The organism is Pararhodospirillum oryzae, assembly GCF_007992075.1.
GTDB classification, from domain to species: Bacteria; Pseudomonadota; Alphaproteobacteria; order Rhodospirillales; family Rhodospirillaceae; genus Pararhodospirillum; species Pararhodospirillum oryzae.
This window is the reverse complement of sequence record NZ_BJZO01000014.1, coordinates 1-56330: the sequence shown is the minus strand read 5'-3', so window position 1 is coordinate 56330 and position 56330 is coordinate 1. Positions and strand designations below refer to the sequence as shown.

Below are 56330 nucleotides of genomic sequence, written 5' to 3'. Positions count from 1 at the left end.
CGCCCGGCGCTTGAGGGCCTCGAAAAAACCCCAGGGCAATCGGTTCACCCGATTGCCCTGGGAGCGCGGGGGGACAAGAAACGTTAACGTAAAGGAACGAAGGGTGATCCAGGGAGGCTTGAAAGCGCCTGCGCCTCGGGGTTCTTGATTCAATCAACAAGAGCCCAGACTGGAAGCCGGCACTTATGGGTAATACTTTGGGGGTGTCCTCTGGACAAGAGGGCAGTCCGGTGTCATATGCTCGCAAAGTGGGGCGTTCCCACCAAACAAAATCATGGGATATAGAGATCATGCGCAAGGGTAAACAGGCCGAGGTCCGGCCGTATACGAGCGACAACCCCGATCCCCTTGACAAGGAAGTCGGGCGGCGGTTGCGGTTGCGGCGGAAGCTTCTCGGAATGAGCCAGCAGCAGCTGGCGGACGCGGTGGGAATCACGTTCCAGCAGGTTCAGAAGTACGAACGGGGCGTCAACCGTCTGAGTGCCAGTCGTCTTTGGGATTTCGCGTCGATTCTTGGCGTTCCCGTGTCGTTCTTCTTCGAGGATCTGGACAGCGCCGACGTTGACCGCACGATTCCCCGTGCCCGCAAGGACGCGCTGGAAGCGGGCGATGACCTGCCGGCGGCCCAGGACCCGCTGGTGCGCACCGAAACCCTGGAACTGTGCTATTCGTTCTGGGCGGCGTCGCCTCGGGTGCGCAAGAACTTCCTGGAATTCCTGAAGACCTGCGCCACCTTGGAAGCCCCGGGCACGGCGGCGGCGCGCGCGGCGGCCCAGGAAGAGACCACTCCCGTGGCGCTCGGCGACGCCGACGCCGAGTCGATCTATCCCACGTCGCACTGACACGCCTCGCAAGAGGTCTGTTCCCTGTCACGTTTCGCCAGCGGCGCCGGCCGCCGGCGGCTCGTGATCCCGCCCGCGGGCGAGATCACGTGATCGCACGGGGAGAGGGGCTCCTCCCCGTGGCCAGGTTGGGCCCATGCCAAGGCCTTGAACCCGTCCTTGCCCGCCCGTCGTGGCAAGACGCGAAGGGGCCGGCAGGGCCCGGATCCCCTCCTGTCTCGGGATTCTTAGTGAAACCCTGCCATCCGCTGTCCGGGCTCGGGGGGGGCCACTCCCCCCCAGTGCCGCTCCAGGGCCAGGCGCGCGCAGCCGATCAGGACCCCGACCTCGGAGCCTCCGACCCGGCTGGCCTCTCCCTCCAGATAGGCGAGAGCTTCCCACAGGCCCCGGATGCGGTCGGGCGTGTCGGAGTCGTCCTCGCTTCGGACGTCTTCGGGATTCGGCTCCGTCCTGGAGCCGAGGTCGGATTGATCGAGATTGGGAAGGAAATCGTCGTCGAAGGCATCCATCACGCGGCCCTCCGCAGGTCGGTTCGCGCCAGCATCGCCGTTTGAACGTGGGCCTTCGCCCGGGCGGCTGCCAGTCGTTCGGGCGAGATTTCCACCAGAAGGGCAACCACGCCGGTGCCGTCCATCTCGACCATGCCGCCCATGCGCCGGAACCGGAAACCACCCCGGCGCAAGATGGGCTCCATGCGCACATCGGACACCGACACGTAATTCGCCAGCCCTTCTTCCAGGCCGTATTCCTGCAGCGCGCACAGAAGCTGACCACACAGATTGCCGCAGCCTTCCACCCGTTCGGGACGGTGGTCCACGGCGAAGCGGGTCACGTCGACAATGCGCGTATCGCTGGGCACCGGGCCATCGACCAGGAAGGGGAACGCCTCGCCCAGCAGGCTGCGCCGCGCGGTGCTGAGCAGCCGGGCTCCGGCCACCGCCTGGCCCCGCTGGTTGGTGGAGATCAGATAGACCGCGTCCTGGTCGTCGAACTGGTCAACCTCGCGGCCCGGCGGGCACGCCAGCGGCCACTTCAGGCGGTTGATGAAAATCTCGTAGCGCAGCTCCGAGAAGGAATGCAAAAGCCACGCGTTGGCGATGGCGTTGGAGTGATCGACAATCGTGAACATCTGCCTTCTCCCTGAGCCTTGGTTGAGAGAAGGAAAGCAGAAGTTCGAAGGCTTGAAATCCTGGGTAGCTTCACATGGGATTATCCCCCGGGTAGTTTTCCCAGGGACTTTTCCCAGGGGGTGACGCAAGCGAAGCACCCAAAGGGGGCGCCCTGGCGGATCAAGGCCAAGACGCGCTTGAAATGATGAGGATTAAGGAAAACCAGGATTCACATTGCCACAAGGCCCAGGGTCAGGGCTTTCACGACGGCATGGGTCTTTGAATACGTTCCCAGCTTTTTCTTGGCATTATCCAGGTGGAATTCAACGCTTTTCGTGCTCAGTTCCAGGATTTCCGCGATCTCGGATGACGTCTTGCCGCGCGCCGTCCAGCGCAGGACTTCCTGCTCGCGGGGCGACAGCAGGGATTTCTGGCGCCGGGACGACAGGCGTTCGTTGATCAGGGGGCTGCGGGCGTGGCGATCGAAGTAGAACGCCATCACATGCACCAGGTGCTTGCAGTCCTCGATCAGGCGACGGCCGGCGTCGCCCGCCTCGTCCGGGATCACGGTCACGGTGGCCTGGTCCTGGTGCGGGCCAACAATGGGGATGGAATAGCCGTCCCGGATGCCAGCCTCGCGCGCGTCGCTGAACATGCGGGTCTGGTCCCGGTTCAAGGTGTCGGCGTTCACCACGTCATTCCAGTGAAACGGCAGCGGATTGACGGGGCCGGCCTTTAAAACAGGGTCGATCTCAAGAAACCCTTCCCTAAAGTAATGGTCGGCCCATGAATTGCCGTAGTTGTGGAGGACATAGGGCATGCGTCCCCCCGTGGCGTCCAGGCGCACGACATGGTAGCAGGCGTGGCGGAATCCCAGGCGAGCCATTGCCGAAGTGAGGACGGCGGTTAATTCGCCCGTCGTGGTCGCGCCATTGAGTGCTTCGTAAAAAGCCGCCAGATCGTCGGGTCGATCATGCATGGGTTTTGCCTCTACCATGACGGGTTCCGTACCCTTCCGGCCTTAGATAGACTATTTCATCATGCCTTTTGAGAGCCGTGTATGCTAGGGGCTGGTATTTTTCCCAGGGCTTTTTGTCAGGGCAGGGGTGTTATGGTATTGAGCCTTGATAGGTTCTTCTTCTGGCAGGTCTCACGGTCATGAGTCACACGCTGGAACCCGACGAGCGCCTGAGTTTGCGCATCGCCATCGATTTTCTTCGCAGACGCGCGGAAGATTTAGGTTTTTCCGAGGTCGCCGCCCTTTTGGAAAAGGCCCGGTTGTGTTTGGAGCACGGGCGGCGTTAGCCGGCGTGCGCGCTTTTTATTGCACAGGTATCTTGCCCGTATAAGAGGTGTCCTCCGGAAGAGTGCCACCGACTCCAGGCGTCGCGGGCGCAAGGACCACGGCGCGGACCCGCAAGGGAGGGAGTCCCGCCCTTTGGCCTTCGCCTTGGGCTTCAAGACTTCGTTGACGATCACGGGGGCGAACGGCTTGATGGCGTCTTGGGTTTCAAGAACGCCAGGGAGTTTTCCGCATGCCTGTCCTGACCAGTCTCCCCGCGCGAACAGGTGCGGGGGGTGAATGCCCATGGGCTTTCCTGTGTTTGGGGGGGCTGCGATGAGCCCTGAGTCTGCTTCCTCCGGGTCCGGGTCGCAGGATCTCACTGCTGTGATGCGGGAGGCCGGACCGGAAGCGGTGATCACCGCGTTTGCTCGCAAAAGCAAACAGGGCATGAAGGCGTTGGATGCCGCGGACTGGATGGCGGTCTCGGTGGCCCAGGCAACCTTGGGCGCCTGGGGGGAGGCGCTTCATCTCATCATGCAAGGCACTCTCGCCTATCCCGATGTGCCCGAGGTGCGCGATCTCTTCGAGCGGATCATCGTGGGCGCGGCACGCGAGGCAGGAAGATTGTACGATCGTCGGGAGGTTCCGCGATCGCTGGCGCAGGCCCTGTATCAGGCGATCCAGGTGAGCCACGCGCGCTTTCCCGAGGAATCGGGGCTGACCTATCTCGCGGGGGTGGCGGCCCACGTCTGCCTGAAGGACGAGGAGGCCGCCCTGGCGTGCGCGCGTCTGGCTCAGCGGTGCTTGCCGAAGGGCGACGCGTCGTTTTTGGTCCTGGTCATGATTTTGCTGGATCATGCCATTGTCGACCGGCCGCTGATCCGCGAGGCTGCCCGTTATGCCCTGGTTTTGTGGCGTCGTAATCCGCAGGATATCGGGGCGGTTTATTCGGTTTTGTTCGAGTTGTACACGCGCGGCCGTCTTGTCGAGGCGTCCCGTCTGGCGCGGCGCTTGTTGGCGCGGTTCGACCAAGCCACGGTCGCCGATGCGCCATCGTTGAAATTCTGGGATCTGTTCGAGGTGCGCGATTCCTTTTTTCGCGCCCAGGTCCTGACCCAGCCCCGCCCCCTGGCCGATGTTCGCCTGGAGAAGGCCACGCACGCGCCCGGCCCGGCGGTGCTGCTGGTCAGTTGCGACGGAGGCTATTGGCGCTTGTTCACCAAATGGGGGGCGCCTCACATCCTGGCCCGGGCCCCGGGGCTTGCCGTGCACGTCCACCTCGTCGATCCCGAGCCTGCCGATCTCGCCGATCTGGAAGCCTTGCGGGCGCGCGAGCCGCGCTTCGGCTTTAGCGTCAATCAACGGGCCACGGATCCCATTTGGCCGGCCGACGATCCGGCCGCCTACCGCAAGACCTACTATGCCTGCGCCCGCTTTCTTGCCTTGCCCCGGTTGATCGCGGCCTACGACAAACCCATCCTTCTCCTGGATGCCGATGGGATCTTGCGGGCGGATCCCGAGCCGATTGTTGCCGATTGGCAGGCGCGCGACGTAGGGTTCGCGGTGAGGCATGGCAAGGCGATCGGGCCGTTTCGTGAATTCACCTGTAGCACGCTGTACTTGAACGACAGGGCGTCGGCCCGCTTTTACGCCGAGGTGGTGGCCGGATATATCGCGGCGTTCATGGCAAACGGCAAGCCGTACTGGACCTTGGACCAGGTGGCGCTGTATTGCGCGTATCATTGGATGAAGGGGCAGGGGGTTGCGCCGCGCCTGGAATTGCTGGACGGTTGCGGGGTCGATGAATGGTTCCTTTCCCCCGACGGTTCGGCCGAGGAAAAATCGGCAAAAATCAAGGCCATGATCGCCGCCGAGGGTCTGGACGGGGTGGGGGGGCAACCCTGATGCCTTCCCGCGCCCGGCGCCGCCATGGAGTGGTCTCGTCTTCCGGCGAACAAGGAAAGATCTCGTGGCTTTTCGTCCCAGCGTCTTGTCGATCAGTCCCATTCTGGCGGTGCGCGACGTCGAGGTCAGCGTGGCGTTTTACGGGCGCTATCTGGGGTTCCAGCAGGTGTTCGTGATGGAGGATTTTTCGTATGGGGTGGTGGCGTTCGACGGGCAGTCGATCCACTTCACCCGCGCCGAGGACCGGGCGGCCGAGCGCGCCACCCGCGCCCGGCTGGCCCTGTACATCGCGGTGCGGGGCATCGACGCCTTGTGGCAACGCCTGCTGACCAACCCTCCTCCCACCCGGGTGCGGGCCTTGGAAACCACGCCGTGGGGCATGCGCGAGTTTCACGTGATGGATCCCGACGGCTGCCTGCTGCGCTTTGGCGAGGAACAGGGTTGAGGCGGGCCCTTCACGTGAAGGCGTAGGGGGTGGTGTGGCTGCGGCCCTCGTCGGCCTGCACCCGCCGGCCCAGGGGGGGAAAGGCCCGCTGCACGCAGCCGGTGCGTTCGCACACCTTGCATCCGCCCCCGATGGGGGTCGCCGCCTCGGGATCGTTCAGGTCCAGCCCGCGCGCGTAAACCAGGCGCGGCGCGTGGCGCAGATCGCAGCCCAGCCCCAGGGCGAAGACCTTTTCCGGCTGACCGAACCCGCCTCGCTGGTGAATCACGGTGCGCGCGACCCACAAGGTTCGCCGGCCGTCGGGCATGCGCGCGAGTTGGGTCAGCGTGCGCCCGGGGGTGGCGAAGGCATCGTGGACGATCCACAGGGGGCACGAGCCCCCCACCCGTGAAAAATGGAAATCGGTGGCCGACTGGCGTTTCGAGATGTTGCCGGCCCGGTCCACGCGCACGAACACGAAAGGCACGCCGCGCGCTTCGGGGCGTTGCAAGGTGGACAGGCGATGGCACACCGTCTCGAAACCCACGCCAAAGATCTCCCCCAGAACGTCGATGTCGTAGCGCCGGGCCTCGGCCGCCTCCAGGAAGGGGCCATAGGGCAGGATCGCGGCGCCCGCGAAGTAGTTGGCAAGGCCAATCCGGGCCAGGGCCCGGGCCTCGGGGCTGCCCAGGCCCGGGACCTCGGTCAGGCGGGCGATCAAGGCGCCGTGTTCCAGGAACGCAAGCTGGGTGGCCATCTGGAACAGGCGCTGGCCGGGCGTGAGGCGGCGTGAAAGGGCCAGAACCCCGGCGTCGGGATCGAAGCGGCGCTGCACGTCCGCCCCCAGCGTGATGTCGTCGCGCACGCGCACGCGAATCCGGTGGCGATCGGCCAGCAGGCGCTCCAGGCCTTCCTCGCGGGTGTCGAGCGCCAGGAGGCCGTCGGCGTACAGGCGCTCGCCCGCTTCATCCAGCTCGGGAATGTGGTTGTGGCGTTCATAGAAGTAGTCGCGCACCTCCTCGTGGGGCAGGGGGGGCGGGGCCGGGCCCAGGCCTTCCACCGGAGCCCCCAGGGTGTGGGCCAGGGCTTCCAGCCGTTCGGCGCCGGCCCGGGCCTGCTGATGCAAGGCGATCACGGCGCGGCCCACCTCGGGCATCGTGCGCACCAGTTCCTTGAGATCGCGCAGCGACACGCCCTCGCCCACGCCGGCCTCGCGCAGGGCGCCTTGCAAATCGGCAAGCAGGCGTCCTTCGTCTTCTTCCGAAAAGACCTGCACATCAACCCCCAGCACCGTGGACAGGCGCACCAGGACCGGCACGGTCAAGGGCCGCTGGTTGCGTTCCAGCTGGTTGAGGTAGCTGGGGGAGAGGTCCAGTTGCCGGGCCAGCGCGGCCTGGGTCAGGCCCCGGTCCTCGCGCAGGCGCCGGATCTGCGCGCCAACGAATGCCTTTGTCATGGGAGTGTCCTTCGCAGTCTTCGCATATTGCGCGGCAACTCTTTACAATTTGTTGCTTTACAATGGGTTAGTGTTGCTTTTGTCCTGCGTTGGCTTTGCCATATCTCTTTGCTAAAAGGCAAGGGGGGGAGGTCACCGGGGGGGCAAAAGCTCTTTGAAGGAGATTTTTTTCGAGAGGGTATTTTCTTGTGGAAGGACACGTCCGGTGTTGCGAGGATCGAGGCGAGAGGCCGAGGGGGCGTTCATCCCTGATCCTCTTGAGCGTGCCGGGGCCGACCGTTCGCATTCGGGAAGGCAGGCCGCGCCTTTCGCCTTCTCGGTCTGCCTTATTTTCGCCCTTATTTCCCTCTCCCCTTCTGGGGATCATGCCGAAAACGGTATATCATTATTCCCTGGCGATAACCGAGGAAGCCTGGGCGGAGCTGGACACGCTTTGGGAGGCGGACGAGGTCGCCGCCGCTGATCTGACCATTTTGCTGGAGGAAATCCATGACGACCTGGACTTGCTGGAAGCCATGGCCATTCATCGGCGGCAAGAAGGGCGTTACGAGGTTTCCCGCTTCTTGCATCTGTATGCAGAGGGTAAGGACGTCTGGCGGCTGAAAATTTTTTCGTTGGAGCGAGACCGGGAGCCGTTTCCGTATCGTATTATTTATGCCCTTGATGGCCGGGACCATGTCTACCACGTCCTGGGGTTCATGCGTCGGGACCAGAATTATGAGCAAGACCAAGACTTCACACAGCGGATACGAGAACGTTACCGTCGGCTCGGCCTTGAGGAATCCTAGTGTGATGTCCTCGGCCCGGGGGGTGGTGCTGTCTTTCGAGCGGCGCGAGCTTCTGGGAGAAGAGGCGGGAACGACCGGCTGCACACTTGTTCACATGGATGTGAAAACGTGGTGCGCCCCCCGGCTTGCGGCTTCCGGTTCCCGTCCGTTTGAAGACTATGTTCGGCAGGTTGAAAAGGATGGGCGCGCCAAGGTGTTGGCAGCGGCGCGGCAGCGGTTGGCGGCAAGCGTGGCCAAGGAGAAAGGCCCCGTTTCGTTGCGCGGTCTGCGGCTGGCCGCTGGCTTGTCGCAAACGGCCTTGGCGAAGTCGATCAACACCAGCCAGCCTCGCATTGCCCGGCTGGAGGCCGGACGGGAAGATCCAGGGTTGCAGGTGTTGCGTCGTCTGGCCCAGGCTCTGCGCGTGGATATGAACACCCTCAGTGAAGCCTTCCAATGACTGAAATCGACACCAAGGTCATCGCGGATGTCGTGTTTTGTGACGATATCCGAAACGAAAGTGACGGGAAGATTTCCCTGATCGGGGTCCACACCCAGGACATGGCTGTCCCGAAGCTGCCCTATTTTTTGCCTAAACTAGGGCTTGTTGTCAGTCTGTTTTTTAAGGACCTGGATGCTATTGATGAAATCACAGTGGAAATTTCTCATGGTGAGGACGTTTTCCCGTTTCCGATCGAACCGGAAGTTCTTGAAAAAGTGCGCGACAGTCTCAAATCCCGGTGCGATGAGGACGGGGAAACCTCCGATTATTCCGCGCGCTTTCGCTTTTCCGGTAATTTCCTTCTTAGTCCCTTCCGCTTGAACGCTCCAGAACCCATCCTTGTCGATATCATGTGTGCCCGAGACCGGGTGCACGCAGGAAGATTGCGGGTCACGCTGCAAGAAGAAGGCTGATCCTGATTCTCCGGGTCCCGTTCTTGAAACGGCTTACAGGGCATCCGCCGTTTCATCCGGGGCTTGATCGGGCGGTTTGGAATAAAGCGACGCGCGCCCGTCCTTGGCGGCGCGGGCCAGGGCCAGGAAGGTGTCCAGATAGGGCGCGCGCTTCGTTTCGGCGCGCAGGGCGGCGAACAGGACACGACGCACGCCGGTGGGCCCCAGCGGCCGGCATGCAAGGGCTCCCCGGGTCTGGTCGGCGCGCACCACCCAGTCAGGCAACACCGCCACGCCGCGTCCGCTCGCCACCAGCAGCAAAAGAACGGCGGTCAGATCGACCGCGCGCACCGCGCGGGGCTCGACGCCGGCCGGGCGCAGGAAGTGGGCGAACCCGTCCAGCCGGCTTCGGTCCACCGGGTAGGTCAGCAGGGTTTCCCCCGCCAGATCCTGGGGCGCGATGAACGAGGCCGCCGCCAGGGGATGCGTGGGCGCCATCACCAGCAGGGCCTCGTAGTCGAACAACGGTTCATAGGTCACGCCGGCGCGGGGCTCGGGATCCGAGGTCACCACCAGATCCACGTCGGCCCGCTGCAAGGCCTCCAGGGCATCGAAGCTGAAGCCGCCCCCGAAGCGCACGTCCACGTCCACGTCGGGCCAGCGCGCGCGATGGGCCTGCAACACCGGCAAAAGCCAGTCGAAACAGGCGTGGCACTCAATGGCCAGGAACAAGCGCCCGCTGCGCCCCGCCGCCAGCCGGGCCAGTTCCTCCTCCACCGCCTGGAACTCGGGCACGATGCGCCGCGCGAACGCCAGCAGCCGCCCCCCGGCCGGACTGAGGCGCAAGGGTTTGCTGCCCCGCTGAAACACGGCCAGCCCCAGGTCCTGTTCCAGGGCCTTGATCTGATGCGAGAGCGCCGAAGGGGTGACGTGCAACCGCTCGGCCGCCGCCGCCAGGCTGCCGCCTTCGTCCAACGCCAGGATCAAACGCAGCGTGCGCACCTCCAGCCGCATGAGCCTTCTCCTTACCTTGTCCGCTCCGGACTTGAAGATCTCTCACGATCCAAGTGAAAACAATGAGATTGTTTCATGAATTGGCTCTGCCTACCGTGCGCGAGTGGCGAAAAAGGTGAACAAGGAGTCGCGTCGTGACACTCACCCACACCCTGGGCTTTCCCCGGATCGGAGCCCACCGGGAACTGAAGCAGGCCGTCGAGGCCTATTGGAAGGGCGACATCGGGGCCGAGGCGCTGGCCTCGGCGGGGCGCGATCTGCGCGCCGTCCAGTGGGCCCGCGAGGCCGAGGCCGGCTTGCGCTGGGTCACGGTGGGAGACTTCGCGTGGTACGACAGCGTGCTGGACCTCAGCGTGCTGCTGGGCGCGGTGCCCGAGCGCTTTGGTCCGGTGGGCGATCGGGTCGATCTGGATACGATGTTTCGCATGGCGCGCGGGCGGGCGCCTTCGGGGATGCCGGCGGCCGCGTGCGAGATGACCAAGTGGTTCGATACCAACTACCACTACCTCGCTCCCGAACTGCACCAGGGCCAGGCCTTTCGGCTGGCGTCGGAGTCCTTGTTTGATCAGGTGCGCGAGGCCCAGGCGCTGGGCCACGACCCCAAGGTCGTGCTGGTGGGGCCGTTGACGTGGCTGTGGCTGGGACGGGTCAAGGGTGTGGCCTTCGATCGCCTGGAGCTGCTTTCCCGCCTGCTGCCCGTTTACCATGCGATTCTGGAGCGTCTGGCCGCCCTGGGGGTGGCGTGGGTGCAACTGGATGAACCGATCCTGGGGCTGGACCTGCCTGAGGCGTGGCGCCAGGCTTTCGTGCCCACCTACAACGCCCTGGCCGTGCCCGGGCTCAACCGTCTGGTGGCCACCTATTTCGGGCGCCTGGAAGAAAACCGCGAGATCGCGGCCGCCTTGCCGGTGGAAGGGCTGCACGTGGATGGCGTGCGCGGCGGCGACGATGTCGAGGCCCTGGCCCGCTGCCTGCCCGCGCCCCGGGTGCTGTCGGTGGGCGTGGTGGACGGGCGTAACGTCTGGCGCACGGATCTGGACGCGGCCCTGGCCCGCCTGCGATCGTTGCACGACGCGCTGGGCGACCGGCTTTGGCTGGCGCCGTCGTGTTCCTTGCTGCACGTGCCCGTGGATTTGGGCAGCGAAACCCGGCTGGATCCCGAGGTGCGCGGCTGGCTGGCCTTCGCGGTGCAGAAGCTGGAGGAACTCCGCGTGCTGGCCCGTGCCCTGGACGAGGGCCCCGAGGCGGTGGCCCCGGCCCTGGCCGAGGCGCGGGGCGCCGTGGCGGGGCGTCGGGCCTCCCCGCGTTTGCATCGGCCCGAGGTGCGCGCGCGCCTGCGGGCCGTCGATGACGCCATGACCCGGCGCCACGCCCCCTATCGCGAGCGCGCGGCGCGGCAGAAGGCCCGGCTGGGATTGCCCTTGTTTCCCACCACCACCATCGGCTCGTTTCCGCAAACCCAGGAAATCCGGATGGCGCGGCGCGACTTCAAGGCCGGACGGCTGGACGCGGCTTCGTATCGCCGGCGCATGGAAGAGGAAATCAACGCCGTCGTGCGTTTCCAGGAAGAAATCGGCCTGGATGTGCTGGTGCACGGCGAGGCCGAGCGCAACGACATGGTGGAGTATTTCGGCGAGCAGTTGGAAGGTTTTGCCTTCACTGATTATGGCTGGGTGCAGTCCTATGGCTCGCGCTGCGTCAAGCCGCCCTTGTTGTTCGGCGATGTGGCCCGCCCGGGGCCCATGACCGTGGCCTGGGCCACCCATGCCCAGGGGCTGACCCAAAAGCCGATGAAGGGCATGCTCACCGGGCCCATTACGATTCTCAACTGGTCGTTCGTGCGCGATGACCAGCCCCGGGCCGACACCTGCTTGCAACTGGCCCTGGCCCTGCGCGACGAGGTGCGGGATCTGGAAGCGGCCGGCTTGCCAATCCTTCAGATCGACGAGGCGGCGTTTCGCGAAGGCCTGCCCTTGCGCAAGGCCGAGCGTGCCGACTATCTGGCGTGGACGGTGCGGGCCTTTCGCGTGGCCTCCAGCGGGGTGCGCGACGACACCCAGATCCACACCCACATGTGTTATTCCACCTTCAACGACATCATCGACGCGGTGGCGGCCCTGGATGCCGACGTGGTGACCATTGAAACCGCCCGTTCCGACATGGCGTTGCTCGATGCCTTCCAGGAAAAGGCCTACCCCAACGAGATCGGGCCCGGGGTGTACGACATCCATTCCCCCAATGTCCCCGAGGTCGCGGCCATGGTGGCCCTGCTGCGCAAGGCGGCCGTGCACATTCCGGCCGAACGGCTGTGGGTCAATCCCGACTGCGGCTTGAAAACCCGGGGCTGGCCCGAGGTCAGGGCCTCGCTGGTCAACATGGTGGAAGCCGCCCGGGTGCTGCGCGCGGCGCCGCCCACCCCGGAGCGTTAACCCCGAGCCCCGGCAAGGGGAACCAGCGCGAGGGGGGGCGCCCGTGAGGTTTGCGCCCCCTTTTTGGGGAAGGTGTTCTTCGCAAGATTCGCCAACGGGGTTGTTCTTCGCTGGCCCGAAGGTGCCTTTTCACGTCTTCGCGCGAGCGGCGGGGGAGGGTAACGTTCTCTTGCGCCTTGAAGGGCCGAGCAAAAAGCAACAAAGCCCTGGCAGGAAGGGTGCGCGCGTGCTTGCGGACTGGCGGCGAGATCCAGTTTCGCAAGCCCCGCTTCCCCCCCGGACGGCTCCGGACCCTGGCCTGGGATGCCGGCCTCCGGGGGGGAAGATCCTTCAAGGCCGCCGGTGCGCTGATCCCCCCCCCCGATTCACCCCATCAGGGGCGGACCTTTTGTCCGGGGAAAGGGCATGGGGTACACTCCTTCCATGATCACCGGCTTTCGACACAAGGGGCTCTCCCTTCTTTACGAAAAAGGAGATCGGCGGCGGGTTCCCCCCGAGTATGCCGACAAGCTGGAGCGCATCCAGAGCGTGGCATGATCCGCCGCCCCAAGGGCGGCGTTTTCGCTCCGGGGCGCTTGTTTCCTTCCAGGACTTGACGGAACCGGGGAGGCGATCCCAGCGCTATCTCTTGCGCGTCCGCGCCCTTCGCAAGCCTCGCAAAACGGCGTGCCTGCGCTGGCAACGTGTTGCTTTTTCAGGCCTATTTCCACAAGCGGCTTTTGCGTACCTTTTTTGTCGTTCCCGCACGGGAGCCCCAGCGAAAGGGACGCGGATGGATCACGCGCAAGAAAGCCGCTTCGTGGAAATGGTGTTTCCCGAGCAGGCCAATCATTACGGAACCTTGTTCGGCGGAACGGCCCTCAACCTGATGGGGCGCGCGGCCTTCATGGCCGCCACCCGTCACGCGCGCCAGCCGGTGGTGATGGCCGCCTCCGAGCGGGTGGATTTTCGCGTGCCGGTCACGGTGGGCCAACTGGTCGAGCTGGTCGCCCGGGTGGAGAGGGTGGGGCGCAGTTCCATGAGCGTGGCCGTGGATCTGTTCGCCGAGACCCTGACCACGGGCGAGCGCGTGCTGGCCATCCACGGCGGCTTCACCATGGTCGCGGTCGATGCCGACGGCCGGCCGACCCCCCTTTCCTGATGCGTTTTCTGATGGGTTCGGGCCGGGGCGCGTCCCCGCCCGCTGCCAATGTCATGCCCCAAGGAGACCCCATGAAACAGCACACCGTCCGCCCGGTTCGTTCGGAAGAGGGCCTGGCGCGCGAGGATCAACTGGCCTGGAAAATCGCCCGGGTCGCGGCCGACCCCGTTCCCGTGGACGCCGACGTGGCCGAGATGATCATCAACCGGATGATCGACAACGCGGCGGTGGCCATGGCCTCGCTGGCCCGCCGGCCGGTGATCAATGCCCGCGCCCAGGCCCAGGCGCACCCCTTTTCGCCCGGAGCCACGGTGTTCGGCCTGCCGGCCACCACCCGGGTGGCGCCCGAGTGGGCGGCCTGGGCCAACGGCGTGGCGGTGCGCGAGCTGGATTACCACGACACCTTCCTGGCCGCCGACTACTCGCACCCCGGCGACAACATTCCGCCGGTGCTGGCGGTGGCCCAGCATTGCGGGCGCTCGGGCAAGGATCTGCTGCGCGGCCTCGCCACGGGCTATGAAATCCAGGTTGATCTGGTCAAGGCCATCTGCCTGCACAAGCACAAGATCGACCATATCGCGCACCTGGGCCCGTCGGCGGCGGCCGGGATCGGGACCGTGCTGGGGCTGTCCCCGGCGGTGATCTATCAGGCGATCGGGCAGGCCCTGCACGTCACCACCACCACCCGCCAGTCGCGCAAGGGCGAGATCTCCAGCTGGAAGGCTTATGCCCCCGCCTTCGCCGGCAAGATGGCGGTCGAGGCGGTGGATCGGGCGATGCGTGGCGAGGGAGCCCCCAACCCGATCTACGAAGGCGAGGACGGGGTGCTGGCGTGGATGCTTGATGGCCCGGGCGCCGTCTACCAGGTGCCGCTGCCCGAGCCGGGCGAAGCCAAGCGCGCCATTCTGGACACCTACACCAAGGAGCATTCGGCCGAGTACCAGAGCCAGGCCCTGATCGACCTTGCGCGCCGTCTGGGCCCGCGCATCGGGGATTTCGACCGGGTGGAGTCGATTGTCATCCACACCAGCCACCACACCCACCATGTGATCGGCACCGGGGCCAACGACCCGCAAAAGCTCGATCCCCACGCCAGCCGCGAAACCCTTGATCACTCGATCATGTATATTTTCGCGGTGGCGTTGCAAGATGGCGGCTGGCATCACGAACGCTCCTACGCCCCCGAGCGCGCCCAACGTCCCGATACCGTGCGCCTGTGGCACCGCATCAGCACGGTGGAGGATCCCGAATGGACCCGGCGCTACCACGCCACCGATCCGGCCGAAAAGGCCTTCGGCGGGCGCGTGGTGGTCACGCTGACCGACGGCTCGACCCTCGAAGATGAAATCGCCATGGCCGATGCCCATCCCCTGGGGGCGCGTTCGTTCGGGCGCGAGCAGTACATCGCCAAATTCCGCGCCCTGAGCGAGGGCGTGGTCAGCCCGGTCGAGCAGGAGCGTTTCCTGGACACCGTGCAGCGGGTGGCGAGCCTGGGCGCGGGCGATCTGGGCCGCCTGAACCTGGAAGTCGATCCGGCCCGGTTGGGCCTGTTGCCGGCGCGGGGGCTGTTCTGATGCTGCATGCCTTGGCCACGCCCCAGGAAAAACGCCGCCGCTTTCGGGCCGGACTGGAATCGGGACGCCTGCAACGCCTGCCCGGGGCCTTTTCCCCGCTGGTGGCGATGCAGATCGAAACCCTGGATTTCGAGGGGGTTTATATCTCGGGAGCCGTGCTCTCGGCCGATCTGGGCCTGCCCGATATCGGCCTCACGACCCTGACCGAGGTGGCCCAGCGCGGCCACCAGATTGCCCGCGTCACCAACCTGCCCGCGCTCATCGATGCCGATACCGGCTTCGGCGAGCCCATGAACGCGGCGCGGACCATTCAGGTCCTGGAAGAGGTGGGGCTGGCCGGGTGCCACCTGGAAGACCAGGTCAACCCCAAGCGCTGCGGGCACCTGGACAACAAGGCGGTGGTTCCCACGGCCGAGATGGTGCGCCGGATCAAGGCGGCGGTGCTGGCCCGGCGCGATCCCGATTTCGTGATCTGCGCGCGCACCGATGCCCGCGCCGGCGAGGGGCTGGAAAGCGCCATCGCCCGCGCCCAGGCCTACGCCGACGCCGGCGCGGATCTGATTTTCGCCGAGGCCCTGGCCGACGAACGCGAGTTCGAGGCCTTCCGCCGGGCGGTCAGCGTGCCGCTGCTCGCCAACATGACCGAGTTTGGCAAATCGAAGCTGCTGTCGGCGGCCACGTTGCAGGACCTGGGCATCAACGTGGTGATTTATCCCGTCACCACCTTGCGCCTGGCGATGGGCGCGGTGGCCGGGGGACTGGCGACGATCCAAGACGAGGGCACCCAGGAAAGTCTTCTGGAGCGCATGCAGCACCGCCGCGATCTCTACGCCCTGCTGGGCTACGAGGACTATGGGGTGTTCGATAAAAACGTCTTCAATTTCAAGTTATAACAAAACCGGAGGACACGATCATGGCGACGGGGGCACCCGATATCCGCAAGGGGCTGGCCGGGGTGGTGGTGGACAGCACCGCGATTTCAAAGGTGATGGAAGAAACCAATTCCCTGACCTACCGGGGCTATCCGGTTCAGGAACTGGCCACGACCTGCTCGTTCGAGGAAGTGGCCTATCTCATCTGGCACGGCGAGCTGCCCAACGCCGAGCAATTGCGCCGCTTCATGGAAAGCGAGCGCGCCCGGCGCGGCCTGACCCGCAGCCAGATCGCGGTGCTGGGGCGCCTGCCCGACACCTGTCACCCCATGGATACCTTGCGCACGGCGGTGAGCCTGCTGGGCACCGAGGACCCCGAGGCCGAAAACCCCGATCCCGCCCTCGCCCTGGGCAAGGCCCTGGACCTGATGGCCAAGTTGCCCACCGTGGTGGCCCTGGATTCCCGGCGCCGGCGCGGGCTTGATCCCATCGCGCCCAACCCGCGCCTGGGGTTCGCCGAGAATTTCTTCCACATGTGTTTTGGCGAGGTCCCCGAGCCCGAGGTGCTGCGCTGTTTCGAGATCTCGCTGATCTTGTACGCCGAGCACAGCTTCAACGCCTCCACCTTCACCGCGCGGGTGGTGACCTCCACGCTGTCCGACATGTACAGCGCGGTCACCGCCGCCATCGGGGCCTTGAAGGGCTCGCTGCACGGGGGCGCCAACGAAGCGGTCATGCACATGATGCTGGAAATCGGCGACCCCGGCCGCGCCGCGACGTGGTTGAAGGATGCCTTGCGGGACAAGCGCAAGGTCATGGGCTTCGGGCACCGGGTCTACAAGCACGGCGATTCCCGGGTCCCGACCATGAAGCAGGCCTTCCTGGCCATGGCCGCGTCGCGCCATGGGCAGAAGTGGGTGGAAATCTACGATGCCCTGGAACGCACGATGCTGGAGGAAAAGGGCATCCACCCCAACCTGGATTTCCCCACCGGTCCGGCCTACTACCTGATGGGCTTCGATATTCCGCTGTTCACCCCGATTTTCGTGATGAGCCGCATCACCGGCTGGACCGCCCACATCATCGAACAGGCCCAGGCCAACGCCCTCATTCGCCCCTTGAGCGCCTACATCGGCGCCGAGCAACGCCCGGTGCCGTCGGCCGCCTTGCGTCTGACCGCCGAGGGGGCCGGACGCCTGGCGGGTCCCTCCCGGGCCCCTGGTCCCGACGCATGAAAACGGGGTTGTTCGAACCAGGAGGGAGGAGACGCGCCCCCGGGATGGGGCCTGGCCGGTCCTGAAGGGGGGCGTCTTTACTTTTTTCTTTCTCTCATACGCCCGTATAGGTACACCACTGCGTGGTCTTGAGGCGGGATGAGGGGGAAAAGAATGGCGACGTGCCTTTGTGGATCCGGTCTTGAAGAACAGGTCTGTTGCGCCCCTCTGCTGGCGGGGGAGCCCGCCAGCAGCGCCGAAGCCTTGATGCGCTCGCGCTACACTGCCTATGTCCGGGGCGACATCGACTACCTGATGCGGACCATGATCACGGATGTCCGCCAGGATTTCGATCCCGCCGAGGCCCGCGCCATCGCCGCCGAGGCGCGATGGGATGGGCTGGAAATTCGGGAAGTCCGCAACGGGGGCCCGGAAGACGACGAAGGCACCGTTGAATACGTGACCCGCTTCCGGTTCAAGGGGCAAAAGCGGGTCCATCACGAACGCGCCTATTTCACCCGGATCGAGGGCGCATGGCAGGTTTGCGGTGGCGAGGTCAATCCCAAGGCGCCTCCGCGTCGGGTGGCGGCGGTCGGCCGCAACGATCCCTGCCCGTGCGGATCGGGCAAGAAATACAAAAAGTGCTGCGGCGCCTGACGGAGGCGGTCCCATGAGCACCCGGGAAGGTCAGGAGCGCCGGTTCGCCTGCACCGCGTGCGGGCGCTGCTGCACGGGGCTGCTGCCCCTGACGCTGACCGAGGCCCTGGCGCGCGTGGACCGGTTTCCCCTGGCCCTGGTGTGGACGCTGCTCCGGCGCGGGGCGCGAAGCTATGATCGCTTCACGCGGCTGGGGCTTGAAGTCGAACTGGGACGTCGGCGGGCGGCGGTGCTGGTCTCGCCGATGGCCTATCTGCCGCCCCGTCTGCCGTGCCCCGACCTGGAGGGGCAAGGACGCTGCCAGGTGCATGACGCCAAGCCGCTGCGCTGCCGGGCCATGCCGTTCAATCCCTTGAACGCGCCCGAGGATCAGCGCGCCAACCTGATCCCCCGTTCGGGCTGGGCCTGCGACACCTCGGAGCAGGCGCCGGTTGTCTATCAGGCCCACGGGCCCGTGGACGCAAGGGACATGCAAGCCGAATGGGAGGCCCTGGAAGCCCAGGCGCCGGTTTTGCAGGCGTATGCCCGCCGGCGTCTCGCCCTGGCTCCGGCCCTGCGCGACGAACTGGCCCGCTTGGAAGCCTCGGGCCCGGGCGGGCGGGTGGCTCAACCGTTCACCGGGATCGTGTCTCGTCTGGAGGGCGTGGATATCGAGGCGGTCGCGACGGCCCAGGCGGCGGTCTTCGCCCGCTACGCCGCGATGACGACGCCCAAGGGAGAGGAAGCCCCCTTCCATCGCTTCTACCAGAAAGCCCGGGGTCCTGAGTCGGCCTGAGGGCCGGGTGCCCCTTTTGCGTGCCGCGCTTCCGGGGCATCATGGACCCTTGCGGTTCCGGTCCCGTGGTCAGAAGAGCCCCGCCATGTCCCACCTGCCTTGCGGGCGTCGCGCCCGCGTCTTGTTTCTTGTCGCGGGGGCGTTTGTCGCCCTTGTCCTTTCCGGCGCGCCGGCCCGGGCGCGCACCCCCGCCGACATGGCGGTGATCGCCTGGCAACTGGACGAGCTGATCAGTCTCGATCCGGCGGAAGCCTATGAATTCGCGGGCGCCGAAATCGCCGCCAATGTCTACGACCGGCTGGTCTACTACAATATCGACGCTCCCGAGGAGATCCTGGGCGGCATTGCCGAGCGCTGGGACATCGGCGCCGACGGGCGCACCTACACCTTTCACATCCGGGATGGGGTGCGCTTCCAGTCCGGCAATCCGGTCACGGCCCTGGACGCGGCGTGGTCGTTGCAACGGGTGGTGCTTCTCAACAAGGGCCCGGCCTTCATCCTCACCCAGTTGGGCCTGACCCCCGACACCGTGGCCCGGCGGGTGCGGGCGGTGGACGAGCGGACCCTGGTGCTGGAAACCGACCGGCCTTTCGCCCCTTCCTTCGTGCTGAACGGCCTGGGCTCGTGGGTGAGTTCGGTCCTCGACCGGCAAACGGTGCTGGCGCACGAGGAAAACGGCGACCTGGGCAACGGCTGGCTGAAAACCCACACCGCCGGATCGGGACCCTTTTCGCTGGGGGTGTGGCGGCCCAACGAAATGGTGCTGCTGAACCGCTTCGAGGGCTACTGGCAAGGGGCGCCGGCCATGAAGCGCGTGGCCCTGCGCCATGTGCCCGAAAGCGCGCCCCAGCGCCTGATGCTGGAAAAGGGGGATGCCGACATCGCGCGCAATCTCTCGCCCGATGATCAGGCGGCACTGGCGCGCAACCCCGCCATCACCGTGCGCCGGGTGCCGCAAAGCGCCCTTTATTACCTGGGCCTGAACCAGAAAAACCCGATCCTCGCCAGGCCCGAGGTGCGCGAGGCCCTCAAGTGGCTGATCGATTACGAGGGGATCGAACGCAACATCCTGCAAGGTTCCAAGAAACCGCATCAAACCTTCCTGCCCGAGGGTTTTCCCGGCGCGCTGGCCGACACCCCCTATCACCTGGACCTGGAGCGCGCCCGCGCCCTGCTGGCCCAGGCCGGGCTGGCCGACGGGTTCTCGGTGACGATGGACGTGCGCAACACCTATCCCACCGCCGACGTGGCCCAGGTGATTCAGGCAACCTGGGCCAAGGTGGGGATTCACCTGGAAATCCTGCCCGGCGACAACAAGCAGACCCTGACCCGCTACCGCGCCCGCCAGCACGATATCTACATTGGCCGCTGGGCGCCCGATTACCTGGACCCGCACGGCAATGCCCAGGGCTTCGCGTGGAATCCCGACAACAGCGATACCAGCCCGACCACGCTGCTTGCCTGGCGCAACAACTGGGTGATCCCCGACCTGACCGCCCGCACCGAGGCGGCCCTGGTCGAGCCCGATTCCGGGGTCCGGCGCCAGCGCTATCAGGACTTGCAGCGTGCCGTGCTGGCCGACTCGCCCTATGTCATCATGTTCCAGGATATCAACGTGATCGCCGAACGGGTTGGGGTGACCGGCTTCGCGGTCGGACCCAACTTCGATGTGGTTTATTACCGCGCGATTCGCAAAGACAGCGGGTCCTGATCCATGGGCCGTTTTCGGGCGCCGGGGCGGGGCTTCTGGGGCGGACTGGCGGCCGTGCCCGTGACCGTGCTGGGCCTGCTGCTGGTGACTTTTGTCATCGGCCGGGTGATCCCGGTCGATCCCGCCCTGGGGCTGGTGGGTGATCGGGCCAGCGCCGATGCCCTGGCGGCGGCGCGCACCGGCCTGGGCTTGGACCTGCCCTTGTGGCGGCAGTTCCTTGCGTATCTGGGGGCGGTGGCGCGTGGCGATCTGGGGATGTCGGTGCTGACCGGGCGCCCGGTGCTGGAGGACGTGGCCCGGGTTTTTCCCGCGACCTTGGAACTGGCGACGCTCGCCACCGTTCTGGGGGTGGGGCTGGGGGTGCCGGCGGGCGTGGTGGCGGCGGCGCGGCGTGGCACCTGGATCGACCACGGCTTGCGGGTGGTCGGGCTGCTGGGCTACTCCGTGCCCGTGTTCTGGCTCGGCCTGATGGGGCTTCTGCTTTTTTATGCCCGTCTGGACTGGGTGCCGGGGCCGGGGCGTCTTGACGTGCTCTACGAGGGGCTGGTGGAACCGCGCACCGGCTTGCTGGTCGTGGACGCGCTGCTGGCCGGAGAGGGCGAGGTGGCGCGCAATGCGCTCGCTCACCTGATCTTGCCGGCCTCGATCCTGGGCCTGTTCAGTGTCGCGTCCATCGCACGCATGACCCGGGCCCTGATGCTCGATCAATTGCGCCAGGAATACATCACCACGGCCCGTCTCAAGGGCCTTTCCGAGGCCCGGGTGCTGTGGGGCCATGCCCTGGGCAATGCCGCCGTGCCCCTGCTCACGGTGATCGTGTTATCGTATGCCTCGCTGCTGGAAGGCTCGGTGCTGACCGAAATCGTGTTTTCGTGGCCCGGGTTGGGCTTTTACATCACCAATTCCCTGTTGAACGCCGACATGAACGCGGTGCTTGGCGGCACCTTGGTGGTGGGCGCGGTGTTCATCGGCCTCAATTTGCTTTCCGACGGGCTTTACCGCGTGCTTGATCCCCGGACCCGTCCACCATGAGGGCTCCTTCTTGACCGTGTCGCCTGCTTCCTGGCGCGCCTGGCTGTTGAGCGAGGCCCCCGCCTCGCGCCTTCAGGCCCGCCTGGGCCGGGCCACCCGCCTGGGGCTGGCGCTCGGCCACCATCCGCTGGCCGTGGCCGGGGTGGGGGTGCTCGCCGTGCTGCTGGTCGTCGTCGCCATCGGTCCCTGGCTGGCGCCCCAGGATCCGGCGGCCCAGAACCTTGATGCCCGCCTGCTGCCTCCCGGCACCCCCGGTTTTTTTCTGGGCACCGACGAACTGGGGCGCGATATCCTCTCTCGCCTGCTGTGCGGGGCGCGGCCGACGCTGGGCATCGTGGCCCTGGTGGCGGTGAGCGTGGCCCCCCTGGGCCTCGTGGTGGGCAGCGTGGCCGGCACCGTGGGCGGCTGGATCGACGCGGTCTTGATGCGTGTTACCGACATCTTCCTGGCCTTTCCCCGCCTGATCCTGGCGTTGGCCCTGGTGGGGGCGCTGGGGCCGGGGCTGGAAAACGCCGTGCTCGCCATCGCCCTGACCTCGTGGCCGCCCTACGCCCGGCTGGCCCGGGCCGAGACCCTGGCCGTGCGCCGCTCCGATTTCATCGCCGCCGCCCGCCTTTATGGCGCCTCCACCCCCCGGCTGGTGGTGCGCCATGTCATGCCCTTGTGCCTGGGCTCGGTGATCGTGCGCCTGACCCTGGACATGGCCGGAATCATCCTGACCGCCGCCGGCCTGGGCTTCCTGGGCCTGGGCGCCCAGCCTCCCAGCCCGGAATGGGGAGCCATGGTCAGCAGCGGGCGCAAGGTGCTGCTCGATCACTGGTGGGTGGCCACGATGCCGGGCGTGGCCATCTGCGTCGTTGCCCTGGCCTTCAACCTGCTGGGCGACGGCCTGCGCGATGTGCTGGACCCCAAGGACACCCCGACCCGATGACCGCTCCTTCTCCCCGTGCGCCCCTTCTGGACATCGAAGACCTTTGGGTTTCGTTTCCCGGGGCTTTCGGGGCCGCGCCGGTGGAGGCCGTGCGCGGGGTATCGGTGTCGGTGGCGCGCGGCGAGCGCGTGGCCCTGGTTGGCGAAAGCGGATCGGGGAAATCCCTGACGGCGCGCGCGATCGTGGGGTTGATGCCGCCGTCCGCGTGCTGGCGGGCCCGGCGCCTGACCTTCCAGGGCCAGGATCTGGCCGCCTTGAGCAAACGGGACTGGCGGCGCCTGCGCGGGCGGCGACTCGCCATGGTGCTGCAAGACCCCCGCTACAGCCTGAACCCCGTCATGCGCGTGGACCGTCAGGTGATCGAGGCCCTGCGCGCGGCCGATCCCACGCTGTCGCGGTTGGCGGCGCGCGAACGGGCCCGCGCCGCCCTGGACGCCGTGCACCTTCGCGACGTGGACCGGGTGATGCGGGCCTGGCCCCATCAGCTTTCGGGCGGCATGGGCCAGCGGGTGATGATCGCCATGATGGTCGCCCTGGGCCCGGATCTTCTGATCGCCGACGAACCGACCAGCGCCCTGGACGTGACCACGCAAACCCAGGTGCTGGCGATTCTCGACGAACTGGTGGAGGCGCGGGGCATGGGGCTTTTGTTCATCTCCCACGATCTGCCCCTGGTCGCGGGCTTTTGCGACCGGGTGGCGGTGATGCACGCCGGGCGTGTCGTGGAAACCCTGCCCGCCGCCGATCTCGCCCACGCGCGCCATCCCTATACCCGGGGGCTGCTCGCGGCCCTGCCCGATCCGGAGGGCTCCCCCGATCCGCTGCCCGTGCTGCGGCATGATCCGGCCTGGTGGGACGGGCCTTCGGGCGGGGACCTCTCATGATCCGGGTCCGCGACCTGCGGGTGCGCTACCGCGAGGGCGGCCGCCCGGTCGATGCCGTGCGTGGGGTGTCCTTCGACGTGGCCCCGGGCGAGTGTTTCGGGCTGGTGGGGGAAAGTGGCAGCGGCAAATCCACCGTGCTGCGGGCGCTGGTGGGGCTGGCGTCCGACTGGTCGGGAACCATGAGCGTTGAGGGCGAGCCCTTGGGGAAGAGCCGCTCGCCCCGTTTTCATCGCCGGGTCCAGATGGTGTTCCAGGATCCCTACGGCAGTCTGCACCCCCGCCACACGGTCGATCAGGCTCTTTCGGAACCCCTGCTGGTCCATGGGCTGGGGCGCGAGCGCGACCGGCGCGTGGTCCAGGGGCTGGCCGACGTGGGCCTGGAGGAGTCATTTCGGTTTCGCTACCCGCATCAGCTGTCGGGGGGGCAGCGCCAGCGGGTGGCGATCGCGCGCGCCTTGATGCTCGATCCCGTCCTTCTTCTGCTCGATGAACCCACCAGCGCCCTGGATGTGTCGGTTCAGGCCGAAATCCTCAACCTGTTGCACCGTCTGCGCCGGGAACGCGGCCTGACCTTGCTTCTGGTGGGTCACAACCTCGCCGTGGTCGCCCACATGGCCCGGCGGCTGGCGGTGATGCAGGCGGGCGAAATCGTGGAAACCCTGACCACGGCCCAGCTGCGCGCCGGAACGCCCACGCATCCCTACACGCGGTGTCTGCTGGACGCGGCCCGGATTTCCCGTCGTAGGGGGTAGGCCGGGGGCCCGGGGACCAGGCCGGCCCCCGGCTGGCGGGTCACGCGCGCGCGACCCGGGCCAGGAAGCCCTCGACCCCCGCTCCGATGTCGCCGCGCACGCCGTCCAGGTCGCGGGCCACGCCCACCATGGCGGCGCTGCGATCGCGGGTCTGTTCCGCGACGGTGGCGGCGCCGGCGATGGTGCGGGTGACCTCGTGGGTATCTCCGGCCACCTGGGAGACCCGCTCGACGATGGCCCGCGTGGTGGTGGTCTGTTCCCCCAGGGCTTCGGCGATTTCGGCGACCACGGTATCCACCCGGCCGACCGCGCCGGTCAGATCCTTGATCGAGCGTACCGCCGCTTCGGTCGAGGCCTGGATGCCGCCGATCTGCACCGTGATGTCGCTGGTCGCGCGCGCGGTCTGGGTGGCCAGATGCTTGACCTCGTTCGCGACCACGGCAAAGCCCTTGCCCGCCTCGCCGGCCCGGGCGGCCTCGATCGTGGCATTGAGGGCCAGGAGATTGGTCTGGGCGGCCACGTCCTGGATCAAGGTGACGATTTCGCCGATTTTCTGGGCGGCACCCGACAGACCCTCGATCGCCCTGTTGGTGGCGGACATGCCCGCCACGGCTTCCCCGGTCAGGCGGGTGGTCTCGTGAACCCGTTGGCCCAGGGACTCGGTGGCGTGCCCCATGTCGGCGGCGGCGCTTGCGATCACTTGCAGGTTTTGCGCGGCCTGCCCGGCGGCCTGGGTGACCAGGCGGCTCTGGCGGCTGCTTTCCTCTGCCGCGCCGCTCAGATCCCTGGCGGCGGCGCCCACCTCGCTCACGCTGCTTCCCAGGCGGCCCAGCAGGCCCCGGATCAGGCCGTCGAACTCGCGGATCAGGCCGTCGCGGGCCTGGGCGCGTTTTTGCTCGGTTTCGTGGTCGGCGCGGGCCCGGGCTTCGAGCACGGCACGGGCCTGCATGGCTTCTTGAAAATGAAGCATCGCCCGGGCCATCTGCCCGATTTCGTCCTTGCGCCCGACGTGGGGGATTTCGATGTCCAGGCTGTTGCCGGCCAGGGCGCGCATGATGGTGGTCATGCGGTCGAGGGGGCGGACCACGGTGCGGGTGACCAGGATGCCGACCAGCAGGCCCCCCAGAAGGCACACGCCCCCCAGGACCACGACCCCGGCCAGCATGTGGTGCGAGGTCTGGCGGGTGGTCTCGGCGCTGTTCCGGATGGCGGCGGCCCGCTGCGCGACCCGCTCGCCGATCAGGGCGTTGCCTTTTTGCGTGGTCTCCTGGATCCGGCTCGACACCTCGTCGAACTCGGGCATCAGGCGGTTGCCCTTCCAGGGGCCGCCTTCGACGTAGGCCCGGGCCATTTTCCGGCCGGTCTCGTAATAGGGGCCGAACGCCTGTTCCATCTCGTTGAGCAAGGTATCAAGGGCGCCAAACCGGGCGGTGGCGGCCACCGCCCGGGCCTCGGCGACGGTCGCGTGAAAGTCCTGGGCGAAGGACTCCGCCTTTTCGAACCCGTCATCCAGGCCATCCTGGCCCCGGGTCGCGGACACATCGCTGAGGAACTGCTGGACCTGCACGACGTCGTGCCGAATCTGGCCCAGCAGTTTCAAGAGAATAACCTCGTTGCGGGTGAAATCATCGAACGAGTTCATGCTGGTCATCAAGGTCCGGTCCAGGGACCGGGATGCGTAAAAAGATAAAAAAACGACAAGAATTAGGAGGAAAATAATTCCTCCGAGCATGGATGCTAACTTGGCTCCGATCGACATGGCCTTGAAACCTTCCCGTCCCCTGGGGGGGACCTTTGCTTCCGGTTTCCCGGAAGAGACCGGATTCCCCCGTTTTTCCCCGTTGGCACCTGGTGGCTGGGGCCAGAGTGGAGGAGGAAGAGCCTCCCGACCCGGGTCCCGTTGTCGTGGATGTCTCCTTTCATATAGGAAGGCGCGCGAAAGAGGCGCAGGGGCGAGGGCGCGGTGGATGCTTTTTGGGCACACCAGGGCGGACGCCGACACGGAGGCGGTCGCGCGGCCCGTTGCGCGGCTTGACACCCTTGCATGCCCTCCGTATTTTGCCCGGGCTTTTCCGACGGATTGCCTCCGGGGAGAAGGGATCGGCGTGCGGTCGGCCATGGGGCCCGGCCAGGAGATCCCCTTCCGGATGGCTGGGGGGATGTCTGCCGCATGACTCGACCGGACGAGACGCCCGGGCCCGACGAGATCGCCGCGCGCCTTGCGAAGGTGCGCGCGCGGGACAACGCCGGGACCACGGCGGGCGCCGACGGGCCGCAGGGCCGGGGGCAGGCCGGTTCCGGTCTGGGCATCGGCATGCGGATCAGTATCGAGTTGGTCACGACGGTGGCCGTCGGCGGCGCCCTGGGCTACGGCCTGGATGTTTGGTGGGGCTCCGCGCCGGCGGCCATGGTGGTGTGCCTGTTGTTCGGGGGCGCGGCCGGCGTCTCGAATGCCTATCGTGTGGTCAAGGGGCTCGACGATTCGGTCGGGCTGGGCGGCGCCATCGCCCGCAAGGAAACAAAGGAAGGGAACAAGAGCCGTGGCCAGTCCGGTTGAACAGTTCACCATCAAGCCGCTCGTCCCCATCCATGTGGCGGGCATCGACCTTTCCTTCACCAACTCGTCGTTGATGATGGTCGCGGCCGTGCTTCTGCCCGCGACCTTCTTCTGGTTCGCGACCGCGCGGCGCACCGTGGTGCCCGGCCGGCTGCAAAGCGTGGCCGAAATCCTCTACGAGTTCATCGCGAACATGATCCGCGACAACGTGGGCAAGGAGGGGATGAAGTACTTCCCCTACATCTTCACCCTGTTCGTGTTCGTGTTCCTGGGTAACATGATCGGCATGTTGCCGTATTCGTTCACGTTCACCAGTCACATCGCCGTCACGGCCGCCCTGGCCGTCGCGATTTTCATCGTCGTGACCATCATCGGCTTCGCCAAGCACGGCACCCATTACCTGCGGATGTTCTTCCCGCACGGGGCGCCCCTGGCCACCGCGCCGATCCTGATCCCGATCGAGCTGATTTCGTACCTGTCGCGCCCCTTCAGCCTGTCCGTCCGACTTTTCGCCAACATGACGGTCGGCCACATCATGCTGAAGGTTCTGGCCGGTTTCGTGGTGGCCCTTGGAATTGTCGGCGGCCTGATGCCCTTCGCCGTCGTGCTGGGCATCACCGTGCTGGAATTCTTCATCGCCGCCTTGCAGGCCTATGTCTTCACGATCTTGACCTGCATCTACCTCAACGACGCCCTCAACATGCACTAATCTCCGGGGTCGAAGAGGGTCCTCTCCACCGGTCCAACCGCCATCTGTTTTGAAAGGGATAGTCTCATGGAAGCTGAAGCCGCGAAGATGATCGGCGCCGGCCTTGCCGCCATCGGCATGATCGGGTCCGGTATCGGTGTGGGCAACATCTGGGCCAACCTGATTGCGACCGTCGGCCGCAACCCGGCCGCCAAGAGCAGCGTCGAACTCTACGGCTGGATCGGCTTCGCCGTGACGGAAGCCATCGCGCTGTTCGCCCTGGTCGTGGCGCTGATTTTGCTGTTTGCCGCGTAACGCGCACGGCCGCGACGGCGGACCTTGTGGACCTTGCGGCCGGCCTTTCCTCAGGAAGGGCCGGTCGGGGGACGCAAGCCGCCGCCGGCCGGCGGGGCGCGCCATCGCCCGCGCGCCGGGCCGCGCCACCGGCCAGCTGTTTCCCAAGATCCCGCCGGGAGCTTGGGCGCCACAAGCCGGGCTCGACCGTTCCCCCTTAGCCGCCACGCCCGCCGCGGGAGCTTCTGCCCATGCCTCAATTTGATTTTTCCACCTTTCCGTCGCAGATTCTCTGGCTGGTCATCACGATTTTCGCGCTGTACCTGGTCATGACCCGCATGGCCATTCCGCGCCTTGCCGAGGTGCTGGACCAGCGCCAGAAGATGATGGACGACGATCTGGAGCAGGCCGAGCGGCTGAAAAGCCAGACCGAGGCCGCCATCGCCGCCTACGAGACCGCCCTTGCGGAAGCCCGCGCCAAGGCCCATGCCGAAATCCGCGCCGTGACCGAGGCCGCCGACCGCGCCACGGCCGAGCGCACCGCCGAGGTCAACGCGCGTCTGGCCGTTCAGATCAAGGACGGCGAAACCCGTATCGTCAAGGCGCGCGACGCCGCGCTGGCCAATGTCCGCGAAGTGGCCGCCACCGTCGCCCAGGGGATCGTTTCCCGCCTGGCCGGCCTGTCGCTGGACACCAAGCGGGTCGACGGCGCCGTTGCCACCGCCCTTAAGGAGCACGGCCGATGATCATCGCCGACGCGCTTGCCTCTGAAACGGCGCACGCCGCCGGCGCCGCCCACGCGGCCCACCCCACCGGCTTCGCCGACCCTGCCTTCTGGGTGGCTGTTTCCTTTATTCTGGTGGTGACCTTCGTCTTCCTCAAGGCGCGGCGCAAGATCATGGCCTCGCTTGACGGCCGGGCCGCCGAGATCAAGGCCCGCCTGGATGAAGCCCGCTCGCTGCGCGAGGATGCGCAGGCGATGCTGGCCGACTATCAGCGGCGCCAGCGCGATGCCCTCAAGGAAGCCGAGGAAATCGTCCGCCACGCCCAGGAAGAAGCCCAGCGCCTGCGCGCCAAGGCCGAGGCCGATCTGGAAGCCTCGATCAAGCGGCGCGAGCAGCAGGCCATGGAGCGGATCGCCCAGGCCGAGGCCCAGGCCCTGGCCGAGGTCCGCAACACCGCCGCCGACATCGCCGTGACCGCCGCGTCCCGCCTGATGGGCGAGGCCCTGGGCGATGCCGACCGCTCCCGTCTGGTCGATGGCGCGATCAAGGACCTGCCCGGTCGTTTCAACTGACGGCCTGCTTTTCTCCGCTGTTGGCGGAGTTCTGAAAACAAATCAAACGACCCGGCTGCCCATGGTGGCCGGGTCGTTTGTCGTTGCGCGCCGGGCCGTTCGTCGTGCGCCGGAGGCTCCCGCCGCAGCCAGCCCCTGGCCGGTTATCGGACCTCGGCGCTGCCCGCCGGAGGGGCGGAGCCCGACAACAGCAAGCCCAGGTCCTCGGCGGTGAAGGGCTGTCCGGACGGTCCGGCTTGCCTCACGGCACGATGGAAGGCGTCCGCGCCGCTGTAGCCCAGCTTGCCGACCAGCAAGGCGACCAGGCCCTGGTCGATGGGGACGGTGCCGCGTGCCGGGGCCAGGGGGCCGGGAAGGGCGGAGCCAATTGGCGCGGCCACCCCCAGGCTGGATCCGGAATGGGTGGTCACGGTGCCTACGTGCACGGCCACGATGCGCGGCCCGTCCGAGTCCCAGATCACCAGGGGAGAACCCGAGTCGCCGCTGACCGTGTCGCAGTCGTGCAGCAAGGTCCCGCTTTTGTCCTGCCCCAGCAGGTGACAGCCAATATTGGCCGTTTGCACGTGGCGGCGATCGCTGCTGTAGCCCACCTGGACCAGGGGAAGGCCCCGCAGGGGATTCGGGCGGGTGCCGAAATGGCCCAGGCTGCCATCAAGGGGATGGGCAAGGTCGAGAACCGCCCAGTCCAGGGCCGGCTGGGTGGTCTTGCCCGAGGGGTTGGGGCGATAGGTGGGCGAGGGATGGGCGCGGGCCACGGCGGCGTGCTCGACCCAGGCGCCGCGCTGGTAGCCGGCCACGAATGTCAGACCCGAGGCCGGCATCCAGTTTTGCGTGCGGCGGTTCCACAGGCAATGGGCGGCGGTCACCACCTTGTCGGGGGCGACCAGGGTTCCGGTGCAAAACGAGCCATCCGAGCGGTTGACCCGTCCCACCGCCACCCAGGGCCACGTCGAGGCATCCACCCCGATGCGGTCATCCTCCCCCTTGAGCCCGGGCTTGAGGCGATGAAGCATCGCGTCATCGGATTCCCGGGGCAGCTCGGCCGCGGTTTGGGCGAACGCCGGCTCCGGCGGCAGCACGGTGGCGCCCAGCACCGCCATCGCCAGAAGACCCGGGACGGGCAGGTGGAAGCCCGCGCGCCGCTGCCGCCGGAACCGGCGTCGCCCGCCCCTCATTGCTGCGGGTCCGTCTCGGCCGGACGCCAGCCGGCCACGACCTCGGGCGGCGGCAGCAGGTCGGCGCCGTCCACGTAGGTCCAGTCGACCATCACGCCGTGCCCGTCGCGCAAGGCGGTGCGCCCCACCCAGGTGCCCATGGTGGACTGGTGGTCGGCGGGGCGGAAGGTGACATCCGCGTTGGGCAGGCTGACCGTCAGGCCGGACAGGGCGTCCACCAGCCGCTCGGGATCGGTGCCGCCGGCCCGCTCGATGGCCGCGCCCAGCGCGGCGAACGTGTTGTAGCCAACCAGCGAGCCCAGGAACGGGGTTTCATTCCAGCGTGCCCTGTAGGCCGACAGGAAGGCGTCGTGGGCCGGGGTCTTGATGTCGTACCAGGGGTAGCCGGTGACGATCCATCCTTCCGGAGCCTCGGCGCCCAGGGGGTCGAGGTATTCCGGCTCGCCGGTCAGCAGGCTGACCACGGAGCGGTTTTCGAACAGGCCGCGCACCGTGCCCTCGCGCACGAACTTGGGCAGGTCGGCGCCGAACAGGACATTGTAAATGGCATCGGGCTGGGAGGCTTCCAGGGCCTGGACGGTGGCGCCGGCATCCAGCTTGAACAGCGGCGGCCATTGCTCGGCCACGAAGGTGACATCCGGGCGCAATTCCTTGAGCAGGCTTTTGAAGCGCGCCACGGCGGCCTGGCCATACTCGTAGTTGGGGGCCACGGTCGCCCAGCGCTTGGCCGGCAGGCGCGCGGCCTCGCGCGCGAGCACGGTGGATTGCATCCAGGTGCTGGGGCGCAGGCGGTAGGTGTAGCGGTTGCCCTTTTCCCAGGTCACGGCGTCGGCCAGCGGCTCGGCGGCCAGGAACGGCACGCGATGCTGGGCGGCGAAGTCGGCCACCGCCAGCCCCACGTTGGACAGGAACGTGCCCGCCAGGGCCTGAACCCCCTGGCCCGAGATCAACTCCTGGGCGGCGGTCACCGCCTGGGCGGGGTCGCCGCCGTCGTCGCGGCTGATGACCTCCAGCATGCGCCCGCCCAGCAGGCCACCCTGGGCGTTGATCTGCTCGACGGCCAGGGTCCACCCGTTGCGATAGGGCAGGGTAAAGGCCGGGATCCGGCTATAGCTGTTGATTTCACCAATACGAATGGGATCGGCGGCGCGCGCCCGCCCCAGGAAGGAAGCGCTGATCACGCCGGCCGCGGTGGTGGCGAGGAACGCGCGTCGGCCCAAACGGGGCCCCGTGGGCAAAGAGGTCATGACAATCCCCCAGGTGAAGGGGGCCCCGAACAATCGGCCCCCCGTGGAAGGGAGAGTTTCGGGCCCGTCGGCCGTGTGTCAAGGGGGCAATGAAACGCGTTTGAAATCAAGAGGGGGGGGCTACGCCATGAAGAGCTTGACCAGAATCCCGACCTGTAGCGTCAGGACGGTACCCAGCATCCAGCGATGGATCATCAGTTCCGATCGGTTGGCGGCGATGTCGTCTTTCAGTTCCGTGCGCAAGGCGGCGAAGCCGGTTTCCATGTCGTGGCGCAAGGTGGCGAGGCCGGTTTCCATGTCGTGGCGCAAGGCGGCGATGTCGCCTTTCAGTTCGGCGCGCAAGGCGGCGATGTCGCCCTTCAATTCGTCACGCAAGGCGGCGATATCGCCTTTCAGTTCGTCACGCAAGGCGGCGATGTCGTCTTTCAGTTCCGTGCGGAGAGTGGCGAGGCCGGTTTCCATGTCGTGGCGCAAGGTGGCGACGTCGCCCTTCAATTCGTCACGCAAGGCGGCGATGTCGTCTTTCAGTTCCGTGCGCAGGGCGGCGAAACCGGTTTCCATGTCGTGGCGCAAGGCGACGATCTCTTCCTTGAGATCGGCTTTCGCGTCGAGGACATCCACCTTGGTCGCGGCCTGGGTGTCGAGAAACGCCGACAGGGCCTCGACCTGGGGACGGGTGAAGCCGGCTTCTTCAAGGCGGAAGGCGTGCACCGTCATGGGGGGGCTCCGGGTGTTGCAAGACACGCTTCATGATGGGCCGGTCGGACCCCGGTTTCAAGCAACCGACCGCGCGAACGGGCCGGTTACGACTCGGCGGGGGCCTGTTCGAGCACGGCCAGGAAGGCGGCGCCATAGCGGGCCAGCTTGCGCGCGCCAATGCCGTGGATGCCTTCCAGATCGGCGAGGCGGCGCGGCCGTCGGGACGCCATTTCGATCAAGGTGCGGTCGGGGAAAATGACGTAAGGCGGAACCGATTCGGTTTCGGCGAGCGTGCGGCGCACGACCCGCAGGGCCTCGAACAAGGCGCGGTCCTTGTCGGCAAGCGCGGGACGCGGGGCGGCGGTCGCGGGCGGGCGCCGGCCCGGCGTGCCCGAGGCCGCGTCGAGGACATCGGCGCGGACCAGGAACGGCTCGCCCTGGCGCAACACGGCATTGCCCCGGGGGGTCATGGTCCACCGGCCATGGGCCAGGAAGTCCGGTTCGATCAGGCCGGCGGCGTACATCTGGCGAAACAGGGCCCGCCAGACCGGGCGGGCGTGATCGCGTCCAACCCCGAACGTGGGCAGGTGGTGATGGTTCCACTCGCGCACGGCGTCGGTTTCGGTGCCCATCAGGATGTTGACCAGGTGCTCGGTCGCGAAGCGCTGGCCGGTGCGCAGCATGGCCGACATCACTTTCCGGGCCTCCACGGTGGCGTCGGTGGTGACGACACCATGCTGGCAGATGTCGCAATGGCCGCAGGGCTCGATGGTTTCGCCAAAGTAGGCAAGCAGGGTCTGGCGCCGGCAGCGCGGCGCCTCGCACAAGGCGAACAGGGCGTTCAGACGCTGGATATCGAGGCGTTTGCGGTCGTCGTCGGCGGCGCCTTCCTCGATGCGCGAGCGATACAGGCGCATGTCGTCAAGGCCGTAGAAGGTGAGGGTGTCGGCGGGCAGGCCGTCGCGGCCCGCGCGGCCGATTTCCTGGTAATAGGCCTCGATGGAGCGGGGCATGTTGGCGTGGCAGACAAAGCGCACGTCGGGTTTGTCGATGCCCATGCCAAAGGCGATGGTGGCGACCATGACCAGGCCATCCTCGGCCACGAAGGCGTCCTGGTTGGCCTCGCGCACCGCCTTGTCGAGTCCGGCATGATAGGGCAGCGCGCGCACGCCGGAGACGCTCAAGGCGTCGGCCAGGGCTTCGGTTCCAGCCCGGCTCGCGCAGTAGATAATGCCGCTGTCGCCCTTGTGGGCCTTCACGAACGCCAGGATCTGGCGGCGGGTGTCGGTTTTGGGCCGCATGGCCAGGAAAAGGTTGGGGCGGTCGAAGCCGCCCACGAAGCGTTCGGGGGGCTCGGGGAACAGGCGCTGTTCGATGTCGGCGCGGGTGGCGGTGTCGGCGGTGGCGGTGAAGGCCAGGGTCTGGATATTGCCCAGGGCCTGGCGCACCTGCCCCAGGGTCAGGTATTCGGGGCGGAAGTCGTGTCCCCACTGGCTGACGCAATGGGCCTCGTCGATGACCAGGGCCTTGATCGGGTGACGGGCCAGGTATTCCAGGGTCCCGGGCCGGGCCAGGCGCTCGGGCGCGACGTATAAAAGCAAGGGCTCGCCCGCGCGCAGGACGTCGCGCAGGTGCTGGTATTCCTCGGGCGAGGTGGTGGAGTTCAGGCTACCGGCCTCGACACCCAGCGCGCGCAGCTGGGCGACCTGATCGCGCATCAGGGCGATGAGGGGGGAGACAACGAGGGTCACCCCCGGGCGCATCAGGGCCGGAAGCTGGTAGCACAGGGATTTCCCGGCCCCGGTGGGCATGATCGCCAGCACGTCGCGCCCGGCCAGAATGGCGTCGATGATCGCCTGCTGGCCGGGGCGAAAGGTCTTGAAGCCGAAAACGCGGTGCAGCAGGGCCAGGGCGTCGCTGGCCAGCGGGGAAGACATGGCGCGAAGGGTCAGCCCATGCGATCGGCAAAGGTCCGGGTCGCCTGGACCAGGGCGGTGCGCACGCCGGGCTCCAGGGCGGAATGGCCGGCATCGGGAACGAAGATCAGCCGGCTGCCGGGCCAGGCGCGATGCAGATCCCAGGCCGAGACGGGCGGGCATACGACATCGTAGCGGCCCTGGACAATGGTGCAGGGCAAGGCCGCGATCCGGTCAATGTTTTCCAGCAGCTGGCCTTCGCGCAGGAAGCCGTGGTTGCGCATGTAATGGCATTCCAGGCGGGCGAGGGCCAGGGCGGCGCGGCCGTCGCCTTCGTCGGCGGGGCGCGGACGCAGGCGGGCGCAGGCGTCCTCGTAGGCACTCCACACCCGGGCGGCGGGCAGGTGGATGGTGGGGTCGGGGTGGACCAGGCGATGGTAATAGGCTTCCAGGGGATCGTCGCGCTCCTCGGGAGGCAGGTGATCCATGAAGGCTTCGGCGGCTTCGGGGAAGAAGCGGCCCATCCCCCTGAGGAACCAGTCCACTTCAAAGGCGCGAAACAGGAAAATGCCGCGCAGGATAAAGCCAAGGCAGCGTTCGGGATGGGCTTCCCCGTAGGCGAGGGCGAGGGTACTGCCCCACGATCCGCCAAAAATCAGCCACTGGTTGACTTCCAGGTGAACGCGCAGGATTTCCAGATCGGCGATCAGGTCGGCGGTGGTGTTGTCGGTGAGTTCGGCGAAGGGGCGCGAGCGCCCGGCGCCCCGCTGGTCCAGCAAGATGATCCGGTAGCGGGTGGGATCGAAATAGCGCCGGCAGAAGGGGGCGGTGCCGGCTCCCGGCCCGCCGTGCACGAATAAAACGGGGATGCCCTCGGGGTTCCCGCTTTCCTCCCAGTGCAAGACGTGCGGCCCTCCGACCCGCAGGCGCCCGGTGCGCCGCGACTCGGTGGCGGGATACAGGTCGGCGAGCAGGTCGGCGTGATCGCCCTTGCCCGACCCTCTGGCCGGGGCAAGGGGGTTGGAAAACAGCATGGCGTCCTGATTATGCATGTCGCGACTTCGAGCGTCGGCCATCCCTCATTTCCGCTCCCGAATGGTGTGTTGGCAAGAGGAGAGGCCGGATCCCCCGGAGGGGGCACGGCACGCCTCCTTGTTCCGGCGTTCCCCCGGTTTCCGGGAGGCGCCGGCGCGTGTGCGGTCCGGCCGGCCACCAGGAAGGTCTTGCGGCACCCAGGATGGACGCGGTTAGCGGCGGTTTCATGGGGTTCTTGTGCCACCGTCCGGACAGCTTGGCCATAAAAAGAATCACGGTTTCTCCCTTCGCGGGTCGAGGGGGCGGCCCGACGGCTGCAACGCGACGGTAAACTTGATTTAACTTTAGGCATATTGCGTCCGGCCCGCTCATCAAATAGCCTCCTTGTTCCCCGGAAACGAGCGAGGTATCGCGCTGCAAAACCAAAAAGAGTTTCCGTAGGGGAAGGAAAAAACGAAAAACGTCCTTCGAGGCGGCACAAGGGGGGGGACATGAATCAAATCACGCGAATGGACACAGGAATGATGGGGGTCGATGTGGGAAGCAGTCGCTCCTTGCCCGTGGGGGGCACGGGGGAAGGAGGAGAAAACGCCAACCCTGAGCAGATTATTGCCCTGACCGCCGATGTGCGCGAGATGACCGAGGATAAGATTGCCGAGATTCAGGCGATTACCGCGCGCACGCGCATTCTGGCCCTTAACGCGTTGATCGAGAGCGCGCGGGCCGGGGAAAGCGGACGGGGATTCGCCGTCGTCGCCGGCGAGGTGAAGGAGGTCTCGCGCGAGATTGCCGAGATCGCCACGGATTTTCAGGTTCAGCTTTCCTCGCGGGTCGAGGCGCTGGAGCGCATCGGGACCCGGATCGTGGAGCAGATGCGCGGACAGCGCCTGGTTGATCTCGCCTTGAACGCGGTCGAGCTGATAGACCGCAATTTATACGAACGCACCTGTGACGCGCGGTGGTGGGCGACCGACAGCGCGGTCGTCGCCTGCGTGACCGAGGCGTCGCCCCAGGCGGCGCGGCACGCCAGCCAGCGCCTGGGCGTGATTTTATCGGCGTATACGGTGTACCTGGATCTGTGGATCTGCGATTTGCAAGGCCGGGTTGTGGCAGGCGGGCGTCCCGATCAGTACAGGGTGCATGATCTGGATGTCTCGGGGGAAAGCTGGTTCAAGGACGCCCTGCGCACCACGTCGGGGGACACCTACGCGGTGGCGGATATCGCCCAAAACCGCGCCCTCGGCAACCGGCCCGTGGCCACCTATGCCGCCGCCATCCGCGAGGGTGGCGAGGCACGGGGCAAGGTTCTGGGTGTCTTGGGGATTCATTTCGACTGGGAGCCGCAGGCGCGCGCCATTGTCAAGGGCGTGCGCTTCGATCCCTCGGAGAGCGGGCGTTCGCGAGCCTTGCTCCTTGATGCGGCAGGTCGTATTCTTGCTGCCTCCGATGAGTGCGATGTTTTGAGCGGCCGCCTGGATCTGATGACGAACGGGGCTGTCTCGGGCCATTACCAGCAGCCAGACGGAACCGTCGTGGGGTTCCATCGTACCCCGGGGTATGAGACATACAAAGGTCTTGGGTGGTATGGGTGCGTGGTGCAGCGTCCGGGGGAGTGAAGAAAACGGTCGCGGGTGCAAGGTATTCCCCTCGGCATAAGGGGTAATGGCGCCAGACGCCTGGAAGCGGTCATGAGGCCGGCCTTTCTTGTTTCCCTGTTGGGGGAAACGAGAGAGGCCGGCTTTTTCCATCGGAAAGGACACCAACTACAATGCCGCAAACCTGTTCGGGAAGAGCGGTTTTTCTAATACTATTCTGAATGTCATTTTGTTTTTATTTATTTGAGCGTTCTCGGTTTTCCGTCTTCTGGGCAACAAAATCTTTTTCCTGTGCGGCGCACCGCCGCTTTTTGTGTTTGTTCCAAGGTGGATGATCGGACAACAAGGAGACTCCGTACTTTGAGGAGCCCCCTAAACAATTGTTGGGCTTGTCACGCCTTCGTCAATCTTCTAGGGTCACATCCTGTAAGTGGATTTTACTTATCGATTGTTTCGCCAAAACAACAAAAAAATGACTGCCGCAGCTTGAGGGATCGACATGAACCAACTGGCGTGGGTCGGAGGCTTGGCCGACCAGAGAAAACAGCCGGGGGTAGAGCCGGTGAGTGCCGCCACGGTGGACGAGGAAACGGCCAATCCCGAGCAGATCATCGCCTTGACCGGCGATGTCCGCGAAATGACCGCCGCCAAAATCGCCGAGATCCAGGCCGTGATGGGACGCACGCGCATCCTGGCCTTGAACGCGTTGATCGAAAGCGCCCGGGCCGGCGACGCGGGCAAGGGGTTTGCCGTGGTCGCGGGCGAGGTCAAGGAAGTCTCGCGCGAGATCGAGGATATCGTGCTGCATCTGCAGTCGGAGATGGCCGCCAAGGTTGAACGGCTGGAACGCATCGGCCACAACGCCCGTGGCCAGCGCCTGGTGGATCTTTCCTTGAACGCGGTCGAGCTGATCGACCGGAACCTGTACGAACGCAGCTGTGATGTGCGCTGGTGGGCCACCGATAGCGCCGTGGTCGATTGCCTTTCCGAGCCGAGCAAGACCGCCACTCAGTTCGCCTGTCACCGGCTTGGGGTGATCCTATCCGCCTATACGGTCTATCTCGACTTGTGGATCTGTGATCCCCAGGGGCGGGTGATCGCCAATGGCCGCCCGAATCGCTACGCCGTCCAGGGACAATCGGTGGCCGGGGAAGCCTGGTTCCAGGAGGCCCTGCGCACGACCAGCGGAGATGATTACGCGGTCGCCGACATCGCGATCAACGAAGCGCTGGATCATCAGCCGGTGGCCACCTATGCCGCCGCCATCCGCGAGGGCGGCGAGGCACGGGGCAAGGTTCTGGGCGTGCTGGGCATTCATTTCGACTGGGGCCCCCAGGCCCGGGCCATCGTGCGGGGCATGCGGCTGGACGACACCGAAACCACCACGTCGCGCGCCTTGCTGCTGGATGCCAAGGGGCGGGTGCTGGCGGCGTCCGACGATCGTGGCGTGCTGAACGAACGCATCCAGTTGAAGACCAACGGTCAGGATGCAGGCCACTATCAGCTGTCGGATGGAACCGTCGTCGCCTTCCACCGCACCCCGGGATACGAAACCTACAAGGGCCTGGGCTGGTACGGCTGCATCATGCAGCGTTCGACGTTTCGATGAGGACCGGGGGAAGCATGCTTCCCCCGGTTCCCGAAGGGCCTTGCCCTTCACGAGAAAGACGAGGCCCTTCGGAACGCCCCTATGAGAGGCGGGAAGCCTCGCGCTGGCCCAGCTTGACCAGGCAGCGGTCGATCCACTGCCGGGTCAGCTTTTCGGGCAGGCTGTTTTGCCCCAGACGCTGGGCCAGGGCGGCGAAGTCCACCTTGTCCAGCGGCTGATCCTGGTTGGAGCAGGTGAACACGATCACCGTTTCGCCGGTGGCGGGATCGACCTGCGGCTGGAGGCACTGGCCACAGATTTCCTTCATCATGCATTGCATCGGTGAGTTAATCGAGCCGATGGCGATGTGGTCGTCGCGCAGGAAGGGGGCCAGCACCCCGTGGCGGGCGCGGGCCACCGCTTGCATCATGCGATCCGAGCCAATGGCCAGGATGCGGTTGACGTCGGCCAGCGGCAGGGAGGCCGGACCCAGGCGTCCTTCCGCGTAGGCAACCATGGCGTCCACGATGTTGCCGACGAAGGTCAGATCCTGGGGCCGCTCGGGAGTGAAGCCCGGGGCTTGGTCGCAGCACCAGACCACGAGATCGGCGGCCGCGTGGATATCGTCCAGGCGGTAGCGATCGTTCACGCCCTTGTAGCCGGCGAAGTACAGAACCTTGTTGTCGCGCGCGCGCAAGGCGCGCCCGATCGAGAACAAGACGGCGTTGCCCAGCCCACCCCCGGCCAGCAGCACGGTTTCGTGGCGGGGCAAGGTGGTGGGGGCGCCGGTCGGACCCATGACAATGACCGGCTCGCCCGGGTTGAGGTTGGCCACCAGATCGGACGACCCGCCCATTTCCAGGACGATCATCGACAGCAACCCGGCCTCCTTGTCGACCCAGGCCCCGGTCAGGGCCACGCCTTCCATGGCCAAGGTGGTGTCGTCCACGCGCCGGGCGAAACGGTCGAAGTTTTGCAGGCGGTAGAACTGGCCGGGCTCGAAGCGCCGCGTGGCCGCCGGCGCGTGCACCACGATCTCGACGATATTGGGCGTGTGGCGCACGATGGCGTGAACCACCGGCCGGCAGTCGGCATTGAGGCGGGCTTGCAAGGCGGGCCCCTGGTCGGGCGCGGCCGGCCGCCTGGCCATCAGGCGGGTGATCACCGGGTAGCCCTGGCGGGCCGAGGCCATGGCCGCGACCACGTTGCCGGCGTAGCTGGGGTGCTGGTCGCCAAAGAAGCTCATGGCGGTGCCGTCCGGATTGAGGCGCATCAGCACCTGGGCCTCGGCCGGCTTGGGCTGGGGCTCGGGATGGACCGGGGCCCCGGTTTCGTCGATGGCCTGGAAGTACTTGCCATCCAACGGCAGCGGTTGGGCCCCGACCTCGCGCCCCAACACGGTGTTGGGCACGGTGCCGGCCGCGACAATGATGGTGCGCGCCGGCACGACATGCGCCTTGCGGGTGTTGGCATGGCGCAGGTGCAGGTGGCTCGCGTGGCCGAAGCGATCCAGCTCCACCTCCTCGGGGGCCAGGCGCTCGGCAAAGCCGATGCCTTCCTCGAAGGCCTTCTGCACTTCCTCGTGGTTGTTGCGATACGCGGGGGAATCAATCAGGCGGCGGCGATAGAAGATGGTGCCGCCCCCCCAGGCGCGCAGCATCTGGCGCAGGCGCGGCGCGCGCCCTTCGCGCTTGGCGTTGGCGCGTTCGACGCGCAGGGCGCGGGCGTGAACCAGGAAGTCCTCGGCGATCTCGCGTTCTTCCTCGCTCCAGCCGGCGCGCACGGCGGCCTCGCCGCGCTCGGCGACCAGGATTTCATAGCGGGCCAGGAATTTCTCCACCTGCACCGGGTAATAGGCCAGGGCCTCGGTGCAGGCGTCGATGGCGGTCAGGCCGCCGCCAATCACCGCCACCGGCAGGCGCACCTGAAGGTTGGCGATGCTGTCGCGCCGCCCCGCTCCGGTCAGTTGCAAGGCCATCAGGAAATCGCTGGCCTGGCGCACGCCCCGGGCGAGGCCATTCTTCATGGGCACGATGGTGGGGCGTCCGGCGCCCATGCACAAGGCCACATGGTCGAAGCCCAGGGCGAAGGCATCGTCGGGGGTCAGGGTCCCTCCCAGGCGCACGCCGCCGATCATGGTGAAGCGGGCCCGGCGTTCCACGAGCAGGCGGATCAAGGTCAGGAAGTTCTTGTCCCAGCGCACGGTGATGCCGTACTCGGCGACGCCGCCAAAGCCGCCCATCACGCGCCGGTCCAGGGGTTCGTAAAGGTCGCTCCAGGTCCGGATGGGACGAAACGGCACCCGGTTGCCGGCGGCATCGACCCCCGACACCGTGGGGTCCTGGGGCTCGATCTTCAGGCCATCGATCGCCACCACGGTGTGGCCGTCGTTGAGCAGATGGTGGGCCAGGGTGAAGCCGGCGGGCCCGAGGCCGGCGACCAGCACCGAACGCCCGCTGGCCGGACGGGGCAGGGGGCGGGTGAAATTCAAGGGATTCCAGCGGGTCAGCAGGCCGTAAATCTCGACACCCCAGGGCAGTTCCAGAACATCCTTCAAGACCCGGGTTTCGGCCTCGGGAATATTGACCGGGTCGCGCAGCTGGTTTTGGTACACGCAGGCCACCATGCAGTCGTTGCAGATGCGGTGACCGGTGCCCGCGCACAGGGGGTTGTCGATGGTGACAATGGCCAGCGATCCCAAGACAAGGCCCTTGGTCTTGGCCTCGTTCATTTCCGAGATGCGCTCTTCAAGCGGGCAGCCCAGCATGGCGCGGCCCAGCGGGCTGGTGGCGATGCCCCCGGCCTTGCGGTCGGGCATGCCGTGCGAGCAACTGTCGTGGCCGGTGTGGTGGCAGAAAATGCAGTAGTTGGTTTCATAAAGGCCGTGGGCCAGGTCGCATCCGGCGTCGGTCAGCCCGAACCCGTCGCGCTGGCGCAAGGCTTCCTCGGGCAGGCGCTGGCGCATGGCGCCGTCTTCCACGGCCTCGATGCCCGCGACCAGGCGCTGGGGATCGTGCTGGCCGGGCAGGCGGAACAGGACCCCGCCCGCGAAGCGGGCCTTGCCCTCGGGTGTCTCGGCGGCCCAGGCCGCGAAGTGGGTGGCAAGATCCAGGGCCTCGGCGTTGGCCTCGGGGGCGTCCATCCAGCGCATGACGGCGCGCGCGAAAGCCCGCTCGTCGTCCAGTGGCGCGCCGATCAGGGGGGCCAGCGCGGTTTCCAGGGCGGCGGGGTTTTCCAGGCGGGCCTCGGCCTCGCGGATGCGCTTGACCGCGATGCGCTGCACGAAGGCGCGCTTGCAGGCATACAAGGGGGCAAGGTCGTGGTGACGGCCCTGGGTTTCGGCCAGCGGGCCACTGATGGCGAACAGGCGGCCCAGGAAGTCGTCGAGGCAGGCGGCCAGCGACAAAATCAAGGCGGATTGGGCGCGGCCGTCGAGGGCCTCGGGCGCGGCGCGCGCGGCCGTCAGGGCCTCGGCCAGCGCCGGATCGGTTTCGGTCAGGTGTTCTTGGAAGGTCGCGTCGATCCGGGCCATGCCCTCGTCGGTATAGAGATCGGCGGCGGTGAAGCCCAGACCAAGGGCGGTTTCCCTAAGGAGGGCTTCCGTGTCGGGGATTTGGGTCATGCGTGTAGAGCCCTTGTCATGCACCGGGCGCCGGGGCCTCGCCAACCGGGGCCTTGAGGGCGCAAACGGGTTCAGACTACTCCCGACGGGGGCGGAAAAACCAGAGGCACTATCAGGAAAAACAAAAGGTTCAGACGTGGAACCAAAGGGTTCGAGAACTTTTTAGGGCCAGTGCAAAAAGAGCTTGAGCCCCAACGCCCCAACGTTTTCAATACTCGGCCGGGCTTGGCCCGAACCGACGATGGCGAGAGGGTGGGGTATGGATGCGTGGGATCCGGAGCTGTCCGACCGCTACGAAGGGCCACGTCTGCGCTCGGTGCACGACCTGCTGGAGCGGGTGCCGCTGAATGCCCCCTTGCGGGTGATCGACCTGGGATGCGGCACCGGCGAGGGAACCCGCCTGCTGGCGCGGCGCTTCACCGAGGCCCGGATCACGGCCGTGGAGGCCCAGGCGGTGGCCCTGGAGCACGCCCGCCTGCAAGGCGACGAGGGGGGGCGGATCGACTACATCCAGGCCGATCCGGCCCGCTGGAGCCCCGAGAGCAAGGTGGATCTGGTGCATTCCAGCGGCGCCTTGCAGCGCCTGGACGCGCACGAGGCCCTGTTGCCCCGGCTGCTGGACACGCTGGCGCCCTGGGGGGTGCTGGCCTTGCAGATGCCCCACAATTTCGATGAACCCTCGCACCGCTGCATCACCGAGTCGGTGCGCGCGGGGCCCTGGCGCGACCAGCTGGAGCCCCTGCTGGCCCCCGTGCCGGTGGCCCCGGCCGTGACGTACTCGCGCCTGCTGGCGCCCCGGGTGCAGTTCCTGGATTTGTGGGAAACGGTCTATCACCACCGCATGCGCGGGCCTGATCCCATCGCGGACTGGGCGCGGACCACCGCCTTGCGTCCGTTCCTGGCCCGCCTGACCGACGCCCCGTGGCGCGAGCGTTTCTTTGCCGATTTCACCACCCGCATGGCCCGGGCCTATCCCGAGGACGGCACCGGCCATGTGCTGTTTGCCTTCCGCCGCCTGTTCATCGTGGCGCAAGGACCGATCGCGTAACGGGGGCGGTTTCTTTTTTCGAAATCCCGGGGGCGGTGCGCGCGGCGCCGCTCCCGGGGGATCCGGTCAGGCGGACGCCAGGCGGTGGGCTTCCTCGGCGGCGCGGATCAGGGCCTTTGCCTTGTTGTGGCATTCCTCGTGCTCGCGCTCGGGCACGCTGTCGGCGACGATGCCCGCGCCGGCCTGAACGTGCATCACGCCGTCCTTGATCAGGCAGGTTCGCAAGGCAATGCACGAGTCCATCGACCCGTTGGCGGCGAAATAGCCCACGGCGCCGGCGTAGAAGCCCCGGCGCAGGGGCTCCAGTTCGTCGATGATTTCCATCGCCCGCACCTTGGGGGCACCCGACACGGTGCCGGCGGGGAAGCCGGCCAGCAGGGCGTCAACCGCGTCGTGATCGGGGCTGAGCCGGCCGGTGACGTTGGAAACCACGTGCATGACGTGGCTGTAGTACTCGACGATCATCTTTTCGTCGGGGCGGACCTTCACCGAGCCGATTTCCGACACCCGGCCCACGTCGTTGCGCCCCAGGTCGAGGAGCATCAGGTGCTCGGCCAGTTCCTTGGGGTCGGCCAGCAGGTCGGCGGCCAGGGCGCGGTCCTCGTCGGGGGTGGCGCCCCGGGGGCGGGTGCCCGCGATCGGGCGAATGGTCACCTCGCCGTCGCGCACCCGCACCAGGATCTCGGGGCTGGCGCCAACCAGATGGAAGTCCTCGAAGTCGATGTAGAACATGAACGGCGAGGGATTGGTCCGGCGCAAGCTGCGGTACAGGGCGAACGGCGGCAGGCGGAAGGGCAACGTGAAGCGCTGCGACAGCACCACCTGGAAGATATCGCCGGCCAGGATGTATTCCTTCGCCGCCTCGACCATGGCCATGTAGGCCTCGGGGGCCATGCACGGCGTCAGGGCCGGCGGGGTGGCCCCGGTTTCGGCCTTTTCCCGGCGATAGGGCAGCGTGCGTTGCAGGTCGGCCACGGCGTCGGCCAGGCAGACCTGGGCGGCCTCGTAGGCGGCGGCGGCACTGACCCCGGGCTGCGGGCGCACCGGCGTGACCAGGGTAATGCGGTGGGCCACGTTATCGAAAACGGCCATCAGCGTCGGGCGCATGAACATGCCGTCGGGGACGTTGACCGGATCGGGATTGGTGTCGGGCACCCGGGGTTCGGCCAGGCGCACGGCGTCGTAGCCCAGGTAGCCGGCGACCAGGGACGCCATGGGCGGCAGGTGGGCGGGCAGGTCGATCCGGCTTTCCGCCACCAGCCGGCGCAGCGAATCGAGGGTTTCGCCGTCATCGACGTAGGCCTGGGTATCGAAGCGGGCGTTGCGGTTGATCTCGGCCTTGTTGCCATGCGCGCGCCAGAGGATATCCGGCTTCAACCCGATGAACGAATAGCGCCCGCGCGTGTTGCCCCCCTCGACCGAGTCGAGCAGGAACGAATACGGACGGCCATCGGCCAGCTTGAGCATGGCCGACACCGGTGTTTCCAGGTCGGCGACCAGATGGGTCCAGACCACCTGAGGCGTCCCGGCGTCGTAGGCCTGGGCAAAGGCGGGGTCAAGACCGGGTAAGGCGATGGGCATGGGACAACGCTCCCGCAAGGAGGAGGATTTAGCGGCCGGGTTGGAGGGCGTCACGAATGACGTCCTGGTGAATGGTGACCCCGATCTTGCCGGCCAGGGCCTGGACATAGCCGTCGAGCAGATCGTTGCTCAGGGTCCGGCTGATCTGGTCGGCCAGGATCTTGCGTTCGGCGGCGGCCACCTCGGGCGACGGGGGATGGATGCCCGTGACCTGAAGGACGGCGGCCCCCTCGGGCAGGAGAACGCGGGCGACTCCGTTGACCTCGGTTTCGAACAACGCCTTGATCACGGCCGGATCCAGGTCGGCCCGGGCATCGTCCTGGGCAAGGCCGGTGCGTCCGCCGCGCACGACCGCCGGGACGGGTTCCAGCACGCTGCCCGGCGTGGCCTTGGCCAGGGCGTCCAGGCTTTCCCCGGCCTGGGCGCGTTCGGTCAGGGTCTGGGCCAGGGCCTGGAGGGCATCGATCCGGGATTGGGCCTGCCACAGCGCCACCACGTCGGCGCGCACGTCGGCCAGGGGGCGGGGGGTGGCCGGGGTGACGTGATCCAGGCGCACCAGGGTATAGCCGCGATCGTTTTCCTTCATCGGCCCGGTTTCGCCTTCCTTCAGCGAAAAAACGGTGTCCAGGGTGTCGGTGCCGCCGGGCAGGTCGGCCACCGGCGCGCCATCGGGGCCGTTGCCCTGGCGGTCGAGTGTCACCTGGATCGGGGTCACGCCGATCTGGGCGGCGGCGTCTTCCAGCGAGGCCCCGCCGGCCAGGGCGTCCTCGATCCGGGTCGAAAGGGTGTACAGGGCTTCCAGGGCGCGGTCCTCGGCCAGGCTCGCGCGGATTTCGGCGCGCACTTCCGAAAGCGGACGCAGCGATTCGGGGGTGTCGGCGGAAACCAGGAACAGATGCCAGCCGAAATCATCCTCGACCGGCTCGCCGACGATGCCGACGGCTTGCGCGAACAGAGGCTCGGCCAGGGGGGCGGGCAAGGTCTCGCGGGTCACGGTGCCCATGTCCACGGGGCCGGTGCCGCCCTGGGCCCTGGTGGCGTCCGCGAGCGACTGCCCGGCCCGGATCGCGGCCAGGGCCTGCTGGGCGGCCTCGCGGCTTGGGAACAGGGATTGCGACACGGCGCGCGACGCCGCGGTCATGTACTGGTCGGCGCGGGCGTCGTAGGCTTCCTGGATGGCGTCGTCGGGAACATCGATGTCCCTGGCCACCGCCGCGGCGGTCAGCGGCACGATCGTGGCCGTGCGTTGCTCGGGGGTGGTGAACCGGGCGAGCGCCTTGGTGTACACCGCTTCCAGCACGGCCGGGTCGGCGGGCTCGGCCGGCGGCTGGGGCACGGCTTGGTCGGTCAGGCGCAGCACCTGGCCCTCGCGGCGCTCGGAGGCGTGGCGGGCCAGGGTGTCGACCAGGAATGCCGGGGGCTGGACGCCATCCGCCACCGGGCGCAGCAAGGCGGTGCGCACCAGTTCCTGGCGTCGGGCCTCGACGTACCCCGCTTCGCTCAATCCGTTGGCGGCCAGGATGCGGGCCAGCTTGTCGCGGTCGAACCGCCCGCTGGCGTCTTGGAACAGGGGATCGGTGTGGATCACCGTGCGCAAGGTTTCGTCGGTCGCGGTCAGGCCAAAGGCCTGGGCGCCCTGGGTAAGGACCGCCTCGTTCACCAGCCCGCGCACGCTCTGATCCAGGAAGCCCAGCGCGATGGCCTGTTCGGTGGGCAGGTTCAGGCCCTGGCGGCGCAGGCGCGAGAGGTCGTTGTTGAACTGTTCGCGCACGCGCTCGGCGCTGAAGGCCTGGTCGCCGACCACCACGGCCGGGACGACGGTGTGGCCACGCACGACGTAATCGGCGACGCCCCAGATCCCGAAACTGAGCACAAGAAGGCCAAGAAGGGTTTTCGCGATCCAGGATTTGGACCCTCGGCGCAGGGCATCAAGCATGGCGAGGCAGCGTCTTTCGCAAGGAAGGGAGGGCCAGGGGGCCGCAAGGGCCGGGCGGCGGGTCGTTTAAACCCCCGGCAGGGGGCGAGGCATCATAGGAATGGCCCCGTTTCCCCGCAACCGCCAACTGAGCCTTCCGGGTATGTCCCTGCCCGGGGGCGCGAGATCGCACCTGCTCAGAAAAAAACGTCCTCCAGGGGGGGCATGCTTTGCTGATGTGGACAATGGAACGCCACCTGGGCGCCGTCCACCGACAGCACCACCGCCACCCCCGTGGCGGGATCGGCCAGGTCGTGCACGATCTGGTCGTAGAGGTCGAGTACGGCGGCGTTGGCCACGGTGCCCGAAAGAGCATCGTCCCCCAGGGGACGGTCCTGGTGGCGGATGCTGACGATCAGCGAGCTGTTGCAGGGCTGGCACCGCATGGCGCAAAGACCCATTCCCGTACCCTCCCGTTTCCCCTGGGTGAGTGGACGATCCACGACCAGATGTGTGATTTCGACTCGAAACGGACAAGAGTAAGGGTGAGTATTTTAGTAAGGTATCGCCCCGTTCCCGGACCCGGGTGTTCAGCGCCCCGGCGTAGCCTTACCGGGGCGTGCCGGCGCGGGCGCGACAGGCGGGGGCGGCCGGGGCGGCGGGGGGGCGCAGGTGGCGGTATTCCCCGAAGCGGGCGAACTCGCGGGGCAGGGCGCCGGCCTGGATGGCCTGGGCGAGGCCGTCGGGGTCGCGGACCACCAGACCGCCCAGGCATCCCACGCCATAGGCATGCAGGCGGGGCGACAGGGGGGTGCCGGGGCCGACCAGGGCAACCTGGGCGCCCTGGGCCAGGCGCAGCAGGCGGGGCAAGGAACGGTTGAGCAAGGTGGAGGCGGCCAGCACCAGCCCGGCGCATCCGGGCAACAGGGCATCGGCGGCCGACAGGGGAAACTCGCCCGGGCGCGGGTTGGCCTCGATCACCTGGGCATCGGGCAGGATCTCGGCCAGACCGGGGAAGGCACCCATCACCACCGTGCGCCCGGGCAGGCCGGCCAGGGTATCGGCGCCGTTGCCCGGGCCGGTGTCGAGGTCGAAGCGGTTGGCGTGGGCGTTGATGGCGGCGACGGCCAGGGCCATGTCGATGGGGTCCCAGGCCTGATGCAAGGCGGCCAGCTGGCGCAGCGAGCGCCGGCGCATCGGGGCGAGGCGGGCGGGCAGGTCGCGGGGCGCGCCCGACAGGTGGGCAAGCCCCACCCCGCAAGGTCCCTGGACCATCAGCCAGCGCGGTCCGCACACGATGCGGCGCACCTCGTCGTCCTCGACGCCCTGGGCCAGGTCGGCGTACAGGCGTTCGGGTCCCCACCACTGCCACAAGGCGGCGGGGGTGGGCGGCAGGATGGCGCCCCGCGATCCGGCGAAATCAAGCCAGCGCGGCAGTTCGGTGGCGGGCAGGGCGGTGAGGATCGGCATGCCCTGGCCGCTTCCCTCGCCCAGGGTGGCCATCATTTCGCGGGTCGCGCCCTCGAAGGCATCGAAGGGGCTGAGAACCACCAGGTCCACGTCCTCGCGCAGGGCGCGGCGCAGGCTGCCGGCGGCCATGCGGTGGGCATGGGGCACGGTTTCGGCGATGGCGACCCCGGCACTGGCGAGGTCGGCGACGGCCAGGGTTCCCTCGCGCGGGCGGCGCACCGATCCGGCGATGCGAAAGCCGCGCTCGCGCAAGGTGGTGGCGAAGGTTTCCAGCAGGTCCTCGACCGGCGCGCCGGCTTCGTGCAGCACCACGCCGGCCCGGATCCAGGGGGCCTTGATTGGCTCGAACATCGCGGGCCCTCCCATGCCTGACCGCCGGGGACAAGGCGCGCCCCGCCGGCTTGGTTGCCAAGGGACGAAGCCAGGGGCCCGTCCCTTTCCAGGGGAAAACGCCCGCTCCCGCTGCCCACCCGAAGGGCAGCCGGGATTCCCCTGCCTTCCGTTCAGGCGATCATGGCCGGCCGCTTGCGTCAAGAGGCGGGGTGTTGTTTGTCGAAACCTTTGGGTGATTTTCGATCGCCTGGGCGAAATCCCATTTGTCGGCAAAGCCCAGGGCCAGGGCCCGGGCGGCCAGGGCGGGCACGGTGTCCCCGCCTTCCCGGGCCATGAAGGCGGCCAGTTCCTGATGATAGACCGGCCAGCGGGCGGGGTGCCCCAGCGCCGCCGCGACCTGGGCCGCCTGGGCCACCACCACCTCGGGCCAGGCCAGGGCGGGGATCAGGCCCCAGGCCCGCTGGTCGTGCAGGTGAACCAGGGCGGCGACGGCGGCGACCACCAGGGGATCGCGCTCAAGCACCAGGCCGTTGGCGCGCAAGGTGTCGGCCGGACCCGGCGGCAGGTGGGCGGCGGCGGCCCCGGCCAGGGCGCCGGGGCAAAGCCCGAAGCGGCCGAGCAGGCGCCCCGCCGAGGCCTGGCGGGCGGGATCAAGGTCGTTTTGCCAGGCCAGCGCCTCGCGCAGGGCGGCCCGCACCGCGCGCCCGATCAGGGCGCCCAGGGCCACGTGATGCCCCGCCGAGGTGAGCGGACGCGCCCCGGCGCGCGGGGCCAGGGCCATGATCTGGTCGGTGCCGGTGCCGGTGGCCAGCGACGCCGACAGGCGCGAGGGAATGGAAAGCTCCTGCAAGACGCTGCACTTGGCTTCGGTCGCCACGCTCACGCCTTGCACCAGCACCCCGGGGAGCACCGGCTGGCTGACGGCGATCACGGTGGTGATGGTGCCGTGCGCCGGTGGCGCCGGCGGGGCCGGGGCGGGCAGGGGGGCGAAGCCCCCGGCGCCCTCGAACAGGCTGGGGGGATCGCCGGCGCGGGCCGCGTTGCCCTCGATGCCGGCGGTGACCAGGGCCAGCACCGAAAGATCCTGGCAGTCCTGGCGCGAGACTCCGAGGCCGCGCATGCCGGCGGCGGTGGCCATGCCGCTGGCCGGTCCGGCCAGGCCATGGCGGGCCAGCAGGGCGTCTTGGTAGGTTTCGGGCTCGGTATCGAGCCGCTCCAGCCCCTCGACCCAGTGGGCGGCGGGCTCGCAGCACTGGTGATTGAACACCAGGTCAAGGGTCTCGCTAAAGCCGCCGTTGGCCCGGCCGGTGGAAAGCACCTGATGAGGCACCAGGAAGCGCACGCTCAGCAAGGTGCCATCGCGGTGCACTTCCAGGGTATCGAAGTAGCGGGCCAGGAGCATGGGGATCGCCAGGGCAGGACAACAACAAGAAAACGGCGCGGTTCGGGAAGCCCCCACCCTCGCGGCCCGGGGGAACGCGGGGGCGGGGGCTCGCTCTTACGCCGCGCTGGTGGTTTCGGCCAGGGCGTCGCGCACGCACGCGCACAGGTCGGCGACCACCTGGGCCACCAGGGTTTCGTCCTCGGCCTCGGCCATGACCCGGATCAGGGGTTCGGTGCCGGACTTGCGGATCAACAGGCGCCCGCGCCCGGCCAGGGTGGCCTCGGCGGCCTGGATGGCGGCCACCATCCGGGGGGAGGCCAGCAACGAGGCGGGATCGGCGCCCGCCACCCGCACGTTTTCCAGGCGCTGCGGCAGGGGCTCGAACACGCTCAGGATCTCGCTCGCGGGCCTGTCGGCCTCGACCAGGGCGGCCAGGATCTGCAAGGCGGCCAGCAGGCCGTCGCCCGTGGTGGCGTAGTCGCCCAGCACCACGTGCCCCGACTGCTCGCCTCCCAGGTTGTAGGAGTCCGCGCGCATGCGATCGACCACGTAGCGGTCGCCCACGGCGGTGCGGATCAGGCGCACGTCGTGGGCGGCGAACAGGCGTTCCAGGCCCAGGTTGGACATCACGGTGGCAACCACGGCGCCGCCTCGCAAGGTGCCGGCCCGGGCCCAGTCGCAGCCGATGCGGGCCAGGAGCTGGTCGCCATCGATGATCGCGCCCTTTTCGTTGCACAAGATGACCCGGTCGGCGTCGCCATCCAGGGCAATCCCCAGGTCGGCGCCCTCGCAGCGCACGGTTTCACGCATCAGATCGACATGGAGCGAGCCGCAGCCGCGATTGATGTTGGTGCCATCGGGCGCCACCCCGACCGGGATCACGTCGGCGCCCAGTTCCCACAGCACCCGGGGCGCGACCTTGTAGGCGGCGCCGTTCGCGCAGTCGAGGACGATCCGCAGCCCGTCCAGGCGCCGGCCGCGCGGGAAGGTGCTCTTCACCGCCTCGATGTAGCGCCCCGCGCAGTCATCCAGGCGGCGGGCGCGGCCCAGGGCGTCGGGGGCGGCGCGATGGTTTTCCAGGCCATTGGCCATCAGGGCCTCGATGGCGATTTCCTGGGCGTCGGTCAGCTTGAAGCCATCGGGGCCGAACAGCTTGATGCCGTTGTCCTGGAACGGGTTGTGGCTGGCGGTGATCATCACCCCCAGGTCGGCGCGCAGCGAGCGGGTCAGCATGGCCACGGCCGGGGTGGGCAGGGGACCCAGCAGCACCACGTCCATGCCCACGCTGAGAAACCCGGCCGCCAGCGCCGGTTCCAGCATGTAGCCCGACAGACGGGTATCCTTGCCGATGACAACGGTATGGCGGTGATCGCCGCCGCGCAGCAGGTGACCGGCCGCCATGCCCACGCGCAAGGCCGTTTCGGCGGTCATCGGCTCGGTGTTGGCGGTGCCGCGCACCCCATCGGTTCCAAACAGCTTGCGCACCCTTGAAAAATCCTTGTGCAAAATCGAAGGGGGAGGAAAAAGACGGGACGGGGACGGGGGCGGGTGAGGCTACAGGGCCCGGCCCATGGCCAGGGCCTGGACGGTTTCGGCGACATCGTGGACCCGCACGAAATGGGCGCCGCGCCGGGCGGCGGTTTCGGCCACCACCAGCGAGCCGGCCAGGCGATCCCTGGCCGTTTCCACCCCGGTGACGGCGCCAATGAAGCGCTTGCGGCTGGCGCCCACCAGCACGGCCGTCCCCAGGCCCAGCAGAAGGCCCAGATCGGCCATGATTTCCAGGTTGTGGTCAAGGGTCTTGCCGAATCCCAGGCCGGGATCGACCGCGAGCAGGGCGTCGTCGAGGCCGGCGGCGCGGCAGGCGTCCAGGCGTTGGTCCAGCCAGTCGCACACATCAAGCGCCGCGTCGTGGTAGCGCGGATCGGCCTGCATGGTGCCGGGCTCGCCTTGCATGTGCATGATCACCACCGGGGCCTTGCGGGCGGCGGCCAGGGCCAGCGCGCCCGGCGCGCGCAGGGCATTGATGTCGTTGAGGATGCGCGCGCCCGCGTCGAGGGCGGCGGCCATGGTTTCGGTGTTGCGGGTATCGACCGAGACCACGGCGCCCCGTTCGGCCAGGGCGCGGATCACCGGCACCACGCGCTCGATTTCCTCGGCCGGGGACACGGAGGCCGAACCGGGCCGGGTGCTTTCGCCCCCGATGTCGAGCACGTCGGCGCCGGCCTCCAGCAGGGCCAGGGCATGGGCGAGCGCGGCCTGGGGGGTGGCGTGGTCGCCGCCATCGGAAAAGCTGTCGGGGGTGGCGTTGACGATCCCCATCACCAGTGGCCGCCCGGGAGGCAGCGCGAGGCCGGCGAAGGGCGGACGGGCGTGGCCCAGGCGGGCGAGCCGGGAGTCCAGGGCGTGGGCGACGGCCGGGCCTTCGTCCCGGGCCCAGGCGCGAGCCTCGGCGAGGGAAGCGCAGGCACGCAAGGGCGCGGTTTCGGGGACGGGACGCAGGCGCAAGCCCACGGCGGTGAAGGCCCGGGCCGGATCGCCGGCCAGGGGCAAGGCCAGGCCAGCCTCGATCAAGGGGGCGGCGTCGGGACCTTCCACCATCCCGGTGGGGACAAGGTGCAAGGCCGGGGCAACATCCGTGGCGCTCCTAGCAAACACGCCCCGCGGCAAGGCGGGGCGTGGCTGGGGGGCCACGGCCGGCGCGGGCGCGCCGGCAGAGGCGATGGTCATGGGATCAGGCTCCCGGCTGGGGCGCGGATCCGAAGCCGGTCGGACCGCTGGTCGGCACCGAGGCCCGGCGTCCTCCCGAGCGGGGCGGCTGCGGGGCCGGTTCCTCGGGGCGGTTCAGGGGCTCGCCGCGCAAGAGGCGGTTCACCTCGTCGCCCGACAGGGTTTCGTATTCCAGCAGGCCGCGCGTGATGATTTCCAGCTCCTCGCGGCATTCCGACAAGATGCGCCGGGCCGACGCCTCGCCTTCTTCCACGAAGCGGCGGATTTCCTCGTCGATCAGGCTGGCGGTACGCTCCGAGACGTTCTTGTGCTGGGTCACCGAATGGCCGAGGAACACTTCCTCCTGGTTATCGGTGTAACGCAGGGGGCCCAGCTTTTCCGAAAAGCCGAACTCGGTCACCATGCGTCGGGCCATCTCGGTGGCCTGCTTGATGTCGTTGGACGCGCCCGTGGTCACGTTGTCGAGGCCGTAGACCAGTTCCTCGGCCACGCGGCCGCCAAAGGCCATGGCGATGCGCGCCTTCAGTTCCTTGAGCGAGTAGCCATAGCGATCGCGTTCGGGCAGCGACATGGTCACGCCCAGCGCGCGCCCGCGCGGGATGATGGTCACCTTGTGCAGGGGGTCGTGGTCTTCCTGCTTGAGGGCGATCAGGGCGTGGCCGGCCTCGTGATAGGCGGTCTTTTCCTTTTCCTCCTCGGTCATGACCATCGAGCGGCGCTCGGCGCCCATCAGCACCTTGTCCTTGGCTTCCTCGAATTCGGTCATGGTCACCACGCGCTTGCCCTTGCGCGCGGCGAGAAGGGCGGCCTCGTTGACCAGGTTGGCGAGGTCGGCGCCCGAGAACCCGGGGGTGCCGCGCGCGATCACCTTGGCGTCCACGTCCGGACCCAGGGGGGTCTTGCGCATGTGCACGCGCAAGATCTTCTCGCGGCCCATGATGTCGGGGTTGGGCACCGTCACCTGGCGGTCGAAGCGGCCCGGGCGCAGCAAGGCGGGATCAAGCACGTCGGGCCGGTTGGTGGCGGCGATCAGGATGACGCCCTCGTTGGCCTCGAAACCGTCCATTTCAACCAGAAGCTGGTTCAAGGTCTGTTCGCGTTCATCGTTGCCACCGCCGAGGCCCGCGCCCCGGTGCCGGCCGACCGCGTCGATTTCGTCGATGAAGATCAGGCACGGCGCGTTCTTCTTGCCTTGCTCGAACATGTCGCGCACGCGGCTCGCGCCCACGCCCACGAACATTTCCACGAAGTCCGACCCCGAGATGGTGAAGAAGGGCACGTTGGCTTCGCCCGCGATGGCGCGGGCGAGCAAGGTCTTGCCGGTGCCCGGCGGGCCCACCAGCAACACGCCCTTGGGGATCTTGCCGCCCAGACGCTGGAATTTCTGCGGGTCGCGCAGGAATTCAACCACTTCTTCCAGCTCTTGCTTGGATTCGTCGATCCCGGCCACGTCCTCGAAGGTCACGCGCCCCGTCTTTTCGGTGAGCAGCTTGGCGCGCGACTTGCCAAAACCCATCGCCTTGCCACCGCCCGACTGCATCTGTCGCATGAAGAAAATCCACACGGCGATCAGAAGCATGAACGGGAACCAGGAGATCAGCACGCTCCACAAGGTGGGCACGTCGCTTTCCACCGGCTTCGCGGCGATCTGCACGCCGCTTTCGCGCAGGTGCTCGACGAGGCTGGGATCCTGGGGGGCGTAGGTCGAAAACGCGCTGCCGTTGACCAGATGGCCGGTGATCGCGTCCCCCTTGATCATGACGTCGCGCACGTCGCGGGATTCGACGCTGGCCAGGAAGTCGGAATAGGGGATCGACGTGAGGGGGCCCTGCGGCGCCGACGTCTGGAACAGGTTGAACAAGACGACCAGAAGAACGGCGATGATGATCCACAGGAGCAGATTTCTGCTGATGTTCAAGTGAGTTACCCTTTCGAACCAGACTCGTGCGCACCCAGCGCCCGTTCACCGTTCCCAAGGGCACGCCCCCAGGGCCAACAAGGGAGGGGGCGATGCCAAGGCGGTCAACGGGGAATGTAGGGGGCGTCGGGCGCCGCCTCAACCCGCAAAGCGGCTGGGCTCAGGGGGAGAAGGGGGGCAAATGTCGCTTCCAGTGCCTCAAGCCCCATGTCGGCCCCCCACAGGGCGGTCAGGGCCGGGGTATTTACCCACCCCAGACCCGGCACCGCCAGCAGCGGACGGCGCACGGGAGCGATGTCGGGCGTGTCAGCCACCAGGGCCGGAAGCGTGGCCCGGAGGGGCAGGGGAGGGAGCTTGGCCCGGAGGGGCAGGGGAGGCAAGGCTTCCGGGAGGGCGGGGGCCGTGACCGGCGGCAGGCGGTGGCCCAGGCCAACCACGGCGACCCCGGGGCCGGGCACCGTCACGCGAAAACGGCCATCCCAGACCAGGGTCTGGCCGGGGCGCAGGGGGTGGGCCACGCGCTCCAGCCCCCGGCATTCGCGGCAGACCATCAGATGATCCGCCCCTTCGGCCCGCCACAGGCAGCCGGCCCGGGCCACGGCATGGCCGGGCGCGGGGGGCGCGGCGAGGAGGGGAAGCAGGGCCCGGGGATCGGCGCTCCAGGCCCGCCCGGCGAGGGAGGCGGCGGCCCAGGCCAGGGCGGCCACGCGGTCGTCGGTACGAAAGGGGGCGTCGGAAGGGGAGGGGAGCGCGGCGCGCGCGAGACGCAGCCAGCCCGGCCCCGCGTCCGTCACCATCCAGGCGAGGGCCCGACCCAGGCGTTCGGCGCGGGCCGAGCGTTCGTGTCCGGCCCGCGCGGCGACCCGGGCCAGGGCCGGCGCGGACAGGCCGAGGCGGCCGAGGTCGGGCAAGGCCTGGCGCCAGCGCACGCGCTCGAACGCCGGGTTGGCGTTGGAAGGGTCCTCGTCCCAATCCAGGCCGCGCGCCTGGGCGGTGGCGATCAAGGCCGCCTTGGGCAGGCCCAGGAAGGGCCGCAGGATCCGGGCCTGGGGGCGAAGGGTCACGGGGGCCATCGCGGCCAGCCCATCGGGACCGCTGCCCCGGGCCAGGCGCTGCAACACGGTTTCGGCCTGGTCTCCCTGGTGGTGGGCCAGCAGCAGGTGCAAAACGCCGTGTCCGGCGCAGGCGTCGAGCAAGGCGCGCAGGCGAAAGGCGCGGGCCTCGGCCTGGAGGGCGGCGGGCGGCGGGGGATCGGGGCGGGTCAGCACCAGCGCCTGGGCTCCCAGGCGGGCGGCCAGGGCCACCACCCGGGCGGCTTCGGCGCGCGCGGCCGGGCGCAGGCCGTGATCCACGCACAAGGCGAGCACCAGGCCGCCCCGTGCCCGCGCCCACTCGATGGCAAGGGCGAGCAGGACAACGCTGTCCACGCCGCCCGACACCCCCACCGCCAGGGCGGGAGCGGGCTCGAACGGCCCCAGCGGGGCCATCAGGCGGGCGAACGCGGCGGAGTCGATGGGGACGGCGGCAGGGCCGGCGGAGGCGCGGGCAGGCATCGCCGGGGGCCGGCGGCGGGTCAGCAGCCCAGGCGGCCCATTTCGGACTGGGCGCGGCGCTTGATGGCGTCGGCGGCCTTGGGGTACTGGCCTTCCAGGCGACCAAAGGCGGCACAGGCTTCGCGGGTCTTGCCCAGGTTGCCGAGCGCCAGCCCGAGCTTGAGCAGGTTGTCGGGACCCTTGGAACTGTCGGGATAGGTCTGGTAGCCGGTCATGAAGGCCACCGCCGCCTGCTCGAAGTCGCCGCGCACGTAGTAGGTTTCGCCCAGCCAGTACTGAGCGTTCCCGGTCAGCTTGCCCTTGGGGTATTTCTGGATGAACGCCTTGAGGGCCTGTTCGGCCGAGGGGTAATCCGCGTTGCGCAGCAACGAGAAGGCGTAGTTGTACTGATCGCTTTCCGAGCCCTCGGGCAAGGCCACCGGGCCAGCGGGAGCGGGGGCGGCCGGGGCGGTGGCGGCCGGCTTGCCGGGCGCGGGCTTGGTCGCGGCGCCGGGCGCGGTCAGGACCCCGGAGGCCGGAGCCGTCGCGCTGGCGCGGCCGGTGGCGGGGGTGGCCGGAGCGGCGGCGGATCCACCGGTCGGGTTCCCTTCCAGGGCATCCAGGCGATAGGTGATGTCGCCCAGGGCGGCGTCGAGCTGCTGCTGGAGCTTGGTATTCTGGTGGCGCGTTTCTTCCACCCGGCCGGTGAGGTCCTGGACGAGGCGCTCCAGTTCGCTCACGCGCACCTGCAAGCGGCCGATCAGTTCCTGGGTCGCCTGGGTGTAACCGTCCTGGGCCTGGGCACCAGGGATGCCGGTCAACACCAGGGGGAGGACCACGGCCAGGGTCTTGCCCAGGCGGAGCGGGCGGCGCGCCTGGACAGGGCAAGAGCGCGGGGCGAAGGGCGGAACCATCATGACGGACTCTCGCATCGCAGCGGCAAGGAAGGAAAAAGAGGATGCAAGAACGAGGAGGCCCGCGCAAGGAAACAAGCAGGAGGCACGCTTGCCCTTGCGGGCTCTCGGTCGTGCGGTCAAA

49 protein-coding genes are annotated in these 56330 nt (G+C 67.8%); 27 read left to right on the top strand and 22 right to left on the bottom strand.

Features of this window, described 5'->3' with window-relative positions; translation table 11 throughout:
• Positions 1-290 precede the first annotated feature (290 nt).
• Entirely contained in the window at positions 291-842 is a 552-nt protein-coding gene (locus ROR02_RS04230) for a helix-turn-helix domain-containing protein (protein WP_246135390.1), read from the top strand.
• Positions 843-1069: 227 nt separating this feature from the next.
• On the opposite strand, the gene ROR02_RS17085 is transcribed toward ROR02_RS04230, so the two are convergent.
• The 3 genes from ROR02_RS17085 to ROR02_RS04215 all read right to left on the bottom strand — a co-directional run bounded on the left by ROR02_RS17085 (position 1070) and on the right by ROR02_RS04215 (position 2930).
• A complete protein-coding gene (locus ROR02_RS17085; RefSeq protein WP_246135393.1) occupies positions 1070-1351 on the bottom strand; it encodes a hypothetical protein in 282 nt (93 codons plus the stop codon).
• On the bottom strand, positions 1351-1971 hold the full coding sequence (locus ROR02_RS04220) for an acyl-homoserine-lactone synthase (protein ID WP_147162762.1): 621 nt from the start codon (positions 1969-1971) through the stop codon (positions 1351-1353). Before ROR02_RS04220 ends, ROR02_RS17085 begins: the two co-directional genes overlap by 1 nt.
• A gap of 209 nt (positions 1972-2180) precedes the next feature.
• Positions 2181-2930, bottom strand: a complete 750-nt coding sequence (locus tag ROR02_RS04215; protein WP_170244957.1) for a helix-turn-helix transcriptional regulator — start codon at positions 2928-2930, stop codon at positions 2181-2183.
• 690 nt (positions 2931-3620) lie between these two features.
• Between ROR02_RS04215 and ROR02_RS04210 the strand changes: the two genes are divergently transcribed.
• Together ROR02_RS04210 and ROR02_RS04205 are read left to right on the top strand one after the other, a co-directional pair.
• Positions 3621-5141, top strand: a complete 1521-nt coding sequence (locus tag ROR02_RS04210) for a hypothetical protein (RefSeq protein WP_147162760.1) — start codon at positions 3621-3623, stop codon at positions 5139-5141.
• Between the two features lie 64 nt (positions 5142-5205).
• Positions 5206-5586, top strand: a complete 381-nt coding sequence (locus tag ROR02_RS04205) for a bleomycin resistance protein (RefSeq protein ID WP_147162759.1) — start codon at positions 5206-5208, stop codon at positions 5584-5586.
• Between the two features lie 10 nt (positions 5587-5596).
• Here the strand turns inward: ROR02_RS04205 and ROR02_RS04200 are convergent, their stop codons facing one another.
• Positions 5597-7021, bottom strand: a complete 1425-nt coding sequence (locus ROR02_RS04200; RefSeq protein WP_147162758.1) for a short-chain fatty acyl-CoA regulator family protein — start codon at positions 7019-7021, stop codon at positions 5597-5599.
• Between the two features lie 365 nt (positions 7022-7386).
• On the opposite strand from ROR02_RS04200, the gene ROR02_RS04195 reads away from it, so the two are divergent.
• The 3 genes from ROR02_RS04195 to ROR02_RS04185 are packed head-to-tail and all read left to right on the top strand — an operon-like array spanning position 7387 to position 8703.
• Positions 7387-7809: a type II toxin-antitoxin system RelE/ParE family toxin gene (locus ROR02_RS04195; RefSeq protein ID WP_147162757.1), complete on the top strand. Its 423-nt coding sequence runs from the start codon at positions 7387-7389 to the stop codon at positions 7807-7809.
• Complete coding sequence (locus ROR02_RS04190) at positions 7739-8248, top strand: helix-turn-helix domain-containing protein (RefSeq protein WP_218032762.1); 510 nt, start codon at positions 7739-7741, stop codon at positions 8246-8248. The genes ROR02_RS04195 and ROR02_RS04190 overlap by 71 nt, the downstream gene beginning before the upstream one ends.
• Positions 8245-8703: a DUF6941 family protein gene (locus tag ROR02_RS04185; protein ID WP_147162756.1), complete on the top strand. Its 459-nt coding sequence runs from the start codon at positions 8245-8247 to the stop codon at positions 8701-8703. The genes ROR02_RS04190 and ROR02_RS04185 overlap by 4 nt, the downstream gene beginning before the upstream one ends.
• A 33-nt stretch (positions 8704-8736) precedes the next feature.
• On the opposite strand, the gene ROR02_RS04180 is transcribed toward ROR02_RS04185, so the two are convergent.
• A complete protein-coding gene (locus tag ROR02_RS04180; RefSeq protein ID WP_147162755.1) occupies positions 8737-9696 on the bottom strand; it encodes a LysR family transcriptional regulator in 960 nt (319 codons plus the stop codon).
• A gap of 134 nt (positions 9697-9830) precedes the next feature.
• Between ROR02_RS04180 and metE the strand changes: the two genes are divergently transcribed.
• The 13 genes from metE (at position 9831) to ROR02_RS04120 (ending at position 23668) form a co-directional block, all read left to right on the top strand.
• Positions 9831-12125 (top strand): 5-methyltetrahydropteroyltriglutamate--homocysteine S-methyltransferase, encoded by a 2295-nt coding sequence (gene metE / locus ROR02_RS04175; RefSeq protein WP_147162754.1) that lies wholly within the window; start codon positions 9831-9833, stop codon positions 12123-12125.
• A 405-nt stretch (positions 12126-12530) separates the two neighbouring features.
• On the top strand, positions 12531-12662 hold the full coding sequence (locus ROR02_RS17375; protein ID WP_281290998.1) for a hypothetical protein: 132 nt from the start codon (positions 12531-12533) through the stop codon (positions 12660-12662).
• A 235-nt stretch (positions 12663-12897) separates the two neighbouring features.
• The gene (locus tag ROR02_RS04170; protein WP_147162753.1) at positions 12898-13266 is read left to right on the top strand and encodes an acyl-CoA thioesterase; all 369 of its coding nucleotides are present in this window, start codon (positions 12898-12900) and stop codon (positions 13264-13266) included.
• Positions 13267-13337: 71 nt separating this feature from the next.
• A complete protein-coding gene (locus ROR02_RS04165; RefSeq protein ID WP_147162752.1) occupies positions 13338-14840 on the top strand; it encodes an MmgE/PrpD family protein in 1503 nt (500 codons plus the stop codon).
• Positions 14840-15733, top strand: a complete 894-nt coding sequence (gene prpB, locus ROR02_RS04160; protein ID WP_147162751.1) for a methylisocitrate lyase — start codon at positions 14840-14842, stop codon at positions 15731-15733. Before ROR02_RS04165 ends, prpB begins: the two co-directional genes overlap by 1 nt.
• Positions 15734-15753: 20 nt before the next feature.
• On the top strand, positions 15754-16947 hold the full coding sequence (locus ROR02_RS04155; protein WP_147162750.1) for a bifunctional 2-methylcitrate synthase/citrate synthase: 1194 nt from the start codon (positions 15754-15756) through the stop codon (positions 16945-16947).
• A gap of 153 nt (positions 16948-17100) precedes the next feature.
• Complete coding sequence (locus ROR02_RS04150) at positions 17101-17583, top strand: YchJ family protein (RefSeq protein WP_147162749.1); 483 nt, start codon at positions 17101-17103, stop codon at positions 17581-17583.
• Between the two features lie 13 nt (positions 17584-17596).
• Complete coding sequence (locus tag ROR02_RS04145) at positions 17597-18358, top strand: YkgJ family cysteine cluster protein (protein ID WP_147162748.1); 762 nt, start codon at positions 17597-17599, stop codon at positions 18356-18358.
• Positions 18359-18443: 85 nt separating this feature from the next.
• Positions 18444-20069: an ABC transporter substrate-binding protein gene (locus ROR02_RS04140; protein ID WP_147162747.1), complete on the top strand. Its 1626-nt coding sequence runs from the start codon at positions 18444-18446 to the stop codon at positions 20067-20069.
• A gap of 3 nt (positions 20070-20072) precedes the next feature.
• Complete coding sequence (locus ROR02_RS04135; RefSeq protein WP_147162746.1) at positions 20073-21101, top strand: ABC transporter permease; 1029 nt, start codon at positions 20073-20075, stop codon at positions 21099-21101.
• Between the two features lie 16 nt (positions 21102-21117).
• Positions 21118-22032: an ABC transporter permease gene (locus ROR02_RS04130; protein WP_147162767.1), complete on the top strand. Its 915-nt coding sequence runs from the start codon at positions 21118-21120 to the stop codon at positions 22030-22032.
• Entirely contained in the window at positions 22029-22916 is an 888-nt protein-coding gene (locus ROR02_RS04125; RefSeq protein WP_147162745.1) for an ABC transporter ATP-binding protein, read from the top strand. The genes ROR02_RS04130 and ROR02_RS04125 overlap by 4 nt, the downstream gene beginning before the upstream one ends.
• On the top strand, positions 22913-23668 hold the full coding sequence (locus ROR02_RS04120; RefSeq protein WP_147162744.1) for an ABC transporter ATP-binding protein: 756 nt from the start codon (positions 22913-22915) through the stop codon (positions 23666-23668). The genes ROR02_RS04125 and ROR02_RS04120 overlap by 4 nt, the downstream gene beginning before the upstream one ends.
• Before the next feature lie 40 nt (positions 23669-23708).
• Here the strand turns inward: ROR02_RS04120 and ROR02_RS04115 are convergent, their stop codons facing one another.
• Complete coding sequence (locus ROR02_RS04115; protein ID WP_170244956.1) at positions 23709-25319, bottom strand: methyl-accepting chemotaxis protein; 1611 nt, start codon at positions 25317-25319, stop codon at positions 23709-23711.
• 519 nt (positions 25320-25838) lie between these two features.
• Between ROR02_RS04115 and ROR02_RS04110 the strand changes: the two genes are divergently transcribed.
• The 5 genes from ROR02_RS04110 to ROR02_RS04090 all read left to right on the top strand — a co-directional run bounded on the left by ROR02_RS04110 (position 25839) and on the right by ROR02_RS04090 (position 28504).
• The gene (locus ROR02_RS04110; RefSeq protein ID WP_147162742.1) at positions 25839-26225 is read left to right on the top strand and encodes an AtpZ/AtpI family protein; all 387 of its coding nucleotides are present in this window, start codon (positions 25839-25841) and stop codon (positions 26223-26225) included.
• Positions 26209-26934, top strand: coding sequence for a F0F1 ATP synthase subunit A (locus tag ROR02_RS04105; protein WP_147162741.1), 726 nt, complete (start codon positions 26209-26211; stop codon positions 26932-26934). Before ROR02_RS04110 ends, ROR02_RS04105 begins: the two co-directional genes overlap by 17 nt.
• A 66-nt stretch (positions 26935-27000) precedes the next feature.
• A complete protein-coding gene (locus tag ROR02_RS04100) occupies positions 27001-27228 on the top strand; it encodes a F0F1 ATP synthase subunit C (RefSeq protein WP_076401909.1) in 228 nt (75 codons plus the stop codon).
• Between the two features lie 230 nt (positions 27229-27458).
• Positions 27459-27953, top strand: a complete 495-nt coding sequence (locus ROR02_RS04095; protein ID WP_147162740.1) for a F0F1 ATP synthase subunit B family protein — start codon at positions 27459-27461, stop codon at positions 27951-27953.
• Positions 27953-28504 (top strand): F0F1 ATP synthase subunit B family protein, encoded by a 552-nt coding sequence (locus ROR02_RS04090; protein WP_147162766.1) that lies wholly within the window; start codon positions 27953-27955, stop codon positions 28502-28504. Before ROR02_RS04095 ends, ROR02_RS04090 begins: the two co-directional genes overlap by 1 nt.
• Positions 28505-28647: 143 nt before the next feature.
• Here the strand turns inward: ROR02_RS04090 and ROR02_RS04085 are convergent, their stop codons facing one another.
• From ROR02_RS04085 to pip, 5 genes are all read right to left on the bottom strand, one after another.
• Positions 28648-29679, bottom strand: coding sequence for a trypsin-like serine peptidase (locus ROR02_RS04085; protein WP_147162739.1), 1032 nt, complete (start codon positions 29677-29679; stop codon positions 28648-28650).
• Positions 29676-30926, bottom strand: coding sequence for an ABC transporter substrate-binding protein (locus ROR02_RS04080; protein ID WP_147162738.1), 1251 nt, complete (start codon positions 30924-30926; stop codon positions 29676-29678). The genes ROR02_RS04085 and ROR02_RS04080 overlap by 4 nt, the downstream gene beginning before the upstream one ends.
• Positions 30927-31046: 120 nt before the next feature.
• Entirely contained in the window at positions 31047-31643 is a 597-nt protein-coding gene (locus tag ROR02_RS04075) for a coiled-coil domain-containing protein (protein WP_147162737.1), read from the bottom strand.
• Positions 31644-31729: 86 nt separating this feature from the next.
• Entirely contained in the window at positions 31730-33562 is a 1833-nt protein-coding gene (gene recQ, locus ROR02_RS04070; protein ID WP_147162736.1) for a DNA helicase RecQ, read from the bottom strand.
• 11 nt (positions 33563-33573) lie between these two features.
• The gene (pip, locus tag ROR02_RS04065) at positions 33574-34575 is read right to left on the bottom strand and encodes a prolyl aminopeptidase (protein WP_147162765.1); all 1002 of its coding nucleotides are present in this window, start codon (positions 34573-34575) and stop codon (positions 33574-33576) included.
• A gap of 525 nt (positions 34576-35100) precedes the next feature.
• On the opposite strand from pip, the gene ROR02_RS17370 reads away from it, so the two are divergent.
• Positions 35101-36192: a methyl-accepting chemotaxis protein gene (locus ROR02_RS17370; protein WP_147162764.1), complete on the top strand. Its 1092-nt coding sequence runs from the start codon at positions 35101-35103 to the stop codon at positions 36190-36192.
• A gap of 478 nt (positions 36193-36670) precedes the next feature.
• A complete protein-coding gene (locus ROR02_RS04055) occupies positions 36671-37780 on the top strand; it encodes a methyl-accepting chemotaxis protein (protein ID WP_147162735.1) in 1110 nt (369 codons plus the stop codon).
• Between the two features lie 79 nt (positions 37781-37859).
• Here ROR02_RS04055 and ROR02_RS04050 read toward each other — a convergent pair whose 3' ends face one another.
• Positions 37860-41381: an FAD-dependent oxidoreductase gene (locus tag ROR02_RS04050; protein ID WP_147162734.1), complete on the bottom strand. Its 3522-nt coding sequence runs from the start codon at positions 41379-41381 to the stop codon at positions 37860-37862.
• A 259-nt stretch (positions 41382-41640) separates the two neighbouring features.
• On the opposite strand from ROR02_RS04050, the gene ROR02_RS04045 reads away from it, so the two are divergent.
• Entirely contained in the window at positions 41641-42429 is a 789-nt protein-coding gene (locus tag ROR02_RS04045; protein WP_170244955.1) for a methyltransferase domain-containing protein, read from the top strand.
• A 66-nt stretch (positions 42430-42495) separates the two neighbouring features.
• Here ROR02_RS04045 and trpE read toward each other — a convergent pair whose 3' ends face one another.
• The 10 genes from trpE to ybgF all read right to left on the bottom strand — a co-directional run bounded on the left by trpE (position 42496) and on the right by ybgF (position 56209).
• Positions 42496-44010, bottom strand: a complete 1515-nt coding sequence (trpE, locus tag ROR02_RS04040; protein ID WP_147162732.1) for an anthranilate synthase component I — start codon at positions 44008-44010, stop codon at positions 42496-42498.
• A 28-nt stretch (positions 44011-44038) separates the two neighbouring features.
• Complete coding sequence (locus ROR02_RS17365; RefSeq protein ID WP_147162731.1) at positions 44039-45946, bottom strand: peptidylprolyl isomerase; 1908 nt, start codon at positions 45944-45946, stop codon at positions 44039-44041.
• Positions 45947-46122: 176 nt separating this feature from the next.
• Positions 46123-46371, bottom strand: a complete 249-nt coding sequence (locus ROR02_RS04030) for a hypothetical protein (protein WP_147162730.1) — start codon at positions 46369-46371, stop codon at positions 46123-46125.
• A 163-nt stretch (positions 46372-46534) separates the two neighbouring features.
• Positions 46535-47746 carry a Rossmann-like domain-containing protein gene (locus ROR02_RS04025; protein ID WP_147162729.1) on the bottom strand — a complete coding sequence of 404 codons (1212 nt, stop codon included), beginning with the start codon at positions 47744-47746 and terminating at the stop codon, positions 46535-46537.
• Between the two features lie 160 nt (positions 47747-47906).
• Positions 47907-49130, bottom strand: a complete 1224-nt coding sequence (locus tag ROR02_RS04020) for an adenosylcobinamide amidohydrolase (RefSeq protein WP_147162728.1) — start codon at positions 49128-49130, stop codon at positions 47907-47909.
• Between the two features lie 96 nt (positions 49131-49226).
• A complete protein-coding gene (gene glmM, locus ROR02_RS04015; RefSeq protein WP_147162727.1) occupies positions 49227-50597 on the bottom strand; it encodes a phosphoglucosamine mutase in 1371 nt (456 codons plus the stop codon).
• Positions 50598-50666: 69 nt separating this feature from the next.
• Positions 50667-51842 (bottom strand): dihydropteroate synthase, encoded by a 1176-nt coding sequence (gene folP / locus ROR02_RS04010; RefSeq protein WP_147162726.1) that lies wholly within the window; start codon positions 51840-51842, stop codon positions 50667-50669.
• 4 nt (positions 51843-51846) lie between these two features.
• Positions 51847-53760: an ATP-dependent zinc metalloprotease FtsH gene (gene ftsH / locus ROR02_RS04005; protein WP_147162725.1), complete on the bottom strand. Its 1914-nt coding sequence runs from the start codon at positions 53758-53760 to the stop codon at positions 51847-51849.
• Between the two features lie 104 nt (positions 53761-53864).
• Positions 53865-55313, bottom strand: coding sequence for a tRNA lysidine(34) synthetase TilS (tilS, locus tag ROR02_RS17360; RefSeq protein ID WP_147162724.1), 1449 nt, complete (start codon positions 55311-55313; stop codon positions 53865-53867).
• Positions 55314-55333: 20 nt separating this feature from the next.
• A complete protein-coding gene (gene ybgF, locus ROR02_RS03995) occupies positions 55334-56209 on the bottom strand; it encodes a tol-pal system protein YbgF (RefSeq protein WP_246135388.1) in 876 nt (291 codons plus the stop codon).
• Positions 56210-56330 lie beyond the last annotated feature (121 nt).

Excerpts from the sequence above, each read along its gene's own strand:
- ROR02_RS04120 (WP_147162744.1), top strand. The coding sequence starts at position 22,913 with ATGATCCGGGTCCGCGACCTGCGGGTGCGCTACCGCGAGGGCGGCCGC.
- ROR02_RS04095 (WP_147162740.1), top strand. The coding sequence starts at position 27,459 with ATGCCTCAATTTGATTTTTCCACCTTTCCGTCGCAGATTCTCTGGCTG.
- ROR02_RS04180 (WP_147162755.1), bottom strand. The coding sequence starts at position 9,696 with ATGCGGCTGGAGGTGCGCACGCTGCGTTTGATCCTGGCGTTGGACGAA.
- ROR02_RS04155 (WP_147162750.1), top strand. The coding sequence starts at position 15,754 with ATGGCGACGGGGGCACCCGATATCCGCAAGGGGCTGGCCGGGGTGGTG.
- ROR02_RS04200 (WP_147162758.1), bottom strand. The coding sequence starts at position 7,021 with ATGACAAAGGCATTCGTTGGCGCGCAGATCCGGCGCCTGCGCGAGGAC.
- ROR02_RS04165 (WP_147162752.1), top strand. The coding sequence starts at position 13,338 with ATGAAACAGCACACCGTCCGCCCGGTTCGTTCGGAAGAGGGCCTGGCG.
- ROR02_RS04025 (WP_147162729.1), bottom strand. The coding sequence starts at position 47,746 with ATGTTCGAGCCAATCAAGGCCCCCTGGATCCGGGCCGGCGTGGTGCTG.
- pip (WP_147162765.1), bottom strand. The coding sequence starts at position 34,575 with ATGCTGTTTTCCAACCCCCTTGCCCCGGCCAGAGGGTCGGGCAAGGGC.
- ybgF (WP_246135388.1), bottom strand. The coding sequence starts at position 56,209 with ATGATGGTTCCGCCCTTCGCCCCGCGCTCTTGCCCTGTCCAGGCGCGC.
- ROR02_RS17375 (WP_281290998.1), top strand. The coding sequence starts at position 12,531 with ATGGGGTACACTCCTTCCATGATCACCGGCTTTCGACACAAGGGGCTC.
- prpB (WP_147162751.1), top strand. The coding sequence starts at position 14,840 with ATGCTGCATGCCTTGGCCACGCCCCAGGAAAAACGCCGCCGCTTTCGG.
- ROR02_RS17085 (WP_246135393.1), bottom strand. The coding sequence starts at position 1,351 with ATGGATGCCTTCGACGACGATTTCCTTCCCAATCTCGATCAATCCGAC.
- ROR02_RS17365 (WP_147162731.1), bottom strand. The coding sequence starts at position 45,946 with ATGCTTGATGCCCTGCGCCGAGGGTCCAAATCCTGGATCGCGAAAACC.
- ROR02_RS04045 (WP_170244955.1), top strand. The coding sequence starts at position 41,641 with ATGGATGCGTGGGATCCGGAGCTGTCCGACCGCTACGAAGGGCCACGT.
- ROR02_RS04075 (WP_147162737.1), bottom strand. The coding sequence starts at position 31,643 with ATGACGGTGCACGCCTTCCGCCTTGAAGAAGCCGGCTTCACCCGTCCC.
- ROR02_RS04055 (WP_147162735.1), top strand. The coding sequence starts at position 36,671 with ATGAACCAACTGGCGTGGGTCGGAGGCTTGGCCGACCAGAGAAAACAG.
- ROR02_RS04020 (WP_147162728.1), bottom strand. The coding sequence starts at position 49,130 with ATGCTCCTGGCCCGCTACTTCGATACCCTGGAAGTGCACCGCGATGGC.
- ROR02_RS04220 (WP_147162762.1), bottom strand. The coding sequence starts at position 1,971 with ATGTTCACGATTGTCGATCACTCCAACGCCATCGCCAACGCGTGGCTT.
- ROR02_RS04190 (WP_218032762.1), top strand. The coding sequence starts at position 7,739 with ATGAGCAAGACCAAGACTTCACACAGCGGATACGAGAACGTTACCGTC.
- ROR02_RS17370 (WP_147162764.1), top strand. The coding sequence starts at position 35,101 with ATGGGGGTCGATGTGGGAAGCAGTCGCTCCTTGCCCGTGGGGGGCACG.
- ROR02_RS04080 (WP_147162738.1), bottom strand. The coding sequence starts at position 30,926 with ATGACCTCTTTGCCCACGGGGCCCCGTTTGGGCCGACGCGCGTTCCTC.
- ROR02_RS04185 (WP_147162756.1), top strand. The coding sequence starts at position 8,245 with ATGACTGAAATCGACACCAAGGTCATCGCGGATGTCGTGTTTTGTGAC.
- ROR02_RS04170 (WP_147162753.1), top strand. The coding sequence starts at position 12,898 with ATGGATCACGCGCAAGAAAGCCGCTTCGTGGAAATGGTGTTTCCCGAG.
- ROR02_RS04100 (WP_076401909.1), top strand. The coding sequence starts at position 27,001 with ATGGAAGCTGAAGCCGCGAAGATGATCGGCGCCGGCCTTGCCGCCATC.
- ROR02_RS04215 (WP_170244957.1), bottom strand. The coding sequence starts at position 2,930 with ATGCATGATCGACCCGACGATCTGGCGGCTTTTTACGAAGCACTCAAT.
- recQ (WP_147162736.1), bottom strand. The coding sequence starts at position 33,562 with ATGTCTTCCCCGCTGGCCAGCGACGCCCTGGCCCTGCTGCACCGCGTT.
- folP (WP_147162726.1), bottom strand. The coding sequence starts at position 51,842 with ATGACCATCGCCTCTGCCGGCGCGCCCGCGCCGGCCGTGGCCCCCCAG.
- ROR02_RS04140 (WP_147162747.1), top strand. The coding sequence starts at position 18,444 with ATGTCCCACCTGCCTTGCGGGCGTCGCGCCCGCGTCTTGTTTCTTGTC.
- ROR02_RS04110 (WP_147162742.1), top strand. The coding sequence starts at position 25,839 with ATGACTCGACCGGACGAGACGCCCGGGCCCGACGAGATCGCCGCGCGC.
- ROR02_RS04085 (WP_147162739.1), bottom strand. The coding sequence starts at position 29,679 with ATGAGGGGCGGGCGACGCCGGTTCCGGCGGCAGCGGCGCGCGGGCTTC.
- ROR02_RS04150 (WP_147162749.1), top strand. The coding sequence starts at position 17,101 with ATGGCGACGTGCCTTTGTGGATCCGGTCTTGAAGAACAGGTCTGTTGC.
- ROR02_RS04230 (WP_246135390.1), top strand. The coding sequence starts at position 291 with ATGCGCAAGGGTAAACAGGCCGAGGTCCGGCCGTATACGAGCGACAAC.
- ROR02_RS04125 (WP_147162745.1), top strand. The coding sequence starts at position 22,029 with ATGACCGCTCCTTCTCCCCGTGCGCCCCTTCTGGACATCGAAGACCTT.
- tilS (WP_147162724.1), bottom strand. The coding sequence starts at position 55,313 with ATGCCTGCCCGCGCCTCCGCCGGCCCTGCCGCCGTCCCCATCGACTCC.
- ROR02_RS04050 (WP_147162734.1), bottom strand. The coding sequence starts at position 41,381 with ATGACCCAAATCCCCGACACGGAAGCCCTCCTTAGGGAAACCGCCCTT.
- ROR02_RS04145 (WP_147162748.1), top strand. The coding sequence starts at position 17,597 with ATGAGCACCCGGGAAGGTCAGGAGCGCCGGTTCGCCTGCACCGCGTGC.
- ROR02_RS04135 (WP_147162746.1), top strand. The coding sequence starts at position 20,073 with ATGGGCCGTTTTCGGGCGCCGGGGCGGGGCTTCTGGGGCGGACTGGCG.
- trpE (WP_147162732.1), bottom strand. The coding sequence starts at position 44,010 with ATGCCCATCGCCTTACCCGGTCTTGACCCCGCCTTTGCCCAGGCCTAC.
- ROR02_RS04030 (WP_147162730.1), bottom strand. The coding sequence starts at position 46,371 with ATGCGGTGCCAGCCCTGCAACAGCTCGCTGATCGTCAGCATCCGCCAC.
- ROR02_RS04115 (WP_170244956.1), bottom strand. The coding sequence starts at position 25,319 with ATGACCAGCATGAACTCGTTCGATGATTTCACCCGCAACGAGGTTATT.
- ROR02_RS04195 (WP_147162757.1), top strand. The coding sequence starts at position 7,387 with ATGCCGAAAACGGTATATCATTATTCCCTGGCGATAACCGAGGAAGCC.